This window comes from Sphingobacterium sp. ML3W (assembly GCF_000747525.1).
Lineage (GTDB): Bacteria > Bacteroidota > Bacteroidia > Sphingobacteriales > Sphingobacteriaceae > Sphingobacterium.
On the sequence record NZ_CP009278.1, the window covers coordinates 1,670,949 to 1,728,619 of the forward strand.

At 37.0% G+C, this 57,671-nt stretch carries 50 protein-coding genes and 2 tRNA genes (2 of these 52 cut by a window edge); 33 read left to right on the forward strand and 19 right to left on the reverse strand.

What is annotated here, in order from left to right; all coding sequences use genetic code 11:
- From KO02_RS07180 to KO02_RS07195, 4 genes are all read left to right on the forward strand, one after another.
- A protein-coding gene (locus tag KO02_RS07180) for a hypothetical protein (RefSeq protein WP_081918320.1) crosses the window boundary here: on the forward strand, positions 1-296 show its final stretch. Its footprint begins 586 nt before the window's first position; 296 of the gene's 882 nt are visible here — the last part of the coding sequence; the start codon falls outside the window, past its left edge; its stop codon occupies positions 294-296.
- Position 297: 1 nt separating this feature from the next.
- Entirely contained in the window at positions 298-1,131 is an 834-nt protein-coding gene (locus tag KO02_RS07185; protein WP_038697094.1) for an alpha/beta hydrolase, read from the forward strand.
- Between the two features lie 150 nt (positions 1,132-1,281).
- Positions 1,282-3,618 carry a TonB-dependent receptor domain-containing protein gene (locus KO02_RS07190; protein ID WP_038697096.1) on the forward strand — a complete coding sequence of 779 codons (2,337 nt, stop codon included), beginning with the start codon at positions 1,282-1,284 and terminating at the stop codon, positions 3,616-3,618.
- 8 nt (positions 3,619-3,626) lie between these two features.
- Positions 3,627-4,427, forward strand: a complete 801-nt coding sequence (locus tag KO02_RS07195) for a DUF4249 domain-containing protein (RefSeq protein ID WP_038702274.1) — start codon at positions 3,627-3,629, stop codon at positions 4,425-4,427.
- Here the strand turns inward: KO02_RS07195 and KO02_RS07200 are convergent.
- A complete protein-coding gene (locus tag KO02_RS07200; protein WP_038697098.1) occupies positions 4,422-5,030 on the reverse strand; it encodes a polysaccharide deacetylase family protein in 609 nt (202 codons plus the stop codon). The genes KO02_RS07195 and KO02_RS07200 overlap by 6 nt on opposite strands.
- A 44-nt stretch (positions 5,031-5,074) precedes the next feature.
- On the opposite strand from KO02_RS07200, the gene KO02_RS07205 reads away from it, so the two are divergent.
- The 5 genes from KO02_RS07205 (at position 5,075) to KO02_RS07225 (ending at position 10,115) form a co-directional block, all read left to right on the forward strand.
- The gene (locus KO02_RS07205) at positions 5,075-6,445 is read left to right on the forward strand and encodes a TolC family protein (RefSeq protein ID WP_038697100.1); all 1,371 of its coding nucleotides are present in this window, start codon (positions 5,075-5,077) and stop codon (positions 6,443-6,445) included.
- A 20-nt stretch (positions 6,446-6,465) separates the two neighbouring features.
- Entirely contained in the window at positions 6,466-7,767 is a 1,302-nt protein-coding gene (locus KO02_RS07210) for an efflux RND transporter periplasmic adaptor subunit (RefSeq protein ID WP_038697102.1), read from the forward strand.
- Between the two features lie 88 nt (positions 7,768-7,855).
- On the forward strand, positions 7,856-8,794 hold the full coding sequence (locus KO02_RS07215) for a ComEA family DNA-binding protein (protein WP_038697104.1): 939 nt from the start codon (positions 7,856-7,858) through the stop codon (positions 8,792-8,794).
- A gap of 3 nt (positions 8,795-8,797) precedes the next feature.
- Positions 8,798-9,328, forward strand: a complete 531-nt coding sequence (locus tag KO02_RS07220; RefSeq protein ID WP_038702276.1) for an adenine phosphoribosyltransferase — start codon at positions 8,798-8,800, stop codon at positions 9,326-9,328.
- Positions 9,329-9,350: 22 nt separating this feature from the next.
- Positions 9,351-10,115, forward strand: a complete 765-nt coding sequence (locus KO02_RS07225; protein ID WP_038697106.1) for a TerC family protein — start codon at positions 9,351-9,353, stop codon at positions 10,113-10,115.
- Between the two features lie 69 nt (positions 10,116-10,184).
- Here the strand turns inward: KO02_RS07225 and KO02_RS07230 are convergent, their stop codons facing one another.
- The 3 genes from KO02_RS07230 to KO02_RS07240 form a co-directional block, all read right to left on the reverse strand.
- A complete protein-coding gene (locus KO02_RS07230) occupies positions 10,185-11,597 on the reverse strand; it encodes an alkaline phosphatase (protein WP_144243272.1) in 1,413 nt (470 codons plus the stop codon).
- 124 nt (positions 11,598-11,721) lie between these two features.
- Entirely contained in the window at positions 11,722-14,523 is a 2,802-nt protein-coding gene (locus tag KO02_RS07235; RefSeq protein WP_038697108.1) for a hypothetical protein, read from the reverse strand.
- Positions 14,524-14,528: 5 nt separating this feature from the next.
- Positions 14,529-15,686, reverse strand: a complete 1,158-nt coding sequence (locus KO02_RS07240) for a hypothetical protein (protein ID WP_038697110.1) — start codon at positions 15,684-15,686, stop codon at positions 14,529-14,531.
- A gap of 335 nt (positions 15,687-16,021) precedes the next feature.
- Here KO02_RS07240 and KO02_RS07245 point away from each other — a divergent pair, with 335 nt between their 5' ends.
- Positions 16,022-17,467, forward strand: coding sequence for an OmpA family protein (locus KO02_RS07245; RefSeq protein ID WP_038697112.1), 1,446 nt, complete (start codon positions 16,022-16,024; stop codon positions 17,465-17,467).
- Between the two features lie 83 nt (positions 17,468-17,550).
- A complete protein-coding gene (locus KO02_RS07250; RefSeq protein ID WP_235212360.1) occupies positions 17,551-17,856 on the forward strand; it encodes a hypothetical protein in 306 nt (101 codons plus the stop codon).
- Here the strand turns inward: KO02_RS07250 and KO02_RS07255 are convergent.
- Positions 17,853-18,413 carry a lipocalin family protein gene (locus KO02_RS07255; RefSeq protein ID WP_235212361.1) on the reverse strand — a complete coding sequence of 187 codons (561 nt, stop codon included), beginning with the start codon at positions 18,411-18,413 and terminating at the stop codon, positions 17,853-17,855. The genes KO02_RS07250 and KO02_RS07255 overlap by 4 nt on opposite strands.
- Positions 18,414-18,519: 106 nt before the next feature.
- On the opposite strand from KO02_RS07255, the gene KO02_RS07260 reads away from it, so the two are divergent.
- The 3 genes from KO02_RS07260 to KO02_RS07270 all read left to right on the forward strand — a co-directional run bounded on the left by KO02_RS07260 (position 18,520) and on the right by KO02_RS07270 (position 21,773).
- On the forward strand, positions 18,520-18,984 hold the full coding sequence (locus tag KO02_RS07260) for a DUF4268 domain-containing protein (protein ID WP_038697113.1): 465 nt from the start codon (positions 18,520-18,522) through the stop codon (positions 18,982-18,984).
- A gap of 67 nt (positions 18,985-19,051) precedes the next feature.
- On the forward strand, positions 19,052-19,846 hold the full coding sequence (locus KO02_RS07265; RefSeq protein ID WP_038697115.1) for a S1/P1 nuclease: 795 nt from the start codon (positions 19,052-19,054) through the stop codon (positions 19,844-19,846).
- A gap of 145 nt (positions 19,847-19,991) precedes the next feature.
- Entirely contained in the window at positions 19,992-21,773 is a 1,782-nt protein-coding gene (locus KO02_RS07270) for an ABC transporter ATP-binding protein (protein WP_038697117.1), read from the forward strand.
- Here KO02_RS07270 and KO02_RS07275 read toward each other — a convergent pair.
- The gene (locus tag KO02_RS07275; protein WP_235212362.1) at positions 21,770-22,759 is read right to left on the reverse strand and encodes a multidrug resistance efflux transporter family protein; all 990 of its coding nucleotides are present in this window, start codon (positions 22,757-22,759) and stop codon (positions 21,770-21,772) included. The two genes, KO02_RS07270 and KO02_RS07275, sit on opposite strands and share 4 nt — an antisense overlap.
- Positions 22,760-22,865: 106 nt before the next feature.
- Here KO02_RS07275 and fabV point away from each other — a divergent pair, with 106 nt between their 5' ends.
- Entirely contained in the window at positions 22,866-24,062 is a 1,197-nt protein-coding gene (gene fabV, locus KO02_RS07280) for an enoyl-ACP reductase FabV (RefSeq protein WP_038702287.1), read from the forward strand.
- A gap of 47 nt (positions 24,063-24,109) precedes the next feature.
- On the opposite strand, the gene KO02_RS07285 is transcribed toward fabV, so the two are convergent.
- From KO02_RS07285 to KO02_RS07305, 5 genes are all read right to left on the reverse strand, one after another.
- Positions 24,110-24,658, reverse strand: coding sequence for a DUF1697 domain-containing protein (locus KO02_RS07285; RefSeq protein ID WP_038697119.1), 549 nt, complete (start codon positions 24,656-24,658; stop codon positions 24,110-24,112).
- Positions 24,659-24,930: 272 nt separating this feature from the next.
- Positions 24,931-26,457: a bifunctional phosphoribosylaminoimidazolecarboxamide formyltransferase/IMP cyclohydrolase gene (gene purH, locus KO02_RS07290; RefSeq protein ID WP_038697121.1), complete on the reverse strand. Its 1,527-nt coding sequence runs from the start codon at positions 26,455-26,457 to the stop codon at positions 24,931-24,933.
- 107 nt (positions 26,458-26,564) lie between these two features.
- Positions 26,565-27,200, reverse strand: coding sequence for a uridine kinase (locus KO02_RS07295; protein WP_038697123.1), 636 nt, complete (start codon positions 27,198-27,200; stop codon positions 26,565-26,567).
- A 33-nt stretch (positions 27,201-27,233) separates the two neighbouring features.
- Positions 27,234-28,118, reverse strand: a complete 885-nt coding sequence (locus tag KO02_RS07300; protein ID WP_235212363.1) for a LysM peptidoglycan-binding domain-containing protein — start codon at positions 28,116-28,118, stop codon at positions 27,234-27,236.
- A 9-nt stretch (positions 28,119-28,127) separates the two neighbouring features.
- Positions 28,128-28,877 (reverse strand): hypothetical protein, encoded by a 750-nt coding sequence (locus tag KO02_RS07305; protein WP_051959802.1) that lies wholly within the window; start codon positions 28,875-28,877, stop codon positions 28,128-28,130.
- Positions 28,878-28,923: 46 nt separating this feature from the next.
- On the opposite strand from KO02_RS07305, the gene KO02_RS07310 reads away from it, so the two are divergent.
- On the forward strand, positions 28,924-30,273 hold the full coding sequence (locus tag KO02_RS07310) for an NfeD family protein (protein ID WP_038697125.1): 1,350 nt from the start codon (positions 28,924-28,926) through the stop codon (positions 30,271-30,273).
- Positions 30,274-30,343: 70 nt separating this feature from the next.
- On the opposite strand, the gene KO02_RS07315 is transcribed toward KO02_RS07310, so the two are convergent.
- Both KO02_RS07315 and KO02_RS07320 read right to left on the reverse strand, forming a co-directional pair.
- Positions 30,344-31,909 carry a hypothetical protein gene (locus tag KO02_RS07315; RefSeq protein WP_038697128.1) on the reverse strand — a complete coding sequence of 522 codons (1,566 nt, stop codon included), beginning with the start codon at positions 31,907-31,909 and terminating at the stop codon, positions 30,344-30,346.
- A 70-nt stretch (positions 31,910-31,979) separates the two neighbouring features.
- Positions 31,980-33,041, reverse strand: a complete 1,062-nt coding sequence (locus KO02_RS07320) for a hypothetical protein (RefSeq protein WP_038697130.1) — start codon at positions 33,039-33,041, stop codon at positions 31,980-31,982.
- Positions 33,042-33,218: 177 nt separating this feature from the next.
- On the opposite strand from KO02_RS07320, the gene proS reads away from it, so the two are divergent.
- From proS to KO02_RS07340, 4 genes are all read left to right on the forward strand, one after another.
- Positions 33,219-34,691 (forward strand): proline--tRNA ligase, encoded by a 1,473-nt coding sequence (gene proS, locus KO02_RS07325; RefSeq protein WP_038697132.1) that lies wholly within the window; start codon positions 33,219-33,221, stop codon positions 34,689-34,691.
- A 20-nt stretch (positions 34,692-34,711) separates the two neighbouring features.
- Complete coding sequence (locus KO02_RS07330) at positions 34,712-35,497, forward strand: GDP-L-fucose synthase (protein ID WP_038697133.1); 786 nt, start codon at positions 34,712-34,714, stop codon at positions 35,495-35,497.
- A 40-nt stretch (positions 35,498-35,537) separates the two neighbouring features.
- Positions 35,538-36,683, forward strand: a complete 1,146-nt coding sequence (locus KO02_RS07335; protein ID WP_038697135.1) for a cystathionine gamma-synthase — start codon at positions 35,538-35,540, stop codon at positions 36,681-36,683.
- A 79-nt stretch (positions 36,684-36,762) separates the two neighbouring features.
- Positions 36,763-37,539, forward strand: coding sequence for a TIGR02757 family protein (locus KO02_RS07340; protein WP_038697137.1), 777 nt, complete (start codon positions 36,763-36,765; stop codon positions 37,537-37,539).
- A gap of 53 nt (positions 37,540-37,592) precedes the next feature.
- Here the strand turns inward: KO02_RS07340 and KO02_RS07345 are convergent, their stop codons facing one another.
- Positions 37,593-38,468, reverse strand: a complete 876-nt coding sequence (locus KO02_RS07345) for a LysR family transcriptional regulator (protein ID WP_038697139.1) — start codon at positions 38,466-38,468, stop codon at positions 37,593-37,595.
- 91 nt (positions 38,469-38,559) lie between these two features.
- Between KO02_RS07345 and KO02_RS07350 the strand changes: the two genes are divergently transcribed.
- The 5 genes from KO02_RS07350 to KO02_RS07370 all read left to right on the forward strand — a co-directional run bounded on the left by KO02_RS07350 (position 38,560) and on the right by KO02_RS07370 (position 45,015).
- Positions 38,560-39,291 (forward strand): class I SAM-dependent methyltransferase, encoded by a 732-nt coding sequence (locus tag KO02_RS07350; RefSeq protein WP_038697141.1) that lies wholly within the window; start codon positions 38,560-38,562, stop codon positions 39,289-39,291.
- A gap of 393 nt (positions 39,292-39,684) precedes the next feature.
- Positions 39,685-41,961, forward strand: a complete 2,277-nt coding sequence (locus KO02_RS07355; protein WP_038697143.1) for an ATP-dependent helicase — start codon at positions 39,685-39,687, stop codon at positions 41,959-41,961.
- A 121-nt stretch (positions 41,962-42,082) separates the two neighbouring features.
- A complete protein-coding gene (locus tag KO02_RS07360) occupies positions 42,083-42,826 on the forward strand; it encodes a DUF4290 domain-containing protein (RefSeq protein ID WP_316929685.1) in 744 nt (247 codons plus the stop codon).
- A 115-nt stretch (positions 42,827-42,941) separates the two neighbouring features.
- On the forward strand, positions 42,942-44,267 hold the full coding sequence (gene murA, locus KO02_RS07365) for a UDP-N-acetylglucosamine 1-carboxyvinyltransferase (protein WP_038697148.1): 1,326 nt from the start codon (positions 42,942-42,944) through the stop codon (positions 44,265-44,267).
- A 115-nt stretch (positions 44,268-44,382) separates the two neighbouring features.
- The gene (locus KO02_RS07370; protein ID WP_038697150.1) at positions 44,383-45,015 is read left to right on the forward strand and encodes a YceI family protein; all 633 of its coding nucleotides are present in this window, start codon (positions 44,383-44,385) and stop codon (positions 45,013-45,015) included.
- Between the two features lie 92 nt (positions 45,016-45,107).
- Here the strand turns inward: KO02_RS07370 and smc are convergent, their stop codons facing one another.
- From smc to KO02_RS07390, 4 genes are all read right to left on the reverse strand, one after another.
- Complete coding sequence (smc, locus tag KO02_RS07375) at positions 45,108-48,650, reverse strand: chromosome segregation protein SMC (RefSeq protein ID WP_038697152.1); 3,543 nt, start codon at positions 48,648-48,650, stop codon at positions 45,108-45,110.
- Positions 48,651-48,791: 141 nt separating this feature from the next.
- Positions 48,792-49,496: a DsbA family oxidoreductase gene (locus KO02_RS07380; protein ID WP_038697154.1), complete on the reverse strand. Its 705-nt coding sequence runs from the start codon at positions 49,494-49,496 to the stop codon at positions 48,792-48,794.
- A gap of 52 nt (positions 49,497-49,548) precedes the next feature.
- Entirely contained in the window at positions 49,549-50,181 is a 633-nt protein-coding gene (locus KO02_RS07385) for a nitroreductase family protein (RefSeq protein ID WP_038697156.1), read from the reverse strand.
- Between the two features lies 1 nt (position 50,182).
- Positions 50,183-50,794 carry a TetR/AcrR family transcriptional regulator gene (locus KO02_RS07390; RefSeq protein ID WP_038697158.1) on the reverse strand — a complete coding sequence of 204 codons (612 nt, stop codon included), beginning with the start codon at positions 50,792-50,794 and terminating at the stop codon, positions 50,183-50,185.
- Positions 50,795-51,363: 569 nt separating this feature from the next.
- Here KO02_RS07390 and KO02_RS07395 point away from each other — a divergent pair.
- Positions 51,364-51,597: a hypothetical protein gene (locus tag KO02_RS07395; RefSeq protein WP_038697160.1), complete on the forward strand. Its 234-nt coding sequence runs from the start codon at positions 51,364-51,366 to the stop codon at positions 51,595-51,597.
- A 76-nt stretch (positions 51,598-51,673) separates the two neighbouring features.
- On the opposite strand, the gene KO02_RS07400 is transcribed toward KO02_RS07395, so the two are convergent.
- Complete coding sequence (locus KO02_RS07400) at positions 51,674-52,501, reverse strand: alpha/beta fold hydrolase (RefSeq protein ID WP_038697162.1); 828 nt, start codon at positions 52,499-52,501, stop codon at positions 51,674-51,676.
- A gap of 186 nt (positions 52,502-52,687) precedes the next feature.
- Here KO02_RS07400 and KO02_RS07405 point away from each other — a divergent pair.
- The 7 genes from KO02_RS07405 to eno form a co-directional block, all read left to right on the forward strand.
- Positions 52,688-52,761, forward strand: a tRNA-Arg gene (locus KO02_RS07405).
- 452 nt (positions 52,762-53,213) lie between these two features.
- Positions 53,214-53,287, forward strand: a tRNA-Arg gene (locus KO02_RS07410).
- Positions 53,288-53,357: 70 nt separating this feature from the next.
- Positions 53,358-53,927, forward strand: a complete 570-nt coding sequence (locus KO02_RS07415) for an adenylate kinase (RefSeq protein WP_038697164.1) — start codon at positions 53,358-53,360, stop codon at positions 53,925-53,927.
- A gap of 44 nt (positions 53,928-53,971) precedes the next feature.
- On the forward strand, positions 53,972-54,970 hold the full coding sequence (obgE, locus tag KO02_RS07420) for a GTPase ObgE (RefSeq protein ID WP_038697166.1): 999 nt from the start codon (positions 53,972-53,974) through the stop codon (positions 54,968-54,970).
- 115 nt (positions 54,971-55,085) lie between these two features.
- Complete coding sequence (locus tag KO02_RS07425; protein WP_038697168.1) at positions 55,086-55,421, forward strand: TM2 domain-containing protein; 336 nt, start codon at positions 55,086-55,088, stop codon at positions 55,419-55,421.
- Positions 55,422-55,704: 283 nt separating this feature from the next.
- Positions 55,705-56,805 carry a glutamine-hydrolyzing carbamoyl-phosphate synthase small subunit gene (gene carA / locus KO02_RS07430; RefSeq protein WP_038697170.1) on the forward strand — a complete coding sequence of 367 codons (1,101 nt, stop codon included), beginning with the start codon at positions 55,705-55,707 and terminating at the stop codon, positions 56,803-56,805.
- A 203-nt stretch (positions 56,806-57,008) separates the two neighbouring features.
- On the forward strand, positions 57,009-57,671 hold the 5' portion of the coding sequence (gene eno / locus KO02_RS07435; RefSeq protein WP_038697172.1) for a phosphopyruvate hydratase. 633 nt of this gene lie beyond the right edge of the window; only the first 663 of its 1,296 coding nucleotides appear in the window; its start codon is at positions 57,009-57,011; the stop codon falls past the right edge of the window.

The window sequence follows — 57,671 nt, forward strand, 5'->3', positions numbered from 1 at the left end:
ATAATGCGCTACTCTCACCAATTATAAAATTGCCTTTTACTTTTGTAACCTCTGCCGATATCAGCACTTCAGGTGACGAGATTCTTATTAAAAATTTGACTGAAATTTTCTATTGGAAAAGAAACAGGAATGAATCAGTGGAACATACCTTGTCCAAAAAACCAACCTCAATACCTTATCAAGTCGAGCCACAAGGAGAAGCCATTACTTTTGGAGGAAACGAAGAAGGTTTTTATACAATAAGTGAACGCCCATTTGGTCTTAAATCATATCTTTATTTTTTTGAAAAACGATAACATGAAAAACAACAATCACAACTATTGCTTAGTTACGCTATTCTTATTCTTCTTATGCGCCAATACACACGCTGCAATTGTAGATACCTTAAATATCAATAGTAAAAGCATGTCAAAAGAAGTAAAAGCAGTTGTTATACTTCCGGAAAAGTACGATAAGTCACAACAATATCCAGTGTTATACCTGCTACATGGCTATGGAGGGCGATATGATAATTGGGTTAATAATGTCCCTGAAGTAAAGAAGCTCGTCGATACCTATAATTATATCGTGGTGTGCCCTGATGGTGGTGTCGATAGTTGGTATTGGGATATTCAAGGTGACAATAACTATCAATATGATACTTTTATCAGTGGAGAGTTGCCCGCATATATCGATGCACATTATATGACCAAAAAAGAAAGAACTGGCCGAGCGATCACTGGCTTGAGTATGGGTGGTCATGGTGCCATTACGTTGGCGATTAAACATCAAGATGTATATGGCGCAGCTGGAAGTACCTCTGGTGGCTTAGATATTCGTCCGTTCCCAATGAATTGGAATATCAAAAGTAGGATTGGCACATACGCAACACAACCACAGGAATGGGAAACCAGATCTGCTATCAATATGGTGCATCTACTTACCCCAAATCAATTGGAACTTATTATAGATTGTGGTAAAGAGGATTTTTTTTATAACGTGAATCTAGCCGTTCATGATAAATTAGATTACTATAATATTCCACATACTTTTATTACCCGCGCTGGTGCTCATAATTGGGATTACTGGTCTAAATCCATTGTTTATCAGATGGCATTCTTTCATGATTTTTTCAATAAAAAACACAGTTAAAAAAAATTTAGATAAATAATTGGCTTTTTTGGATAAATAATTTAGCTTTGTATTGAAGATATTTTTATAACCAAATTATAAACTTAATACTATAAAGCCTTGTTAACCACAAGGCTTTTTTTATCTTTGAGAAATTACTAAATTAGAAAAATGCGTCGATTACTTAAGCTTATCCCTATCCTTTTAGCCTGCTTTCTCTTTATTTTAAATCAAACTTTCGCGCAAAGTAAGTTTCAATATTCTGGTTATATCAAGAATGGTGCAAACGGTGAAACGCTGGTAGGAGCAGTTGTACGTGATTTAAACTCAAGTCAAATCGCAAGAACAAATAATTATGGTTTTTTCTCTATCCAATTGCCTGAAGGCAAGCAATCCTTTGCAATCTCTTATGTCGGTTTTGATGAACAGATATTCGATGTAACCATAAGCCGAGATAGCGTTTTGAACGTCGAAATGACGCCAAGTGGAAATAAGTTGGAAGAGGTCGTGGTATCCGGAAGAAGAAAAGTTGGAAATGTCTCAGGAGTGCAGACAGGTTTAGTTAAATTGGAAATTAAAGACATTAAAAATATTCCTGTTGTATTTGGTGAACAAGACGTGTTGAAAACAATCCAATTATTACCAGGAGTGACCAGTGGAGGTGAGGGAAGTAGTTCATTTTATGTACGCGGTGGTGGTGGGGATCAAAACTTGATTTTGTTGGATGAAGCTGCTGTATATAACGCCTCCCATCTTTTTGGTTTTTTCTCTACGTTTAATTCCGATGCCATCAAGGATGTTAATTTTTATAAAGGAGGGATGCCAGCCTATTTTGGAGGAAAAGTATCTTCTGTTATGGATATCAGTATGATCGATGGTAACAATAAGGAATTCGGCGTTGAAGGTGGTGTCGGTCTGATTGCTTCGCGCCTTAAAGTTGAAGGACCTATTGTAAAAGACAAAGGTTCCTTTATGATCAGTGGCCGTAGAACTTATGCCGATCTGTTCTTGAAACTTTCTAAAGATGAAGATGTCAACCAAAGTAAACTGTTCTTTTATGATCTCAATGCAAAAGTAAACTACCGCTTTAATAATAAAAACTCCTTGTTCTTGTCTGGATATTTTGGGAAAGATGCCATGGCCTATAGCAATCTTTTCGATTTCAATTGGGGGAATGCCACTGGGACTGTTCGATGGAATCATGTATGGAACAATAAATTGTTTAGCAACACGACCTTTATTTACAGTGATTTTAATTATAATGTCAATATAGAAGATAACTCAAATTTTAAGATTACCTCTAAAATCGAAAACATCAATCTGAAGCAGGACTTTCAATATTATCCGAATAATGATCATCAGATTCGTTTTGGTCTTCAAACTTCCATGCAGACTATTCGGCCTGCAAGTCTATATGGAGGAGATGGGTCAGCAGTAAATACCATTGAGATTGAACCACGCAAAGGTTTAGAAACAGCAGTATATGTCTCAGATGAATGGACGTTGTCGGATAAATTCAAAGCTTTATATGGCTTAAGGGTAAATCAGTATAGTATGTTGGGGCCAGGCACGATCTATAGTTTTGATGCGGCAGGTAATCCGATTGAAAAAATATTGTATGGTAAAAATAAAGTAATTAAAAATTATCTGACCTTCGAACCACGTCTATCTTTGAACTATATGTTTAATGATATGCAGAGTGTAAAAGCTTCGTTTAATCGTAATTCGCAAAATTTACATCAATTGACCAATACCACATCCAGTCTTCCTACGGACCAGTTTGTATTGAGTTCAAATAATATCAAGCCCCAGTTGGCCAGTCAAGTCTCCTTAGGTTACTTTCAAAATTTTCAGGACGCAAAGTATGAAGCTTCTGTAGAGACCTATTATAAAGATTTACAAAATCAGATAGACTTTAAAAATGGTGCAGACCTACAAGCAAATGAAATGCTAGATGGTGAACTTTTATTTGGTAAAGGCAGGGCTTATGGTGTTGAATGGTTTTTGAAGAAAAATAAGGGAAAATTGACCGGGTGGTTAAGTTATACCTTATCAAAAAGCGAGCGTCAATTCGATCAGATCAATGCCGGAGAATGGTTTAATGCAAGACAAGATAAGACGCATAATGTATCTTTGGTAGCGATGTATAAATTGACAAATAAGTGGACCTTAGGGGGAACATTTGTGTACTATACGGGCGATGCGGTTACTTTTCCATCAGGAAAATATCAAGTGGATGGCAAGACATTATTTTATTATACGGATCGTAATCGTTATCGTATGCCCAACTATCATCGTCTGGATGTGTCAGCAACATATGATCCAGGAGCGAAGTTAAACAAACGCTACTCTTCTTCTTGGTCATTTGGACTGTACAATGCCTATAATCGGAAAAATGCCTACTTAATTGATTTCAAAGAAAATGAAGATAACCCTAATATTACGGAAGCTTATCGGATCGCTTTGTTTGGAATCATTCCTTCTGTCACTTGGAATTTTAAATTTTAATAATGAAAATGAAATTATTTTTAAATTATATCTCCCTATTCATGATTTTATTCCTAGGTTCTTGCGAGGATAAGATCGATCTTGAATTGGGCTCTATTGAAGAGAAGTATGTCATCGTAGCCGACTTACATAATGCCAATCCATCGCAAACGATTCAAATCAATAAAGCTGTTGATTTTTCTAACAATACAACTAAAAACCCTGTACTAGGAGCACATGTATTGGTAGAAAATACGACGAGTGGACGATCCTATAAATTTGTAGATGGAGGTGATGGGAGCTACACTATCGATAAAATGACTTTAAATGAAGGCGACTCTTATGCTCTTCATATTGAAATGTCCGATGGTGAAGCATTTGAAGCAACGTGTAAAATGCCCGTTTTTGTCAATGTCGACTCTATTGGCCTCCTTCGTAAAAAAAGATTTGATGAAGAGTATATATATGCAACATTGAGCTTTGTCGATCCTGTAGGGGAAGAGAATTATTATAAATACAAATTGAAGTTAAATGACGAAGAATTTAAATTCAGTGACGTCTTTAGTGACAAGTTTAATGACGGTTTACTCGTTGAACATGAAATAACAAATGAAGACAATGATTTAAAAGTTGGGGATCGGATTCAGATATTAAGGCAGTGTATCGCAAAAGATGTGTACACGTATTGGTCCAATATTCAGGGTCAAAATCCAGGATCAGCAGCACCTTTTAATCCAATTTCTAATATTTCCAATGGAGCTTTGGGGTATTTTAGCGTCAGTAGTGCACAGTATTACCACCTAGATGTAGCAGAAAAGCGAAAATTATAGTACTTCAAAACGATAGTTTTTAGCGAGAAGGTATACTATGGCTTTTGGAAGTGCGTATGTTACACGTGGGATTGCCTTTATATTATCATGAAAGACAATGATGGAACCATTTTCGGTGTTTTCAATTGTATTCTTGTAACATTTTTCAGGACTCAAAGATAGGTCGAAATCACCGGTAAGGACATCCCACATGATGATTTCGTAATTTGGATACAAAGTTTTCAGTTGTGACTTTTTTGCCCTACCATAAGGAGGACGAAACAGCTTACTTTTGGTTAAATGTTGGCATTTTTCAATATTTTCTAAATATTCTTCATCTGTAGTTATCCAGCCTTTCAGATGATTATAGGTGTGATTACCCACTTGATGCCCTTCTTCCAAAATTCTTTCAAACAAATGTGGATTTTTTTTAATATTTTCACCTACGCAAAAAAAAGTCGCCTTGATGTTGTATTCCTTTAGTGTATCTAAAACAAAAGGAGTGAGTTCTGGAATAGGTCCATCATCAAATGTGAGATAAATTTTGTTTTCTTTCCTAGATTTATTCCAAATTGATTTTGGATAAAACAGTTTAAGAAAGAAAGGTGCTTTAACAAGATACATACATTACATTTTAACAAATGTATTAAAACTATTAAGTTCTTACTATGGACGATAGAAAAAATTATAAAAAAATGGCTCTAATGGCCATCATGTTTTCCATGATGGGCTATGCGAGTTTTGGACAGGGGAAGGTAACCGTAGAAGAGGCAATACGAGTTACTTTGGAGAGAAACCTGCAAGTAAAGCAGGCAACATTGAATAAAGACCTCGCTGCACAAGATGTGTTCCAAGCGAAGTCCAATCTATATCCTGATTTAGGCATCAGTGTCAATCAACGATATAATAATGGATTTGCATTTGACCAAGTAGCAGGAAAGGTACTTACGGGTAATGACTGGACTACTACTTCAAGTGGCTCATTGAGTTCAAACGTAACCATTTTCCAAGGTTTACAAAAAGTCAATCAAATTAAAGCCAATAAATTATTATTGGAATCGGCAGCAACACAAATAGAAAAGATCAAGTACGACCTGATGCTTTCCGTTTTGGTCAATTATTTAGAAGCAATCACCAACAAGGAGATGACGATTGCAAGTGAGCAACAAATCTTATTGTCTAAGGAGCAAGTGAAAAATGATTCTATTCAATTCGAAGTTGGAAATAAGACTTTGGCCGATCTATCCCAATCTAAAAACCAAGTTGCTACAGATCAACTTAATCTTGTTAATGCAAAAAATGCTTATGAGTCTTCTTTGTTAGCCCTTAAGCAATTGATGGAGCTATCTCCTCAGACCGATCTGCAATTGGTGAAACCACAAGTAGAAGCAATCGATCAGGTATTAGAACAATATACTGCTGAAACCGTTTTTGATAAAGCTAAAAGTTTTAATCCCGAACTGAAAAAGGCACAATTGGATAAACAAGCCGCATTAAAACAGATTGCTATTGCAAAAGGAGGTTATTTACCAACTCTTTCTTTGGGTGTTAGTTATGGGTCTAATTATTCTTCAAAGGCATATGACCTAGTTACTCAAACTGTTATTCCTTTTGGAGACCAGGTGAACAAAAATAAATCGTTTGGTGCTGGTCTGTCCTTATCGATCCCTATTTTTGACAATAATAAAAACAAGGTTAATGTATCAAAAGCGAAGATTAACCTACAATTGGCAGAGACCAATGAGCAGCTTTTGGAAACAACTTTAAATAAAACCGTCAATCAAGCTGTTCTGGACTTATCTGCTGCAGCGCAGCGATATCAATCGAGCTTAGCTGCTTTTAGCAGCGCAACAGATGCCTTTCAGGTCATCAAAGAACGCTACGACATTGGAATGGCTAACGGTATTGAACTATTTACTGCTCAAACAAATAGAAATAAAGCTGAATTTGATTTGATTCAAGCAAAATATAATATGATCTTTAAAGATAAAATAATAGATTATTATGTTGGAAATCCGATTAAATTTGATGTCAATTAACTCCTTAACGAAAATTTGAAATGGCTAAAAAGAAAAGTAAATTAACAAAGATCATATTAATAAGTGCTGTAGTTATATTAGTATTGGTTTTAGTTGGCAGCAAATTAGGATGGTTCGGAAAAGGGGATGTCATCAAAGTTGCTGTGGATACCGCAAAAGAGATGGAAATCAATGAGTTGGTTTCTGCAAGTGGTAAGATTCAACCGGAATTTGAAGTTAAATTAAGTTCTGAGGTTTCGGGAGAGGTCGTTGAATTGAATATCAAGGAAGGCGATATCGTTAAAAAAGGACAAGTTTTATGTCGTATTAAACCTGATATCTTACAATCGGGATACGATCGTTCTATTGCAACGTTAAATTCACAAAGAGCTAATCTAGCAGCTGCCCAACAACAATTGAAGCAGCAACAGGCAAATTTTAGTAATGTGGAGGCAACTTTTAAAAGAAATCAAGAATTGTTCAATAAAAGGGTGATATCTGCTGCTGAAATGGATAAAAGTTCTTCAGAGTATTACTCGACTCTAGCAGCTATTGAAGCGCAGAAGCAAACGGTACTTTCTACTAAATATGGAATCGACCAGTCGCAAGCGACAGTAAAAGAAGCGAAGGATAACTTAGACCGAACGACAATATATTCTCCAAGTGATGGTGTCGTATCTCTTTTATCTATCGAATTGGGAGAGCGTGTTGTAGGAACTGCCCAGATGGCTGGAACAGAAATTATGCGTATTGCCAATATGGAAGTTATGGAAGTGAATGTTGATGTGAATGAAAATGACATCAATCGCGTTCGTGTAGGAAATGAAGCAGAAATTGAAGTAGACGCTTACCAAGATCGCAAGTTTAAGGGTATCGTAACCGAAATTGCTTCTTCATCCAAAAATATAGCAACGGTTACTGCAGGTTCTTCTACAGAACAAGTGACAAACTTTAATGTAAAAGTACGTATCCAATTGAGCTCCTATGAGGATCTATTAAAGGAAACTCATGTTTCGCCTTTTAAACCAGGTTTGTCAGCGACGGTGCAGATCTTTACACGTCATCAGAAAGGCATAGCAATCCCAATTCAATCTGTAACCATCAGAAATGGTGTTGGAGCAGATAGCTTAAGCAATGATAGTCTTAAAGAATACGTTTTCGTACTTAATAATGGCTTGGTTAAACAAACTGTTGTAAAGACCGGTATTCAGGATGATAAGAATATTATAATTTTATCAGGTCTTAAAAAAGGAGATGAGATTGTATCTAGACCATTTGATGCGATTTCCAAAACATTGAAGGACGATAGTAAAGTCGAGAAAGTAGATAAAAATAGTCTATAGTACTTAAAACCTTTATTTAAGGTTTGAAACATAACAAAATGGTTGTGTTTAATTAAAAATTCCGTAACTTAATGAAAACTAAATCATTGTGTTACGGAATTTTTTTAAATATTTTAATTTATCCCGAACTGAACAGAACGGTTTTTTTGTCTTGTTCCTGATGATTTTGGTGTTCATCAGTTTTCCATATTTTTATAACTTCTTGCATCCCACTGATTTTGACTCCTTTGAAATTCGAGATTTTACGGAAGATACAAGTGGTGTCAACTCAAGGCATTATCAGCGGACATCTGGTGAATGGGCAAATAGCAAAGGCTCCGCTTCAAATCAATTAAAAACAGCAGCAAAATTGTTTCCTTTCGACCCCAATCGCTTGGATGAGGATGACTGGAAAAGGTTGGGATTGTCAGACAAACAGGTGCGTGTTATTCTGAATTATAGAAATAAGGGTGGTCAGTTTTACAAGAAAGAAGATTTGGCAAAAATCTACTCCATTTCGCCAGATGAATTTAAACGTCTCCAAGATTTTATTGTGATAGAACAGGTTTCTGCTTATAAACAAGAGGAAGAGAAACAAGAATATCAGACTGTACAAAAAGTAGCGCAAAAGGAGTTTAGATTGCCTCCTCCAATTATTGATGTTAATCTTGCAGATACGACAGCGTTTATTAAACTTCGCGGTATAGGCTCGGTTTTTGCAAATCGTATTGTTAGCTATCGAAAATCACTAGGTGGTTTTGTAACGGTACAGCAAATAAAGGAAATATATGGACTTCCATTAGAGACTTACGAAGCTATATTTCCTTATTTAAAAATCAGTTCAGATCCGATGATTTATAAACTTAATATCAATGATTTGGATGTTAAGTCTTTGGCCAAACATCCCTATATTAATTACAAGCAAGGTACAGCGATAGTCAATTATCGAATTCAGCATGGACACTTTCAAAACATGGAAGATTTAAGAAAGGTCCTCCTATTAGATGATGATTTTTTGCGTAAACTTGCACCATATTTAACATTTTAAATGATGCTAGAAGAAAAATTAAAACGTGTTGTTCGTGATGTATATGATTTTCCAAAACCTGGAATTGTTTTTAAAGATATAACACCGTTATTGCAAGATGCAAAACTCTGTTTAGAAATGGTAGATGCATTTGTAGAGCAGATAAAAGATTGTGAATTGGATGCGGTTGCCGGTATCGAAAGTAGAGGTTTTCTATTTGGCATGATGCTAGCGAGTCGCTTGCAGGTGCCTTTTATACCTATACGCAAGCAAGGGAAATTACCTTTTCATACGATTTCAGAATCTTATGCCCTCGAATATGGGCAAGCTACTATTGAAATGCATGAAGATGCTTTCCCTAAAGGGAGTAAAATATTGATTCATGATGATTTATTAGCGACAGGTGGTACCGTAGTCGCTGCAAGTAAATTAATTGAAAAATTGGGTGGTGAAGTTGCAGGATACTGCTTTGTCATCAGTTTAGATTTTCTAAATAGCCAAGGACGGTTAACTCGCTTTAGTCCGAATATTTTTTCATTAGCACATTATAATTAATTTAAAAACCCAATAAATTTTTATGGAATGGATCTCGGACCCACAAATTTGGATTTCACTACTGACATTGACAGTTTTAGAAGTTGTACTCGGAATAGATAACATTGTGTTTATCTCCATACTGAGTGGTAAATTACCTGCTGAACAGCAAAAAAAGGCGCGTCAGTTAGGTTTACTTTTGGCTTTAGTAACTCGTGTTTTATTACTATTTTCAATCAAATGGATCATGTCTTTGACAGAGCCATTTATTAATTTTGCAACTACTTTTGGAATTGATAATCCAGATTGGTCCCGTTACTTAGAATTATCGGGTAGAGATTTGATTCTATTTATTGGGGGTTTATTTTTGATATATAAAAGTACAACAGAAATTCATCATAAAATGGATGGACATACGGAAGAACAAAAGACCATCAAAAAGGGAGTTACTTTTATTGGGACACTCTTTCAAATCTTGATTTTAGATATTGTATTCTCATTAGATTCAGTCATAACAGCTGTTGGTATGGTCGATCAAATTGGTGTTATGGTTGCAGCAGTTATTATTGCAGTACTGATTATGTTATTGTCCGCAGAACAGATCAGCAAATTTGTTAATGACTATCCATCGGTCAAAATGTTGGCACTATCATTCCTATTGTTGATTGGAGTGTCGTTGACAGCCGAAGCTTTTGATCAGACTATCCCAAAAGGATACATCTATTTTGCGATGGCTTTTTCAGTTTTAGTCGAATTTCTTAATATTAAAAGTGAGAAAAAACAACTGCAAAAGGATAATCAAAAATAGAGAAATAGACATAAAAAAAGCTATCCTTTTTAAAAAGGATAGCTTTTTTATTGAATTATTTATCGGCAATTATAAACTTAAAGCTGCTGCTTGCGCAATCTTTTTAGGAATATCTGTGTTTTCCATTTTATGCGTAAATAATTCCGAACCTGCTCCAATCGCATAAATTGGAACATATCCTGCCGAATGGTTGCCCGAAGCCCATGATATATTAGCCACTTCATTTAACGTTTTTACAGCTAATGCAACAAGTTTCTCATCACTAGCATAAAGACTTTTTTCTGTGGCATTCACATGTTTTATAAAGCTATTCTCGTAAGCTTGAAAAATCGCTTTTTCTTGAGCCTCATTGATCTTTACTTTTGACCATAGACCAAGATTTTCCGATAGTATATGTTTGATTTCTTCCCAAGTTGCTTTTGGTTGTTCCACTCTCACTTTCGAAATTATTTTTGAAAGCTCAGCTTGAGAAACTTTTTGGTTCGCTAAAATTTTAAAATTGAGATTACTGCTTCCAGTACCCAAGGTCATACCACCTGTTTCGTGATCAGCAGTAATGATGATCAATGTTTCTTCAGGATGTTTTAAATAGAAATCATAAGCGACTTGCACAGAGCTGTTGAAGTCTACCACCTCGTGTAGCGTAGTTGCAGCATCATTACTATGGCTAGACCAATCGATCTTACCACCTTCTACCATCAAGAAAAATCCATTGTCATTATTTTTCGTAAGCGATTCAATAGCAACTTCTGTTATTTGTTTCAAATTCAAGTCTCCATCTTTTTGATCAATCGCAAATTTTAGGGATTCAGGATCTGTGTTTTTATTGTTCATGAATATAATCTTATCCGCTTTGCCTTTTACGCTATCATAGTCCGATTTTCCAAAAGCAAGTGTATATCCCGATTTCTCAAATAAGGAGAAAATAGGAGTGACAGCTTCCTTCGCAGCATTGGTGTCATGCTTTAAAAATCCTGAACCAGCAAAAAAGTCGAAGTTTGATTTAGGAATGTCTGTCGCTATTTCATAATATTTATTTCTGCTGGTTTGGTGTGCGTAGAAAGAAGCTGGAGTAGCATGGTCAATACTCACACTCGTGGTGATTCCAACTTTCATTCCTTTTTCTTTCGCTGCATATGCAATACTTTTCAAAGCTATTGTTTGTGTTGAGTCCATCCCAATGACACCGTTTTTTGTTTTGGAACCTACTGCTAGTGCAGTTCCTCCTGCAGCAGAATCTGTAATGCCGTTAGAAAGGGAGTAAGTTGATGCAAAAGTGGCTACAGGGAATTGTGAAAAAACCAAAGGTTTCAATCCGATTCTATTTTCTAGATCTGCAAGATAAACTTCGGTGGAATTGACTTGATTCAGCCCCATACCATCACCGATCATATAAAATATATACTTGGGTTTATTTTGGGCGAATAAAATGGATAGCGACGCTAAGTAGAAAATAGTTGTTGCAACTGTACGCTTGATCATGAGTAATGTTGTGTTAGTATAGGTATTTAAATTATGTTATGTATTAAAAGGGCTAATATAATAAACCCATATTTGTTTAATGTTAAGTTTTTGAAAATAGGAGCTAGACGACACCGTCAAGATACTAGAATCCAAACTTACGTGGAAAATAACTTAAAGAAAGCATAAAATATTGTGTCAAATTGTTGCGATAACCCTGTGTAAATTCCGTAGGTCCATTAAACAGATACAATCCTTTATTTTCCTGTAGTAAATCATAGGCTGCCAATTTTACCTCTAAATTATTACCCTTCATCATTCGATAGCTTGTATTGGCATTCCAGATCAGTGCATGGTCTTTGTAGGTTCCAGATGTGGATAGACGGCTTGTAGCATTGCTGTTTATCTGCCAACGTTTAGTCAAGGAATAACTCATGCTGAGACCTGAGCTCCAATAATTGGAAACATAATCATTGTTACTATTCCCTAATTTATTATATCTGCTATAACGGTTCCAACCATTTGTCCAACCAATCTGATATCGATCCACAAGAGTATAATAGCTCTCTAATTCTATATTTTGTGCATTATGGAGCATCTCTTGTTTTTCTTGGTCCATGTATTGAAACTTATTACCCCAGTTGAGATTACCGCGAAATTGCATATTCAAGGTTTGATTTTTACCTATTAAATAGGATTTATCCAAATTCCCTGAAAAATAATAGAGCTTCATCAGATCCGTTATCTGCGTGACATAGTTCTGCTGCTGTCCTGGTACATAAACAATGCTGTCGGTTAATCCGTTTTTATATAGTGTAAGGCCTAAACTTACACTACCGGAATATCCATGTTGACGCTGCTCATTATAATTATTGCTCAGCGTAATGCGACTGCGGCTAGTTTTATTGAGATGTTCTGCTCCAAAATAACGGAACGCGACATGGCTATTATCATAGATTGGACGCAATCGGTCTAAATTGGGATACTCTTCATCATATTCAAAATTTAGTGCACTAGACATATAATATTTTCCATTTTTAGTATAGTAATTATTAATTCCAATTTTTGGTATGAATGTCCCAAAATGCTGCTCAAGATTACGGTAATCCAACGACGAACTATTTTTTTCGTTATGGAAGCGGCTGCCAAGGCTCATATTAAGATTTGTTGAATTACTATATCTGCCATCCATGTTGGTGTATCCTATGTTTTTAGAGTAATGGATAGCAGGCATATATTGTACGCGATTAAAAGTGCTGATGTGACTGAGGTCAGTATTTTGTTCGAATTGGTTCCCAATAAGGTTCTTAACATCATTGTCGGTATTGGTATGGTAATAGCTTATTTTTTGCGTTATTCGCCAATCATTGTAGTTTGCCGTGAGCTGTATATCGTGCGTTTGCTGATCTAACTTATTGTCGTAAAAACGGTGATCATTGCGATTGAGACTGTCATTATCGTAATTGATATAGGTGCTCTTACGTTCATTTCTATTGTTTTGTTGGCTGATGTCGCTATTGATTAGTACTCCGTAGGTTATCAGTTGCCAGAAGGATTTATCCCCTTTGGAAGTCATCCGCATGTTGGGACTTGAATTGACACCATAGACATCCAGCTTAGAGCTGAAATTAAGTCGTCTGATTTGATTGTTAGAATTGTTATTAGCTGTGTTTTCAGCATGATTGCCCTCATAATTGTATTGTGTTATATCATCGGATTCGTCTTGATTTTTTTGATGGTAAGCATTTATATTGGCAGTAAAGCTGTTCTGTCGTTCTTTTATTTTTCCTCCTGTATTGGTGTACCGAAGGTCCATCTGTTGGTTTTGACGGTGGTTCTCATTCTGATTATTATTGGTACGTGTATTATTATTATGTTCCTCGGAGAGGAGTGTGGTCGTCGAGTGGCTTTCGGTGCGGATGTGGTCCCAACGTGATAGTACGTTTCCGATAATATTGTGCTTCCGGTTTACTTCATTGGTTCCGATGATATCATATTGATATCTTGACCCCAAAACATGTTGGTTATTGATACCAGTACTTAGAAAGTCCGAATCAAAATCAGCATTGATACCGACACCTTTAAAGCTGGTGTTTCTTAATAGCTGATCCATATTCTGCAGGTTCTTGTTGCTATTATTTCCAGAGTAGCCCAAAGTAAATTGTGATTTATTTTTTGCAAGATTGAAATTAGCATGTTGTTGATAACGTTTGGTAGTACCTAATCCTACGGAAGCATTTCCAAAATACATATTTTCCTTACCTTTTTTCAATGCTACGTTCATTTCATATTTTACATCATGCGGATTCTCTTTTTTTTCTTTCTCATTACGCTTATCGTAGACTTGTAATTTTTTAACCGCATCTTTTGAAAGGTTCTGCAATACAATGGCTTTATCACTTCCAAAAAACTCTTTTCCATTCACCAATACATTGGGTATCTCACGTCCGTTGTAGGTTAGACTACCATCTCCCCAAACCACTACACCAGGCAGCTTTCGAAGTAAATCTTCGACTACCGCATTGCTGTCCAATTGGAATGCATCGGCATTAAACTCCAAGGTATCTCCATTCATACGTACCGGCGGAATGACTTCGACCTCTTCGAGCTGATTTTCTACAAACGCCATGTGGATTTTGCCAAAGTCCTTCTCCTCATTTTTGCTAAGCATAAACTCCTGTAAGAATTTTTGAAATCCTTGATACCGCAGTTCTAACAGATAGGGTTTATTCGCTGTAAGGTCATTTACGACAAATTTACCATAAGCATCAGTTAAGGTTACTTTTTCGACAGACTCTTTCCCTTTCTCGTAGATCGAAACAGAAGCAGAACGTAATATATTTTTGTATAACGTATCGATTGCTATGCCTTGAATTTTCGTTTGTGCATTTAGCGTGCCTATACAACATAGCGTGATTAGGATATAGCGGATAAAGGTATATGACATAAGGGTTATCGCAATTTGAAACGTACAAAAATAGGATTATTGACTTTTTCTAACATTTTGAGGCGATCACTTACAGGATGACGTTCATCAATGGATTTCCCGATGGCCTGTCGAATATCTTCTGGAAATAAGATCGAGTATAAATATTCACCATCTGTACCTAAGGTATTATAGTTCAAAAAAGCGAGATAGTCATTGTCCTTATCCGGTATAATATTTTGAAGCCCTATGATTTCTTTGGTCGTAGGATCGAGTGCTAATGTTAAATTTCCGCTCTGCTGGAATTGAATGATCAAATAATTTTGGTAAGGAAAGACATCCCCAATACCGGTAATGATACTTTGATGGGCATTCATATACTGCATAGCAGGCATATAATCTTTTATTTTAGTCAATTCATCTAGATTTGGTGTGTTTTTTAAAGGAAAAATAAACTGATAGATCTTTGAGACTCCCATTGAATCCAGTTCAAATAGTTGCGTACTATAGGTAAAACTCGCATAGGCTTTATTGTTCTTTTGAAGTGACCCTAATGAACCGGATGAATAGAATGCCAGGAATGTACTATCCATTTTTTGATAGATGACGATGGTACTATCACCTCGTCTTAGAGACTTGGTATCCATGTCTTTTTTACCAATAAAATCAGGAACTGAATAATGCCAAGAAGAATTTCCGATGGTTGTGGTATATTGAAAGCTATCATCGTGGTTGATCGATATGGTATCGATCAGGTTACCATCTCGATCCAGATTTATTTTCATCTTATTGTAAGAAAGTCTAAACCCTTTTTCTGTTGCTATAATGTGATGGAATAAGTGAGAATCTTCCTTTGTTTTTTTTATACCAGCTACTTCATCGACAATCTTAATGAGATCTCCTTTTAAGTTATAGAGGTATAGATAGCCTTTTCCTGATAATATGGCTATCCGATCGTTAGTAAGGGCACTGCTATAGGCTCTATCCAATAATTGGTTTTTATTACCTTTTAAAGGAATATACTCCAAATCGCTGATTCGTTCGGAAATAGTCCCTCCTAATGTGGTTTCGGGTACGATACGTATTTTTTCTAAAGGAATATCTTTAGCATAAATAAGGCGTTGAGCAGCAAGATGACTTGACTGAAATAGTAACGCGGCTAAGCATAAGAGTATAATTCGCATTTTAAGATATATGATCTAAGTTTATTTTCTTGGTTAAATTATCCTTTAATTGCGGTTAACAATTTTTTAGGATAAAGTGAAATTGGGTAATTATTATCTATGAATGTAAATATATTTTATCGTAAATAAAATATCTAGAGCAAAACAATCGATTGCGTATTTATCATTTACTACCCACTGAAGTCAATTATTATTTAGCGTTATTTTTTTTAGGAGTAGCTTGGGTCTTAAAACAATTCTTGCAAGATAATTGTTACAACAAGGTAGCATTGCAGCATACTACATCTATCTGCAATGAAACTAACTGAAAACAGATAAACTAAAATTTGAACATTATGGAAATTAATCTTTTAAATTCTGCTAAAGAATTTTTTAACGAAGAGGCCTTATCTAAGCTTGGTAATTCCTTGGGAGAAAATAAGGAAAAAGTAAAATCAGCAATTGGAACAATTGTTCCATCGCTTTTTTTAGGATTACAGAAAGAATCTGGAACGGGATTGAATGCCATATTGGAGAAAGCGAAACAATATTTCGGAGACTTTAAATTTGATGACTATTTAAAAACGAATACTGAAACCGGACGGATCAATGGTTTGGTGGATTCCGAGCCTATCTCGCCCCATCATAATGATCTATTACAATCCATTTTTGGTGGTAAGTTCGATACGATTGTTTCGACTTTAGGAAGTGCTATTGGCGCTAATGGCGCAACAGTTGAAAAACTATTAAGCCTTTCTTTACCCGCGGTGTTTTCAAGTTTAACACAAAATGGAACCAATTGGAATGCCAGTGCTGTCACGCGATTGCTGGATGAAAATAAGCATAATTTTGCTGCCGCATTACCTGCAGGTTTGGGGTTAGGAGCATTTGGATCTCCGGTGACTACTTCTGGAGAAGTGGTTACACCTACAGCGAATACCACAGTCGATGACAAGTCTATTGAAGCCGTGTTGGTTTCCGTACCTGTAGATAAGGACCCCGCAATCATACATCCTGAAAATGTAACAGACGAGGCTGTATCAAGAGAGGAAGAGTTGACCGTAGTACCGCCGATTGTGCCACCTATTGATCATGTTCCCATTATTCCTCGTCCTCCGGTAGGGGCTACAGTAGATCCTTTACATACCGAAAATCCACAGTCTGGCGGTGGCGGTATATGGAAGTTATTGATCCCAATTGTTATTATTGCCATACTCTGGTTTTTATTTGGTAGAGGATGTAAAGGAGATAAAGACCAAGTAGCAGTGGTTGATACCATGCAAACAACGGCTGTAGATACCAGTATTACTGTTGTCGCAGTTACCCCTGTCGTTCGGGAAAGCTTAGAGGTCATCTTACCCGATGGAGTAAAATTACAAGCTTATAAAGGTGGTATAGAAGATCAGCTGGTTCAGTTTTTAAAAACAGATTATAAGGCATTAGGTGAGGAAGAATTGAAAGATAAATGGTTTAATTTTGATAATTTAAATTTCGAAACAGGAACTGCCAAAGTATTACCAGAAAGTGAAATTCAGTTGGCGAATTTAGCCGCAATTTTACATGCCTTTCCAGCTGCAACCATTAAAATAGGCGGATATACTGATAAAACAGGAAATGAAAATTTTAATAAAAAATTATCTCAAGATCGTGCAGATGTCGTCAAAGTCTTTCTAGTAGGAAAGGGACCAAGTGGTCAAGTGATAGGAGCAGAGGGATATGGTTCTGAATTTGCAAAAGCGGATGCTGATGCACCAGAGTCCGAACGTATATTAGATCGTATCGTAGCTATAAGTGTACGATAGTAAAGATTTCTGAAATATAAAAAGGGGATAAATAGGTTTTTATCCCCTTTTTTATATCACAATAATATTGCATTTTTGCGGGTATGGAACAAAAGCTTAAGGAAATTTTGAAATCTGATTTTGAGAAATATATGCGTTATGCAGTAGTGACAAAAGCCGGATTTGGATTTGATATTTTTGGCGAATATGCCGTATCTGTCCTGAACTTCTACGTTGGTAGCGCGATTTTAAATCACGAAAATAAGCTAGAAGGTTCCATGTATCTGCTTGAATTATATAATGTCGGTCTTGGTGGTGCCATAACCCAAGAAGATAGAGAAGAGCTGGCACTCGTCTTTGCAAAGGACCCAACTCTTGACTATGGTGTTTTAAAACCTATTTTTGATTAATCTTGCAGGGTCCATACGAGTTTTTCTATCGCATAACCAGAGTTTCTAGCGTATTTTAAAAAGTCCAATTTTATCTCCTCTGGTATGACCTTTTCTCTGGATAATATCCACATATAATCTAATGTGTCTCCAAATACGAGTGCATATTGATAATCTTTATCTATTTTTACGACATGGTATCCACTGTAAAATGGACCAAAAAACGAGACCTTTAATGTTGCTCTCGTTGGCAGATCTATAAACTTTGCTTTACCAACGGATTGATTCCATTTATTTTTCTGCTTATGGAATCCTTGATTGTTAACCCGAATACTTCCATCCTCATGCTTACTGTAGGTTGCCGTTACCTGCGACAGTCCTTTTTCCCACTTAAAATCGAGCCGAGCTATTTCATACCAGCTACCTAAATAACGATCGATATCAAAGGGTTCAACAACTTTTACTTTAGATTTAATAGGTTTGAATGCGTTATAGGCCAAAGTAGCAACTGCAGTAGCGGCGAGTATAAAGAGTGATTTTTTCTTATCCATTATCGTGTTATTTATGTTTGTATTCATTTATCGTTTGTATAAACGACATACCATTAAAACAGACAAGGGGAGGGGAATGTTTTGTATATTATGTGAATAAAAATAGTAATTTCGTTGTTTTAAAAATTAATACGTGTATTCAAGAGAAGAAGTGAAGCAATTGAAGGAGTCTTTTTGGACTCGTTTTGGCCAATATATGGCATTGCATACATCAGCAGATGGAGTAAAGATCAATTGGGTGAATTATAGAACTGGAGTGAAAAATCTTCGTTTTAAAATGGAAGCTGATAAGCGCACCGCTATCATCGCAATTGAATGGAATCACCAAGATCTATCCATGCGTAAATTAATGTGGGAACAATTTGAAGAATACCGCAATATTTTAAAGGGTATTTTGGAAGAAGATTGGACTTGGGATTTAGAAGTCGTAGATGAATATGGAAAATCCGTCAGTATGATTTATATAACCATGGAGGGAAAGAGTATTTTTAAACAAGAAGATTGGCCAGCGTTGATTTCCTTTTTTAAGCCGCGATTAATTGCGTTAGATGAATTTTGGTGCGATGCCCAATATGGTTTTGAGCTTTTTAAAAGTTAAATTATTACGCTGATAGGGTTTTATTTGAAAATGTAATTTTTACCTTTGCGCTAAAATTGTAGTGTTTATGAAAAATATACTAAAAAGTCTGATTGTAGTCGCATTGACCTTGCAGATTTCTTCCGTATTTGCTTGGGGATCCACAGGACATCGTGTTGTTGCCGAAGTGGCAGAACGTCATTTGAATAAAAAGGCTAAGAGAAATATTGAAAAAATAATCGGAAAACAGAAATTAGCCTACTGGGCAAATTGGGGCGATTTCATTAAATCTGATCCACATGAGGAGTTTAAAAAACTTGGAAATTCTCATTTCATCAATACCAATCCACATTTGCCTTGGGCAGATTTTCAGTTGGCTATGGAAAACTCAAGTGAAGAGAACTTATACAAGACCGTTTTGAGATTGGAAAAATCATTTTCGGATAAAGCATTGCCTTTAGAGAAAAAGAAGCAAAACCTTTATATGTTGATCCATTTAATCGGCGATGCGCACCAACCCATGCACGTGAGTAAAGCAGAGGATCAAGGCGGAAATAAAATTGAGGTGAGTTGGTTCGGTAAAAAATCTAATATTCACCGTGTGTGGGATTCAGATTTAGTCGATGGTGAAAAATATAGCTATACAGAGTATGCAACTGTATTGGATATTTTAGGTAAACCTGAGACGAAGCAATTACAAGGAGGAAACTTAGCAAGTTGGTTGTACGAGTCCAATCAACTGTCAGATAAAATCTATGCAGATGTAGCTCATAATGCGAACCTTTCTTACAGCTATGTTTACAACAATATCTACACAATGGAAAATTGTATGTTAAGAGGAGGCTTACGTTTAGCAAAGGTATTGAACGACATCTTTGGTTAGTCATCACTTCAAACATGAGAAAAGGGAAATGGAATTATTCATTTCCCTTTTTTAATGTTTTTTTACTTGATTTCGGTATTATTGTTGTAGTCAGATTGAAGTAATATCCAGATCATTTCCAATAAGTCGCCTAAATACTGCAAATATGACCTTATCACTTCTGTTTAAAAAAATAGCACCATTTGCCAAACCTTATAAAAGCCTTATTTTTTATACATTGATCTTAACATTAGTCGGTTCATTCGCGGCGCAGATCAATGCCTTTATATTGAAATATACGGTAGATTCCATTAGCGATTTGATGGTTGCTAAAGAGCCGCTATCTAAAGGAATGCATCTGATTGGAATTATTTCCGGTATTCTTTTGTTGAAGGAAATTATCTATTCCTTTATTCAATTTGGACAGAAATTCTATGGTGAAAAGTTGCGCATATTTATTGCGCGTGATTTTTCACAACGAATCGTAGAGAAAATTTTGACCTATAAGATGGCTTTTTACACTTCAGAAGAGAACGAAAGCGGAAAATTACAAACGCGAATCGATTCTGGTATCAGCTCCCTAACCCGGCTGGTTCAGAATTTCTTCATTGATATTCTACCCCTGTTTGCCAATGCTATCGTGGCATTGGTGTGTATGTTTCTGGCCAACGTATATGTCGGATTAGTAGGTTTGGCAGTCATCCCCATTTATTTTTATATTAGTCAAAACCAAGCTGTAAAGTTAAGTGGATTCCGACGTCAGATGCGGAAGTATAGGGAGTCGAAAAACAATAGGATCATCAATCTGATTGACTCTATATTGGTCATTAAATCTTTTGTCCGTGAACCCCAAGAAGCCGAGAGGCATGAGAAAATTCAATTTGAAATGACAGAAAATCAGATGCAGACTCGGAAAACGAGCTTCATATTTGATAGTCTAAAAAATTTCATTGAGCAAATTGCAGTGGTCGTGATCATCGTATTGACCGCTTATCTGGTGCTTGACAATCAAATAACAATAGGGGCGATTATGTTTCATATTATGTTATTCTCCAACGTTTCAGCGCCAATTCGTCAGCTACATCGTATTTATGATGAGGTCAATGATGCGTTGATCTACTCCGAATCTTTTTTCGAAATATTGGAATCTGATGATCTTACAGAAGGGAGCGGAACGTTTAAACCTGAGCAGATAAAAGGTCATATTTCGATTCAAAATGTTTCATTTGAGTATCCCAATGGAACCCATGCCTTAAAAAATATCTCCTTTGAAATAAAACCAAATCAAATCACAGCCCTTGTAGGACTGAGCGGTGCCGGTAAAAGTACCGTCATCAATTTACTCGATAAATTTTATGAACCAACGGCAGGTCAGATCCTTTTAGATGGAGTTGATCTGCGAAATTACGATACTGATTTTTTAAGACAGAACACGGGGATGGTATTGCAGCGTAATCATATTTTTAAGGGCTCAATTTTTGAGAATATTGAATATGGAAAAATAGGAAGTAGTCAGGAGGAGATTATACAAGCAGCGAAGGATGCTTACATCCATGAGCAGATCATGGAACTTCCGCAAGGCTACGATTCGGGAGCTCACTTATTATCCGGTGGTCAACAGCAGCGCATTGCTATTGCCCGGTTATTTTTAAAAAATCCACCTATTATATTTTTGGATGAACCTACCGCAAATTTAGATGCCATCGCGACAGAGCAGATTAAAAATAGTTTAGATGCTATCAAAAAGGACCGTACAGTAATCATTATTTCGCACAGTATTTCTCAGATCATAGATTCCAATGCGATCGTCGTCATGGAAAAAGGAAGGGTGGTCGAAAAGGGGGTTCATGAAGACCTTTACGACCTTCGCGGCACTTATTATAAAATATTTTCTGCCATGGCAAATAGCTTAAATCTCGATAAGATAAGTAAGACCCTGTTACATTAGTGGTTTTTGCTGTGAAGGTACATTCCGACTACCACTAAGAAAATTCCCAATAGCGCTAAATTATTGGGAAAGAGGCTGTTTAATAGGATGATTTCACCTAATAAAGTAAAGATAACTTCCATCGCTTGTGTAGCCTCCACCGCGGCTAACCCTTTCTGGTCATGTTGCACCAATTCCGTTCCTTTAAAGAAAAGTAACGTTGCGATAACACCTGAAAACAAAGCCACAAGTAACGTCTGCAACAGTTGTCCTTGTTCGGGAAGCCCATGCTCGTGATATCCAAAAAACATCAGGATGATCCAAAAAGGCATGCTCGCTAAAGTCATTCCTAAAGTCCGTTGATAGGTGTCTAAAGAACCCTGTGTTAATGCCATCATTTTACGATTGCCGAGTGGGTAAGCAATAGCTGCTATCAAAACAGGGATAGTCCCCAACAATAGCGTAGACCAAGAGGTCGATTTGGCCTCTGCCATCTGCATGATTACAATGCCTATTAAAATGATACAGGAGAAAAAGAGTGTCGCTTTTGAAAAAGGTTGTCGGTCTTGCTTTTTCTGAAGGAAATGACCGATAAACATACCGGCGATGATAGTGGATTCGAAAGTTCCAGCAACCAACCATGAGGGACCATAGCTGGCACCAAATGTAAGGAGCGCATAGAACACCCCAAAACCCATGGTGCTCCACAACAACCACGGCATCAAGTTCCTTTTCATCTCGATCAGCAACGGTTTCAAATTGCCTCGAATAACAACGATGAGCAATAGCACGGGAAGCATCCATAAGAATCTAAGCGCCGATGACCATTGCCAACCACCTCCAGATACAGCCATGATACGGTTGAGTACAAAAGTACTGGCAAAAAATAAAGAGGCTAGTATTCCAAGCCAAAGTGCTTTAGATTTAGGGGTAAGGGGCATGCTTAAGTTTTGATCATGATTAACATTTCTAAAGTAGGGAATGTCTTGGATAATGTCAATAGTCATTCTATTCAGCAGTAGAAAAAAGATATTCTTGATTTATGCATCAATTGTTGCTAAAATTTGTTTATTTTGCATCCTTAATAAAATAGGAGTAAGAAAATTAATCATTATGATTATACAACCAAGAACTAGAGGTTTTATTTGTTTAACCTCGCATCCAGAAGGAACTGCGCAAAACATTAAAAACCAGATTGAATACGTGAAATCCAAAGGTGAAATCGCTAATGGCCCTAAGAAAGTATTGGTTATTGGTGCATCTACGGGATTCGGTATGTCATCTCGTATTTCAGCAGCATTCGGTTCTGGAGCAGCGACAATTGGCGTATTTTTTGAAAAACCTGCTGCAGAGGGGAAACCTGGTACAGCTGGTTGGTATAATACTGCTGCTTTTGAAAAAGAAGCACAACAAGCTGGTCTTTATGCAAAAAGTATCAATGGCGATGCTTTTTCTGATGAAATCAAAAAGCAAACGATAGCCCTAATCAAACAAGACTTAGGTCAAGTGGATTTAGTAATCTATAGTTTGGCATCTCCAAGACGTACACATCCTAAAACAGGCGTAGCACATGCTTCTGTTTTAAAACCTATAGAAGTTCCTTTTACGGATAAAACAGTAGATTTTCACACAGGTGTGGTTTCAGATATTACCATCAATCCGATTGATAATGAAGAAGAAATCGCAAATACAGTAGCCGTAATGGGTGGTGAGGATTGGAAATTCTGGATTGAAGATTTGAAAGAAGCTGGAGTTTTGGCCGAAGGTGCTAAAACTGTTGCATATTCCTATATTGGCCCTGAATTAACGTATCCAATATACCGTAATGGTACGATTGGTCGCGCAAAGGACAATTTAGAAGGTACTGTACCTGCTATCAATGAAATCTTGAAAGACATTAACGGTGTTTCTTATGTTTCTGTTAACAAGGCTTTGGTGACGCAGTCAAGTTCAGCAATTCCTGTAGTTCCTTTATATATATCGTTACTATACAAAGTGATGAAAGAAAAAGGTATTCACGAAGGAACGATTGAGCAAATGCAGCGCTTATTTGCAGAAAGATTGTATACTGCAGATGGTCAAGTTCAATTAGACGAAAAAGGCCGTATCCGTGTAGACGATTTGGAAATGAGAGCTGATGTTCAAGCTGAAGTAGCGGCATTATGGGACAAAGCATGTACGGAAAACCTATCTGAAATTTCAGATATTCAAGGTTACCGCGACGAATTTTTCCACCTTTTTGGTTTTAATTTCGAAGGTATCGATTATAATGCAGATACAAATGAATTGGTCAATGTACCAAGTATCTAAGTATCATTACATATTTTAATAAGAAAGGCGACCATGGGTCGCCTTTCTTATTTTTCACTATTTTTTGAAACCATTTTAAGAAGAACCTGCAGTGTTTTCCAGTTGCGTGTGGTTGCCGACACCTTTAGTTTAGCTTCAATGAAATTGTTCGTTAATTTAGTTTTTCCATAGCCATAGGGGCAGTACAGATAGATTGTTCTACCCATGAGAACAGCTGCTTCATCAGGTAGTTTTTTGTCCAGAATAGGAGTGAGGTCCTTTATTTCGGGGGCCTTTGATAAAAATGTAACATGAAAGTAGGACAGCTTATTATGAGGATCCTTTAACAAAGGATTTTGATTCACGATAACATATAGATCATCGCTGTGCAAGACTAGGCAGGGCACATGGTATCCGAAATCTTGGAGGATTACGTTCATTATCCTACTTTCCAAGAGATTCACATCGGTTATTTCAGATTGAAACACAATGTTCCCACTTTGGATATAAGTTTCGACTTCCTGAAGGCCTATTCCTTGAAGTGAGGTCCTTAAACTCTCCATCTTGATGAGATGATGACCACTTACATTGATACCTCTTAATATTGCTATGTACATAAACGGGTTATTTTAACGGAATTTAGTCTATTTTATAAACAGGTTAAACCTATCTTCAAAATAAGCTAAATTTATTTTAGGTACAATTTTAAATACAGCTCATCTGAATCGAATGCTGCTATAGGCATCTTTCTTTTATCCACATAAATGTGTAGGGATGATGAAAATTTTCTTCTTTTAATCTGAATCTTAAAATCTCAACCCTACAAAAAAAAGGCAGTCTTCCTAATTGGGAAGACTGCCTCTTGTATTTTATATCGTTTAGCGCGAGATTAGTGTTTGAAATGACGTACACCTGTCGTCACCATCGCTAATCCTTTTTCGTTACACATGTCAATCGATAACTGATCTTTAATCGAGCCACCTGGTTGCAGTACAGCAGCGATTCCAGCATCAGCAGCAATCTCCACACAGTCAGGGAAAGGGAAGAAAGCATCAGAAGCCATAGAACAGCCTTTCAAGTCAAATCCAAAAGCATTAGCTTTTTCAATCGCTTGTTTCAAAGAGTCAACACGAGAAGTCTGACCTACACCAGAAGTGATCAACGTACCATTTTTAGCAAATACAATGGTATTTGATTTGGTATGTTTAACAATTTTATTGGCGAAAAATAAGTCTTCCAACTGAGCTGCAGTAGGTACGACAGTCGTTACAGCAGTCATTTGCTCAGGACCTTCAACCGTATTGTCTTTATCTTGTTGAATAACACCATTCAACAACGTTTTGAATTGTTGTGTCGGTAATTCAACCTCTTTGCGAACAAGAATGATACGGTTTTTCTTCGCTGTAAGGATTGCAATCGCATCTTCCGAGTAAGAAGGAGCAATTAGAACTTCAAAAAACAAATTATTGATCTCCGTTGCAGTTTCCGCATCAACCTCACCATTTGTAATCAATACACCACCAAAGGCAGAAACAGGATCACATGCTAGCGCATCAACCCAAGCTTGCTTAATTGTTGGACGTGAAGCAACTCCACAAGCATTTGTATGTTTTAAGATCGCAAATGTAGGTTCCGTAAATTCATCAATAATAGCTACAGCAGCATCTACATCCACCAAGTTATTGTATGATAATTCCTTACCATTCAATTTCGTGAACATCGCTTCTAAATCACCGTAGAAAACTCCTTTTTGATGTGGGTTTTCACCGTAACGTAATACTTGTGCTTTTTGTTCAGATTGTTTGAACACATCCAACGTATTTTCTTTATTGAAGTAGTTGAAAATAGCGGTGTCGTAATGTGATGACGTATTGAAAGCAAGTTTCGCGAAATCCTTACGTTGCTCTAAAGTTGTTGTACCTTCTTGATTTGCAAGCATTTCTTCCAATGCTGTATAATCATTTTTAGAAGATAGGATAACAACATCATTAAAGTTCTTCGCAGCAGCACGAATCAATGAAATACCACCGATATCAATTTTTTCAATAATGTCTTCCTCAGAAGCACCAGAAGCTACTGTTTCCTCAAAAGGATATAAATCAACAATGACTAAATCAATCTCTGGAATCTCATATTGAGCTAATTGTTGTTGGTCACTTTCTAAAGGTCTTCTTGCTAATATACCACCAAATACTTTTGGGTGTAATGTTTTAACACGACCTCCCAAAATAGAAGGATAGCTCGTTAAGTCTTCTACAGGAACTACATCAATACCTAAGTCTTTGATGAAAGCTTCTGTGCCACCTGTAGAATAGAAGGTAACACCGTATTTGTTTAATAATTGAATTAATGGTGCTAAGTTGTCTTTATAATATACAGACACTAAAGCATTTTTAATCTTTACAGAATGGCTCATTAGTATAATTTGTTTGCTGGCGCAAAGATAGGTAAATAATAAGTATACGCAAACCCTTTTATTCGAGATGAAAACATAAAAGACCGCTCTAGGCAGTCTTTTATCTGTTATTTGTATATTTTCTTTTTTAGATCCTCACAGATATCATCTGTTATCTTCCAGATAGGTTCGGGGTCATCGGTGTTATTGATGATCACTTGATCGCAACTATCTCGGTAAGGTAAAAGGAATTCGCTGTAAGAGGGTAAAACATGGTTGACCCATTTATAACGAATATCATCTTCTAAATATCCACGCTCAATCAGATCGCGCTTCAAGCGACGCTCAAAAGCGATATCTTGATCGGCATCCAAAAAAATACGATGATCAATCAGCTTATTTACTTCTGTATAGTGATATATAAATAGACCCTCAATAATCAAAATCGGTGCAGGATTAATTTCGAGCATCTTTGGTATTAATGCAGGATTATTGAATGTATATTCTTCCTTGTACACCGTTTTTCCTTCAAACAGATCATTGATATCTTTATAGAAAGCTTGGCGATCGATCGAAGTGGGGAGATCAAAATTATATAATCTGTTTTCCTCTTGCGTTTTTGTGTTTGCAGGAATATAATAGTCATCTTGTGAGATGAGTGTTACTTCTTTGCTACTAAAGTGCTTTAAAAAACAATTTAGAAAGAATGTTTTACCAGAGCCGCTACTACCCGCGATTCCAATGACATATGGCTTTTTATTCATTTAATATATAATATTCAAAAAGATTCGAAAAAACTAATCCTCTAATGGGACTCCATAAGTGATTTCGATTTGAAAGCGTTTATCCAATGCGCCGATGTAGGCAGCTGCAGATTTTGATAAAACGACTATTGCATTATGCGTATCCGCATTTTCATTAAACTTCCCAACAACTTTTGCATAGGTTACGCTACGTGTCATAGGATTTGTTATTTTTAAAACAGTTCCAATTGCGGCTGTTTTGTGTAAGGCCAAGTTACTGGTGCCGTTAGCATTCAACCCTTCAATCCAGACGCCAATACCACGTTCCGTTTTTTCACGGATACCGTATTTATTAGCAGCAATTTGAGGTTCATCTACATCAAGGCTATCCGGAGAAATTAAACTAATATTAGGTTTCTCGACAATACTTACGGCGTCATTATTCGGGACTTTTAAAATTTGTCCACCACTAATGCTGTTTGAGTGGAGATTGTTGGCTCTTTTTATCTCTTCAACAGTTACATTAAATTTACGGGAAATGGCATAAAGCGTTTCTTGATTACCAACAGTGTAATCCATCAATTCTTTCTTAGCGCTCTTATTTGGAGTGCTCTTTGGATCGTTGGGCGTTACATAAAACATTTTGCCCGTTGGGATTTTGACAATCTGACCCACGGCTAAAGTTTTGTTGCCATTTAATTCTGTTATTTTACCAACACTCGTTTTATATCTTTTACTCAATTGATAATAGTTATCCCCTTTTTCAATTTTAAAAAGAACATATTCTTGACCGTCAATTTTTTCTACTCCAATGGAGTCAGGTACGGCAGCGTTAGAAAATGTATGAGCGATAACTTGATTGTGATTTATGGCTAGCATTGTTATTGATAAGAATGCCAGTGTTTTATATGTAGTAGATTTTAATAGAATATTCATCATGTTTTACAATTATACTAAATACGATACAAACTCTCGTTTATTGTGTGTTAAAAGAAAAATTTGACACCCAATTTGAAAATAAATTTGCACCAATTTTAATTCTAGATTACGAATGATCATGGCCTCATCCAGAATTTCATTTTTATTTGAAATCAGCAACCTGATATTATATTTTTCATCTTGTTTTTCATGAAAACTCCATAAAAAATTAGGACCTGATTTACTGATCCAAAGATCTTCATTTTTATAATGCAGCAAAAAAACAGGTTTTTGCCCATTGAATTCCAAGGGAAAGACTATGTTATTATCAAAAGGTTTAATTTCCGAGTCTATCCTTGTTGAAATTTGGTTCGATACTAGCGAAAAATATTGTTCAAAACCCGATGTAATATGTTGAGGTCTGATCTGTATGTATCCGTTTAAGATACCGATATATTGATATTGATGAAAAAGAAAATCTGTATTCGGAATTTCATGATTCAATACCCACACGCCTGGAGATACAGGACTGTTTTCGGAAACCTTTCTCAACACGACCACTTCCTTTTGAATAGCGGCTAGCGTCCATTCTTTTTCGGGCAGCAGGTAATGATCTAATTTGATTGTTCCATCAAAACCCATCACCGTGATATAGGGGAGCGTTGTTTCTGGATCGCGACACTCGATAGCAAGCAATTTACTGTGTTCATCTACTTCTATCTTCCAAATCGGAAATCTGAATGTTTGAGAAAATGCGCTAGAAATAGTATATTTAGACATAGCAAATGTATTAATCGCTCGTTTATTATTTTTTAATAATCTTATTATGAAAGGCAAAATTAGTAAATCATTTTTAATAACAGTCTTTTTAAGCTTGGTATTATTCACCTCAAGCTTTGCACAAAAGGTCTATGTGTTTGAGTTAAAAGAGGATATAGGGCCAAGTGCATGGCGCACAGTGAAGCAAGCTTATGACAGTGCGCAGAGTAGAAAGGTAGATTATGTACTGCTGGAGCTGAATACCTATGGGGGTGCCCTGAATTTTGCAGATTCCATTCGAACGAAGCTTTTGGAATCAAAAATAAAAACCATTGTCTATATTAATAATAATGCCGCTTCTGCCGGAGCACTCATTTCGCTCGCGAGTGATTACATCTATATCCATCCAGGTGGGAGTATCGGTGCCGCAAGTGTTGTTAATGCGCAAGGAGAAGTATTGCCAGAGAAATATCAATCTTATATGCGTGGACTCATGCGTTCCACTGCTGAAGTTCGCAATCGGGACCCTCAGTTGGCTGAAGCCTTTGTAGACCCTAATGTATCTTTGCCAAGTATTAAAAAAGATGGACAATTGCTTACTTTAACAAGTAAAGAAGCCGTGAAGTTTGAACTGGCAAAGGCAGAAGTTATGAATCGCAATATGATCTATAAGGATCTCAATTTAACTCAGGTTCAGGAAACCGTGTATCGTAAAGGAACAATCGATCATATCATCGGTTTCTTAATCAATCCAGCTGTAAGCGGGATTTTGATCTTGCTGATCATTGGTGGGATCTATGCGGAGATGCAAGCTCCTGGCTTAGGTTTTGCAATTGCTGTGTCTATAGTTGCTGCTATGTTGTTTTTTGCACCGCTCTATATACAAGGATTAGCTGCAAACTGGGAGATAGCTGTTTTTGTGGTTGGTATCATATTGATCATGTTAGAAGTTTTTGTTATTCCAGGTTTTGGAATAATCGGTATATTAGGAATTATTTTCGTTACTTGCGGTCTGACTTTTAGTCTGGTTGCCAATGATTTTTTAGATTTTAAACTCGCTTATCCAGGTATGTTATTCAATTCATTTTTGTTAGTTATAGGAGCCATGGTATTATCGGTCATATTGATGGTAATATTTGGAAAGAGTTTATTGAAAGCCCCCGTCTTTAGACGTCTGGTGCTGAAGGAAGAACAAAAATCCGAAGAAGGGTATACCTCTTCTGTATTAAAATCCAATTTGTTGAACAAAGAGGGAATTGCAAGGACCGTCTTACGACCATCGGGTAAAATCGAGATCGAAGGTGTCTGGTACGATGCAGTTGCTTTAGATGGATTTATTGAAGAAGGGGAGGAGGTCTATGTGGATAAACATGAGAATTACAGTCTGTTTGTCAGAAGAAAAACGGAACATGCTTAAGCGTTCATCCAGATGAAAAAAGGCTCTATTCTTACCGAATAGAGCCTTTTTATATTATAAACGATAATGCTTAAAATTTAGAACCAATCGTTAGCATGACATTTGTTCTACTGTTTTTAATGTCCACGCTTGGGCTAACCGTATTCCAGTCGCCTTCATAAGTGATCAAATAAGGACTTTCTTTATAATTGTTGGCCTGATAAACACCGGTTAGATCTAGATAAAGACCACGACCTAGTTTTGCACCTAGACCAGCAGAAATTCCATAAGTCTTATAGTCTGCGCTTTTGTAAGGATTACCGTTATAGTTGAAACCAGCTCGACCACTAAATACTTGATCAAATAACACTTCACCACCTACACGGACATTGAATGCTGCTTGATAGGTATCTTTGATGTTAGCGTTCATTTGTTTTTCGTCAGCTTTATTGTAGTTGTTGACATCTCTCCAACGCATACTAGCATAATCCACAAACTCAACTTCGGCTGTTAACAGACCCGCACCAAAATATTGCGTAACACCTGCAGATAATTTATAAGGCGTTTGTAAGTTGTAGTCGTACGAGCTATCATAATACTTCGATCCATAGTCGTGGAATGAAGTACCGGCTTCAGGTTTAAAATAGTTGATATCTGTATAAGCGGTTGATTCATCCGTGATAGACATGAATGTCGGTGTTTTAGCCGTGAAACCCAAACTTAAAGAAGGAGTCGCTTTATAGATCATACCCAATTTGAAATCAAAACCTGATCCTTGCGTTACTTGTCCGTAATGGTCAAATAATTCGTAATCAACGTCAACAAATTCTGATTCCGTTGAACCAGGTTTTAAGTATTTGGAATCCGGATTTAAAGCCTCAATACCTTTAGCAGTTTTAGTCATGCCATATTCCGTAAAAACCGCTGATTTTTCATAACGGAAATCGGTCAAACTAAAGGTAGCACCAATATAAAATTTATTACTATAATTTGAACCGAAAGATAAGGCAGTTTCAGATTTTCCACCCTTGGTCCAGACGGAGTTAAGTTGTTCGTTATCTCTACCTTCAGCCAATGGGAAATAAAAGTTCTTGTCTTTTCCAGTAGTTTTATCAAACATGAGGGATGAATTCAGGTCATTTGCCCATTCACTACCATTTTGATCGAACATCTGATCCGCATAGGCATGCGTAATAGAATTGTCGCTATTAATACCTTGATAATCTAATTTATTGTTAAAAAGATTGGTTCTATTATAAGCGATACCGACGTTGAAATTCAACCAGCCTCTGGTTAGATCACCGCCATATTTTGTTGTTGGCATATGAAAAACTATACCACCATTATCGATGTTGAAGTTGTCGGTTTTACTGTCGCTTTTATTGCCAAAATAGTTACTCTTATTTTTATTATTTTGGAAGCGAAATGTTGCAGAAGCATCAGACTGATTATAGAATCCTAAACCAGCTGGGTTTCCCGTAATGGAACTAATATCCCCACCTAATGCAGTAGAAGCTCCACCCATTGCTTTGAAGCGCGCAGTTCCTCCATTGTCTCCTTGAGAAAATAAAAGTACGTCTTCTGTATATTGGGCGTTTGCAGTGCCAACCATACCTACAGCAAGTACACTCCCGAAAAGTATTTTTTTAATAGTCATATAGTTTATATTATAGTAGTAATATAAGAGTGATTGACTATACATCAATCACTCTTATTTATCAATCAAATTATCTTGTACGGCCTCCGCCACTGCTACGTGTTGCGCCACCGCCACCACCTGAAGATCTGGTAGAACCACCACCACTATTGAAGCTGCCACTAGAGCGGGTTGGCGGGTTGCTCACTCTTGGTTGTGAAGAACGTGCCGGTTCATATGAGCGCGTCCTAGCTTCTTGGGTATTACTTCTACTAGGAGGATTCGATTGCTGTACTCTGTTGGAACTAGTCGAGCGTGTTCTTCCAACAGAACCATTGTTGTAACCAGGTCGGTTTGTATTGCTGTTGCCAATACGTGTTCTTCCAGACGATGTAGCCCTAGTTCTGTCGGTTGTTGCCGAAGAACGCGTTCTGCTAACACTACTGATGCGACCATTTGCATCTCTAGATACAACTGCATTCGATCGTGTACGACCTGAAGTGCCACTTGTATTGCTATAGCGAGAGCCTGATCGGCTTCTCGTGTTGTAATTATCGCGATAAGAAGAACGTGAAGCTAGCTGACGGGATCTATGATTGCCCCAATAAGGACGACCGTATCCACCGCCCCAATAGTTACCGTAGTAACCACCGAAACCGCCACCCCAGTAGCCACCCATGCCACCGTAGTAACCGCCGTATCCCCAACCAGAATACCAAGGGTTATAGCCAAAGCCAAAACCTAGGCCAACTGACCATCCGCCACCAAATCCAAATGATGGTCCGTACATATTTCCGTACCAACCGCCATAGCCCATACCATACCAAGGGTCAAAGAAAGGGTCAAAGTAGGTCATGCCGGGCGAAGCATAGTAAAAACGATTGATACGATTTGCGTATTCTAAATCCTCGTATTTACCCTCTTCGTATTCAGCATCAGAGTAATCATCACTATAATACCCATTATCTTGTCCTTGATCCACTTCATTCTCATCCGTGTAATAATAATCTGGAGCCTGATAAGCTTGTCTTGCCTGGGCATTATTATTATAGACATCATCACTGTGTGTGATTTGTCTGCTAGTAGTACAGGATCCTAAAGTCAAGGCTCCTGAAATCACAATAGCGCCGAGTAAAAAACTATTTTTTTTCATAATATACTAAGTCGTTATGTTCGACAATACAGTCTAATTTACTATCTTAGACCCAAATTTCGGATAAGGGTTTAATCGTATTATCAAAAATAATAAATATTTCTTTTTAGAAATAACATTCCTTTATTAGACGGAATTCTTAATCACAATGTTACAATAAATTTTTGAAATAATAATATGGGTAAAGGTATAACAAGTCGTGCAGAAGATTATTCACAATGGTACAACGATCTTGTAATCAAGGCTGACTTGGCAGAATATGCTGCAGTAAGAGGTTGCATGGTAATTAAACCATATGGATATGCTATTTGGGAGCGTATGCAAGCAGTTTTAGATAAGAAATTTAAAGATACTGGTCACAGTAATGCTTATTTTCCTTTGTTCATCCCTAAGTCATTTTTTTCGAAAGAAGCTTCGCACGTAGAAGGTTTTGCGACTGAATGTGCTGTAGTGACGCATTACCGTTTGAAAAATGATGGTAACGGAAATATTATTGTAGATGAAGATGCTAAATTGGAAGAAGAACTAATCGTTAGACCAACTTCTGAAACGATTATTTGGAATACGTATCGTGGCTGGATCGAGTCTTATCGCGATCTTCCAATCTTGGTTAACCAATGGGCGAATGTCGTGCGTTGGGAAATGCGCACTAGATTGTTTTTGCGTACAACAGAATTCTTGTGGCAAGAAGGCCATACGGCACATGCTACACAAGAGGAAGCGATCGAAGAAACAGAAAAAATGTTACACGTCTATGGCGATTTCGTTGAGAAGTATTTAGGCGTACCTGTTATTCGTGGTCGTAAAACAGAGAACGAACGTTTTGCTGGTGCTATCGATACTTACTGTATCGAAGCGTTGATGCAAGATGGAAAAGCGTTACAGGCGGGTACATCACATTTTCTAGGTCAGAACTTTGCAAAAGCTTTTGATGTGAAATTCACTTCTAAAGAAGGTAAGTTAGAACATGTATGGGCTACATCATGGGGTGTTTCTACGCGTTTGATGGGTGCTTTAGTGATGGCGCACTCTGACGATCTAGGCTTAGTATTACCTCCAATGCTTGCTCCAATTCAAGTTGTGGTCGTTCCGATTTTTAAAACGGCGGAAGAGAAGCAGGCAATCGATACATTTATCGATGCTTTGTCTACCGAATTAAAAGCTAAAAATATCTCTATTAAATACGATGACCGCGATACACAAAGACCTGGGTTCAAATTTGCAGAATGGGAATTGAAGGGAGTACCATTGCGCTTAGCAGTTGGTGCACGTGATATGCAAAACGGTACGGTAGAATTAGCAAGACGCGATACCCAGACAAAAGAAACAGTTGAACAAGCTGGTTTAGGCACTCGAATCGAAGCGTTATTGACAGAAATTCAAGAGAATATCTTCCAGAAAGCATTGGATTATAGAGATTCACATATTACAGAAGTAAATTCATACGATGAATTTAAAGAAGTATTAGAAACGAAAGCGGGCTTTATCTCTTGTCATTGGGATGGAACAGTAGAAACAGAGAAACTCGTTAAAGAAGAAACTAAAGCGACTATTCGTTGTATCCCTTTAGATGCAAAAGAAGAAGCAGGGGTTTGTATTTTCACAGGCAAGCCATCAACGAAACGTGTTTTATTTGCGAAAGCATATTAATTATAGTAAATTCATAACTCATGCGTTATCTTATATTAGGTTGTGGATGGGTAGGCGAGTTTGTTGCTAAGTTATGGTTGGAAGAAGGACATGAAGTCTGGGCTTCGACCACTACGGAAGAAAAATACCATCGGTTAGTAGCCGATGGTATTTTTGTGTTTAAACAGAATTTTGACGAACAAGCTACTCCCGCTATCGATTTACCGACGGACTTTGATTATATCTTGGTCAGTATCCCGGCAACAAATAAATCAACACAAGACGAGTTGACTAGTCGATTTATTCGGGTATGTGATTTTTTGTCTGGAGTCAAATACCAAAAGATGATCTTCTTAAGCTCTATTGGCATCTATCCTGATGTTTCCAGAGAAATCGATGAGGATACCTTTGAAGATGAGGAACTTCAAGCAAAACTTTTAAGCGCAGAAAAAGCGATAAGTCGATTTCCACGTACCCATATTTACCGGTTAGGTGGGTTATTTGGTCAAAATCGCATATTTGCAAAATATTTTCAATCCAAAGTGTGTAGCACAGGTGATCAACCAGCAAACTTTATTCATCTGGAAGATGTGGCAGCACTGATCCGTGCTGGTTTTATCAAGCCATTGCAGCATACCCTGTACAATGTGGTATGTCCGCAGCATCCCTCAAAGAAAGATGTTATTTTGGCATCAGCACATAAATATGGTTTTGAACAACCAAGCGCTTTCATTGCCGGAGCATCATTTCAAAAAATTGTTAAATCGACACGCTTGCAAAATGACCTGAATTATACTTTTCAATATGAATCTCCGTTAGATTTTTAATAAATTTACGTTTTACGAATTACATTTAAATATCATTAATATGGCATATAAATTTGCAACTAAGGCGATTCATGCTGGTCAACAATCGGACCCTACAACGGGTGCGGTGATGACTCCTATATATCAGACATCCACTTACCAACAAGCCTCTCCTGGAGAACATAAAGGATATGAGTACTCAAGAGGAACTAATCCTACACGTAAGGCTTTGGAAGATTGTTTGGCAGCGCTAGAAAACGGGCAACATGGCCTCGCATTTTCAAGTGGTATGGCAGCGACAGACTGTGTTTTGCGTTTGCTGAAACCAGGCGACGAAGTAGTAACAGGTGATGATCTCTATGGTGGTTCTTATCGTATTTTTACAAAAGTATATGAGGTGTATGGTATTACCTTCAAATTTGTCAATACTTCAGATGTGGAGGCCGTACGTGCAGCAATCTCTGATAAGACTAAATTGATTTGGGTTGAAACACCAACGAACCCGACATTAAAACTGGCGGATATCGAAGCTATTGGACAGGTGGCAAAAGAGAAAAAAGTACTTTATGTCGTGGACAACACCTTTGCTTCTCCTTATCTGCAGAATCCGTTGGATCTAGGAGCGGATATTGTCATGCACTCCGCAACCAAATACATCAATGGTCACTCGGATGTCGTCATGGGCGCATTGGTCATGAATTCTGATGAGCTATATAAGCAGTTGTTCTTCTTTTACAACGCCGTAGGGGGCACTCCTGGTCCACAGGACTCTTTCCTAGCACTTCGTGGTATCAAAACTTTACATTTACGTATGGAAGCGCATTGTGCTAATGGACGTAAAGTAGCGGAGTACCTAAAAAATCATCCCAAAGTTGAAAAAATATATTGGCCAGGTTTTGAAGACCATCCAGGACATGAAATTGCTAAAAAGCAAATGCGTGATTTTGGAGGTATGATTTCCATTGTTCTGAAAGGTGCTGATTTGAAAGAAACATTCCGTATTTCTTCGCAATTCAAAGTATTTACCTTGGCAGAGTCCTTAGGAGGAGTAGAATCATTGATCAACCATCCAGCAACCATGACACACGGCTCAATTCCGAAAGAAATACGTGAAAAAGTGGGCGTTGTCGATAATTTGATCCGGATATCTGTCGGAATAGAAGATGCGGATGATCTGATTGCAGATCTTGAGCAAGCTTTAGTATAAATATAGATAGAAAAAAGAATGACCATCAGTTCCCGCTTACAATTTGTGCGCTGGTGCTGATGGTTTTTAGTTGATATAAATGGCAGATTTTAATATTAAGGATTTTTTAGATAAGAAAGTCGAAGAGTATAATCAACCTAATTTTATTCCGAATGATCCAATCTGCATACCTCACCGCTTCCAAAAGCAAGAGGATGTTGAAATTATGGGTTTTATAGCGGCAATTTTAGCTTGGGGACAACGGAAGACCATCATTAATAAATGCACGGAACTGATCGAGCGGATGGACGGGAGCCCACATGATTTCATCATGAACCATCAAGACACCGATCTTAAGCAATTACTGGGTTTTAAGCACCGCACGTTTAATGACACCGATCTATTGTATTTTATTCAGTTTTTCCGATACCATTATAGTCACTTTCCTTCTTTGGAAGATGCTTTTTTAATCGGTCAGGAAAACTCCAAGAACGTTATTCTTGAAAAAGCTTTGGATGAGTTTAAAAATTATTTTTTTTCAATGCCCGATTTTCCGGTAAGAACAAGAAAGCATATCAGTTCTCCTGCTCAAAAATCGAGTGTTAAACGCATCAATATGTTTTTGAGGTGGATGGTGCGCAAGGATGATAAAGGTGTAGATTTTGGGATTTGGAAACGGTTGAATCAAAAGGACCTCATCTGTCCATGTGATGTGCATGTGGAGCGTGTGGCTCGTAAATTTGGATTGATTACCTTAGATAAGGTCAATTGGAAAACAGCGCTGGAACTAACGGGTAATTTAAGACAGTTGGATCCACTGGATCCAGTAAAATATGATTTTGCCTTGTTTGGTCTAGGGGTAGAAAGAGAGCTTTAAAACAGATCCGAGAGCAATGGTTGTCGGATCTGTTTTGCACCCCTTACGAGGTGTTAAGGGGTGTAATATTCTTTTATCGCATCAATGAATTGCTGTAGAACCGGATGTTGGCTTTGATGGTCATAGGCTAAAATAACCTCAGTCTGAATATCCTGTTCTTTTAACGGATGGAAATCCAAGGCCAATTCCGTTTGCTGTTGTGATACCGAAGTGGGGGCAAACGCAATCCCCAATCCATTAGCCACAAGTTCCAATATGGAATGCATGGTGTTGCACTCATGTGCAATTTGAGGATGAAAACCGATACGGTTTGCGCATGCTATGATTTGGTTATGGTAATCATCGGCGTAATTTGAATTGTAGGAGATGAAATCTTCCTGCATCAACGTAATGGCATTAATATCCTTTTTCCAACCTTTAGGTGTTGCTAAGCAAAACGAATCCTTAAACAGGGATAAGATCTGAAGATTTGTGGTAAATATCGGTGCACGTAATATTCCAAGATCCAGTTTACCGCTCTCTAATGCTTTTTTTTGCTTTTGAGAAGAGGTTTCATAGAGGTAAACATGTAAATAGGGGAACTCTTTCTTGATTTTTTTTAAAATATGTGCTAACATATTTTTTGGTGTTGAACTGATGTAGCCTAGCCTAAAATCGCCAGATATGGCATGGTGCAACTGCTTAGTCATCAGTTTAGCCTTCTCCAATTGTTGCATCAATTGATCGCATTCCTTTAAAAAATAACGACCTGCATTTGTTATTTCTACACGCTTGTTGTTGCGGTAAAACAAAATAACCCCCAATTCTTTCTCCAAATCTTTGATTTGACGGGTAAGTGGCGGTTGCGATATATGCAGTTTTTCCGCCGCACGACCAAAGTGCAGTTCTTCAGCTACTGCTTTAAAATAATGTAAATGTCTTAATTCCATCGATACTTGCAAGGTATTAATAATTGTCTAAAATAGTATTTTTAAAGTATTAATCAATGCTTTAGATTTGAAAGTATTAAAAAAGAAAGACATGACAGAAAAATCAACAGTAAAAGAGATTGAAGAACGATTTGATCAGGATGTAACACGATTTTCCAATCTGGATACGGGGCAACAGACCACTTTAGATGCCCTGTTTAATATGGAATTGATTACTGATGGTATTGCTGCTGTTTATCCCGAATTGAAACGTGTACTTGATATTGGTTGCGGTGCGGGAAACTACCCGGTAAAATTAGCACATAAAGTTTCAGGTTTTGACTGTACGCTGGTTGATTTAAGTCAGCCTATGTTGGATAAAGCGAAAGAGCGCGTTCAAGAAATGACCTCCGGTGAAGTGGAGTGTGTAAAAGGTGATTTTAGAACGGTTGATTTAACGGCCAACAGTTACGATGTTATCATCGCCACAGCGGTTTTGCACCATCTCCGTGATGATCAGGATTGGGAAGAAGCATTTCAAAAGCTGTATGGTTTACTTAAAGAAGGAGGAAGTATCTGGATTTTTGACTTGGTGATACACGATCACGAAGCGATTCAGAATTTGGTTTATAAGAATCACTATGGAGCATACCTGACAAGCTTGAAAGATGAATCTTATCGCGATCATGTTTTTGCATATATTGAAAAAGAAGATACACCCCGTAGTGTAAATTATCAATTGGACTTATTGAAAAAAGTGGGCTTCAAATCAGTTGATGTGCTGCATAAAAAATTTAATTTTGCCTCTTTCGTCGCTTTTAAATCTGGAAGTAAGGCATCTTAAGTAGCTTAGTTGATTTTGTTTACATGATCGTGAATTTTAGTTCGCAAATAGCACGTTGATGGATTGTTATTTAGTTAGGTAATAGACTTGTATATCCTTCATATCTCATTAATTTTTACTAGAGTTATTATACAGCTATAATAGAGGGTTTCTAGAGGGTTCATAGAGGTAAAACTCTATAAACCCTCTATTGAAACTGAGTAAAATCTTTCGAAAATCATACTGAATATTAAATCAGTGGTGGCTATGGTGCGAAACAGTCTTTTAGATATTCATAAGTGGAAGCAGAATTTGTTGAAAAATTAATATTTGTAGCGCCGACTGCCCATCCGCCAAATGATTTTCGTACTTTTATAAGCTATTTTAAACAACATATAATTTTAGGAGAAAGCTTTGGATTTTTTAGCAGGATTGAACCCTTCTCAAAGAGGAGCTGTAGAACAAACTGAGGGCCCGGTAATGATAGTTGCTGGAGCTGGATCAGGAAAAACACGTGTAATTACCTATCGTGTAGCACATTTGATAAAAAAAGGTGTCGACCCTTTTAATATACTCGTTTTGACGTTTACGAATAAAGCGGCAAAGGAAATGCGTAATCGTATTACAACTGTAGTTGGTGCAGAGGCCAAGAATATTTGGATGGGTACCTTTCACTCGGTGTTTGCAAAGATATTACGTGTGGAGGCTGAACTGATCGGATACCCACGCAACTTTACGATTTATGATACCGACGATACCAAGAGTTTATTGCGTTCGATTTTAAAAGAAATGAATTTGGATGACAAGTTATATAATGTCAATCATGTTTATGGACGTATCTCGCAATCAAAAAATAACCTGATATCGCCACAAGAATATAATAAAAATGAAGCCTTAAAGGCCGAAGATATTTCCAATGGTAGGGGGCAGCTGTGTGAAATCTACATGACCTACGCACAACGTTGTTACCGCGCAGGAGCTATGGATTTTGACGATTTATTGTTCAAGACCAATGTATTATTGAATAAGCACCCTGAAGTATTGCATAAATACCAACATCAGTTTAAATATTTGATGGTCGATGAGTATCAGGATACCAACTTTTCACAATATTTAATCGTTAAACGCTTGGCCGCTGTAAACGAAAATATTTGTGTTGTAGGTGATGATGCCCAGAGTATATATGCTTTCCGTGGAGCAAATATTCAGAATATCTTAAATTTTCAAAAAGATTATCCCACTGTACAGGTTTTCAAACTAGAGCAAAATTATCGTTCGACACAGATGATCGTGAACGCTGCCAATTCGATTATTGCAAATAATAAGAATCAGTTGGAAAAGAATGTCTTTTCGGATAATGAAGAAGGGGAGAAGATAAAAGTATCGCGTGCATTTTCGGATAACGAAGAAGGTAAAATTGTTGCGGAATTAATTTCACAAGAAAAGTCTTTGAAATCGTTAAATTATAAAGACTTCGCCATTCTTTATCGTACCAACGCACAATCTAGAGCGATGGAGGAAGCCTTACGTAAAATCAATATCCCTTATAAAATATATGGCGGTACTTCATTTTACCAAAGGAAAGAGATAAAGGATTTAATCGCTTATTTTAGATTGACCTTTAACTCAAATGATGAAGAAGCATTGAAGCGCGTGATCAATTATCCACGTAGGGGGATAGGCGATACCACTATAGAGAAAATAGTGATTGCTGCCGATCAACATCAATATCGTCTTTGGGATATCGTAGCCAATGCACAAATGTTTATGGATGGCAGAAGCGCAGCATCCGTTGGCGGATTTGGTCAAATGATCTTAAGTTTTCAGGCCTTAGCAAAAACGAATAGCGCTTTTGATACCGCTATGCATATTGCACAGCATTCGGGTATACTAAAAGAATTGTACGAAGATAAATCTGTAGAAGGATTGACTAGGTACGAACATATACAAGAGTTGTTGAATGGTATTAAAGAGTTTTCTGAGCGCGAGGATATTGAGGAAAGAGGATTGGACGTGTATATGCAAGATATTGCATTATTGACCAATGATGATAATGACAAAGATCCAAATGCAGATACCGTATCTTTGATGACGATACACTCTTCCAAAGGGTTAGAATTTCCTGTTGTATTCATCGTAGGGCTAGAAGAAAATTTATTTCCATCACAATTGGCATTGAATTCGCGGACTGAATTGGAGGAAGAGCGAAGATTATTTTACGTTGCAGTAACCAGAGCTGAGAAAAAATTATTACTTTCGTACGCAACTTCTAGATATCGTTGGGGAACACTGAATAACTGTGAACCAAGCAGATTCTTGGATGAACTGAATCCATCTTGTTTGGATTTGGATTTTAAACCAAGACAAAGTTCTTCTGCAGAATCTGGAGGCTTCCAAGGTGAGCGTATTGCTTGGCAGCAAAAGGAGACGGATAGTTTTTCAAAACCTAAGCCGAAACCTTTTAAAACTACCTCGATATTACCCAAAGCGCATACACCTTCCGCAGGCTTCGCTCCATCCGACACCAATAATTTACAGGTTGGCATGGAAGTAGAGCATGAAAGATTTGGATTTGGAAAGGTTGTTAACCTCGAAGGATCAAAAGGAGAAGTAAAAGCAACTATTTTCTTTAAAGACTTGGGACAGAAACAATTGTTGCTTAAATTTGCAAAACTGAGAATTATTCAATAATTTAATACCAAAGTACAGAATACAACGTTGTATTGGTACTGAAATTCACTATATGAACTTTGACTACAACAGCACAAGACCGAAGCTAATCCTAGCTGAATACGGTAGGAATGTGCAAAATATGGTAAACTATATTTGTGATTTACCTACAAAAGAAGAAAGAAATAAGTATGCCCAAGTTGTCATAGATATGATGGGGGTGCTGAATCCGCATTTAAGAGATGTGGCAGACTTCAAACATAAATTGTGGGATCACTTGCAAATTATTTCTGATTTTACGATTGATGTAGATTCTCCATACCCTACAGCCACTCCTGAATTGGTAAAACATGAACCCGAGTTGTTATCGTATCCACAACATAGAATCAAGTATAAACACTATGGTTTTACGGTGGAAAAAATGATTAACAAAGCGATTTCAATCACAGATGATGAAAAACGTCAAAAAATGGCGCTTTCGATTGCTAACTTTATGAAGATGGCGTATACCACTTGGAATAAAGATGCAGTAGCTGATGAGTTTATCATTCAAGATTTGGCGGAATTGTCGAGTCAAGTATTGCAATTGCCAGAAGGTACGGTATTGACAAAACTTGATTTCAAAAGCGCGCCTCCAGGTAATCGAATTAAAGGAAATAATCCGACTCCGACTAATAATAATTCTGGTCATTCTAGTAATAACCATGGTCGAAGCAACAATAACACCAATTCGAATAATAGAAGACCTTCTGGAACGAATTCTTTTCAAAAACGAAGTAATAGTAGCGGCGGAAGTACAAACAATAGTAATAGACGTCCTTATCAAAATAATAATAATAGCAATAACAACAATAATAATAGCAACAGCGGTTATAAAAGAGGGTAATTGTTACTACTTAGGTATGATATAAGGCAATTGTGAAGTGATTTTTATTTCTTTTCAATTGCTTTTTTTCTTATAAATAATGCAATAAAAATATATAAAAGATATAGGTGTACGAATGAATGCATTTGAAATCAATGGCGGGAAGCCATTAAAGGGTGAGATTATTCCTCAAGGGGCAAAAAATGAAGCATTGCAAATATTGTCAGCAGTATTGTTGACAGAAGAACCGATGACCATTAGTAATGTTCCAGATATTAAAGATGTTAATAAATTAATAGATCTTTTAAAAGCACTAGGTGTTAGCGTTAATCGCATCGATGACGATACTTATGTTTTTGAAGCAAAAGATATCAATATAGATTATTTTCAATCTCAAGAATTCAAAGAAAAGGGTGGTGGATTGAGAGGGTCGATCATGATTGTTGGTCCTTTATTAGCTCGTTTTGGAAAAGCTGCTATTCCAAAACCTGGAGGTGATAAAATTGGTCGCCGTCGCTTGGATACCCATTTCTTGGGCTTTGAAAAACTAGGTGCTAAGTTTGTATATGATGCCGAAAATCACTTCTTCAATGTAGATGCTACTCAACTAAAGGGGGCCTATATTTTATTGGATGAAGCATCTGTTACAGGTACAGCAAATGTCGTAATGGCAGCAGTGTTAGCAAAGGGTGTAACGGAATTATATAATGCAGCATGTGAACCTTATTTGCAACAGTTATGTAAAATGTTGAATCGTATGGGGGCTAAGATCTCGGGTATAGGTTCAAATTTACTGACTATAGAAGGTGTAGAGCGCTTGGGAGGTACATCCCATCGTATGTTGCCCGATATGATTGAAATCGGTTCTTTCATCGGTTTGGCAGCAATGACAGGCTCCGAAATTACGATAAAAGATGTTTGTTATAAAGAGTTGGGTATTATTCCGACTGTGTTTCAGCGTCTAGGTATTAAAATGGAATTAAGAGGCGATGATCTTTTTATTCCAGCACAAGAATCATATGAAATCGATACGTTTATCGATGGTTCTATCTTGACCATATCAGATTCTCCATGGCCAGGATTTACACCTGACTTATTGAGTATTGTTTTGGTTGTGGCGACACAAGCAAAAGGTAATGTGTTGATCCACCAAAAGATGTTTGAAAGCCGTTTGTTCTTTGTCGATAAATTAATCGATATGGGAGCGCAAATTATCCTTTGTGATCCACATCGTGCTACGGTAATCGGATTGAATAAAATGTATCCGATGCGTGGTATTGAAATGACTTCACCGGATATTCGTGCCGGAGTATCGTTATTGATCGCTGCATTATCTGCAAAAGGAACTTCTACGATCCACAATATCGAACAGATAGAAAGAGGTTATCAACATATTGAGGAGCGTCTAAAAAAATTAGGAGCGGACATACGTCGGGTGGATGTAGCTCCTAAAGGACACTAAGCCATGCTATTGTCATAATTGTTATTTTGTATACTATTTTACTAGATTTTATTTAAATCTTATAATATCTTTGATATAACAAATGTTTGAACATATAAAATAGATTAAATTAATTATGAAAAAATTATTAGTATTACCAGTTATCGCAGCAGTTATTATGTCTTCATGTGCTGGAAACCCAGAGGGTAAAAAAGCAGAGGTGCAAGATTCTGTAGCTACTGAGGAAATTGTTAAAGTAGGAGAGGAGTATCAAGTTGATGCCGCACAATCAAAAGTGATCTGGACAGGAACAAAAGTAACCGGTGCACATACAGGTACTATTGCCATTAAATCGGGTTCATTACATGTTGATAACGGAGTCTTGACAGGTGGTACATTTTCTTTGGATTTGAATACAATCAGTTCTACAGATTTAGAAGGGGAGTACAAAGATAAATTAGACGGACATTTAAAATCGGAAGATTTCTTTGATGTTGCTCAATTTCCTGAAGCTACTTTTGTAGTTACTAAAACTGAAGCTGGTGCTACTGCACAGGATGTGAAGGTTTCGGGTAACTTAACAATCAAGGGTATTACTAAAAATATTTCATTCGATGCTAAAGTTGTCGAATCAAATGCGACTACAATCAAAACAGAAGCTGATTTTAATATCGTTCGTGCAGATTGGGGTGTAAATTATGAAGGTAAAAAGGATGATTTGATTTCTGCTGAAATTAATTTTAAAGTTACTTTAGTAGCGAATAAATAGTCTCATCTGGACAACATATATAATAAAAACGGAGCGATAATTAATTATCGCTCCGTTTTTTTATAGCCTTTTGGGCAAGCGCTTAAACTATACTAAGCGACATCTCTCAAGTCTACGGCAACAACACGGGATACCCCCTGTTCTACCATGGTAACACCATAAATGATATCTGTACTTGCTATTGTTTTCTTATTGTGCGATACGACAATAAATTGTGAATTTTTAGAGAAGTCACGAATGATGTTATTGAATTTATCAATATTCGTATCGTCTAATGGTGCATCCACTTCATCAAAAATACAGAACGGTGCTGGTTTTGATAAATATAGCGAGAAAAGAAGTGCTGTTGAGGTCAATGTCTTTTCACCACCAGATAGTTGATTGATGGATAGTGGCTTTTTACCTTTGGGGCGTGCAACGATATCAATATCCGAATCTAAAGGTTTGGAAGGATCTGTGAGAATTAAATCACAACTATCTTCTTCGTTAAATAGGGAACGGAAAACCTTGATGAAATTTTCGCGTACACTATTGAATGTAAACATAAACTGCACTTCAGCCGTATCGTCGATTTCTTTAATCGTTGCCAGTAATGAGCCTTTAGCCTCCAATAAGTCGGCCTTTTCCTTATTAATGAAATTATAGCGTTCATTCATCTCGTCAAAAGCTTCTTTAGCCATTAAATTGATGGAGCCATATTCATTCAGCTGTTTTTTAAGCTTGGTACATTTGGCAGCCAGTACTTCCTGATCCTCTACGATAGTAGGTGGTTCTTCTTGCTCTAAGAGATCTTTTAGTTCAATATTAAATTCAACAGATAGACGTTCTTTTAATGTATTGAGGTCAATTTGAAGTGCTGTCTTCTTATCTTTAATTTCAGAAATCAGGATATCATCCTGTTCTTTTGTTCGACGGTACTGAATGATTTGTTGTTCCAATTCATTCATCTGCTTACGGACACCATAGTAGCTTTTCTCCAAATCTTCCAGACCTTTTTCTAAGGCGTCCTTCTGCGTGTACATCTCCACCAAATCTTCGTCTTCTTCATCTACGAATTGTGCCGTATTCTTTAATGCAAGTTGCACTTCTTCCAAATCTTTGGCATTGCGTTCAATACGCGCCTCAAAATCATCTTGTTGCGTCTCGCGGAATTCAAGATCCTTATTGATGTTTGAGACCTTGTTCTGCTGTTGATGATAGCCGATGTTACCTTGGTTATAGCTGGCTGATTTTTCCGTTAGTATATCTGAAATTTCGTTAAAACGGTCTTGGAAATCCTGTAGATCCCCAATATGTTGTTCACGTTCATGCTTTAGGTCCTGTATCTGAGGTTCAAGGACTAATAGATCATTTTCGATGGTCATGATCTTATCCTGAATATCCTGTTTACGAGTTAGGGCATTCTTAATGAATGTTTGGTATTGTTCCTGTTTTGTTTTGACAGAAATCAATTCATTATTCAGACGGTTCAATTGGAAACGAAGTTCATCGATCATTTCCTTTTGAGAGTTGGATTTTAAAGCATTTAAGCGCCCTGTTTCATCCGATATCTTATCTTGTAATTGCGTTATATTTTCAGTAATTCTCTTGATTTCCTTTGCTAGGATCTCAATATTCTTAGCGCGTCCTATTCTTTTACCTTCGAATAAACCAACAGAACCACCAGATAAACCTAATTTACTTTTTGAGAACTTACCATTTTTTTGCAAAATGATGTCATCTCCTTGTGGGAGTTCCAAATTGAGTTCATGTTCGCGCTCTTGTTGTAAAATATAGACATTTTGTAATAAGAGCTGACATAATGATTTAAATTTATCATCAACAGTAATAACATCCATTGCTGGTATGAGCAAGTCGTTAGTTTGTGCTGTAGGCTTAGGGACTGCTTGAATCGCATCCAATATGAAGAAGTTAGCACGACCCCGAGCGGCATCACTTAATAAATTGATGGCTTGAACGGCGTCTTGCTGGGTATCCACCACATAATGATTCATAATGGGCTCCAAATAGTTTTCAACGGCTACACGGTAGTCTTCTTCACAGAATAAGACGTCCGAAAATAGCGGCGGTTGCTTTTTCCAACCTGCATTTTTCTTTAAAAATCGGATGGAGTCAGGGAAACCTTCTAAATTATCTATTAGGGATTTTGTTAAATTGTATTCGTTCTGTTTGGCATCTACCAAGCGCGATTCTTTACTTAACTCTTCTTTGCGCGTATTGATGTTCGTCGTGTGGTTTTGGATCTGAAGTTGCAATTCTTCTTCCATTTGTAAGCCGGTCTCGTATTGCTGCTGCTGGGTTTCTACTCGCCCTTCTAACTCTGCAACTGCAATATTGAACTGATTCAATTCAATTTCTTTCGATTCGGTATCCGTTACAGTACGTATGGATTCTTGTTGGAGTGCCTCTCTTTGAATATTGAGGACAGCTATATCTTTTTCAATGCTATAGATTCGATCCTGTAAGGAGCCACTTGACTTATTGAAAGCATTCAGTTTTCCTTTTGCCGTTTGTTGTTGTCCTCTTAGTTCCTCAACTTCAAATTTGTTCTTTTCCAGATTGTTTTGAAAACTGTCTAGCTGTTGTTGCTCGTGATACAACTCCTCATTTAAACGCTTAATGGTATAGAGCACGTGATTGAGTTGTTGTTTGTCATTATTGACTTCAAAACTTAATCTGTTTTCTTTATCCTGAAGATTTTTAAGCTGCTCGTTTTTAACTTTCTTTTCTGATTCGTAATTGCGAATCTTATTGATAAACTCTTGCGCCGTCTTTTGTTGAAAGGAAACGTTTTTTTCTTGCTCTAAATTATCTTCACGTATTTGTTTTAATTCATTTTCTGCCTTTTCGATGTGCACTTGAGCATCCGTACTCTGTTTAGACAGTTTAGATTCTTGATGCTGCAATCGTTCCAAATCAGTGCTGAAATCACCGATGCGATAATAAGCGAGGTTGACACTGCTCTGACGGTATTCATCCTTTAATAGGATGTATTTTTCAGCTTTTTTGGCTTGGCTCTCTAGGGATCTCAGGTTTTTAGTAATCTCAAAAAGTAAGTCATCTACGCGGCTTAGATCTAATTCTGTATCCCTAAGTTTATTTAAACTTTGTTTTTTACGAACTTTATATTTAGATATACCTGAAGCCTCTTCAAATAGATTACGACGTGAGTTTTCTTTGTTATTGATGATTTCATCTATCATTCTGAGTTCAATGATAGAGTAGGAGTCTGCTCCGACACCGGTATCTAAGAACAGATCTGTAATATCTTTTAAACGACATTTTACATCGTTCAATCGGTATTCACTATCTCCATTTCTGAATAATTTACGGGTCACAGTGACTGTCGTAAATGCTGTGGGGAGGACATTTTTGTTGTTGTCAAAAGTGAGTGAAACTTCTGCTAAGTTTGCCGCCTTACGATTTTTCGTTCCATTGAAAATGATGTTTTCCATTTTTTCGGAACGGAGCATGCGTGTACTCTGCTCTCCCAAAACCCAACGTATGGCATCAACAACATTTGATTTGCCACAACCATTAGGGCCCACGATAGCGGTGACACCCTCATTAAAATTGATTGTTATCTTGTCGCCGAAGCTCTTGAATCCTTTTATTTCTAGTTTGGTTAACTGCATTTATACTACAATTTTGCTGCATTAAATAGGAAACGAAATTAAGAAATAAGTTCAACTTATTTGCACGATTTTGCGATTCAAGAGCGGAAGTTTTGTTAACCCATTGGTTATGTCCAGTAATCAAAAATTGCGAATAGTAAACTATTCGCAATTTCCGGTTTCAACATCACAAGTTGGACCTTCGTTATTGTTCATAATGATATTGGGTTTGGCATCATCATATGCTTGACGAAGTGTTTGTTCAAACATTTCAAGGGGTTGCGCTCCGGCAATTCCAAATTTTTGATTGAATACAAAAAAGGGAACTCCACGTAATCCTAAGTTGACACCTTCTTGGATATCTTGTGTTACTTCGTATGTAAAACGATCTGTTGCCAATACCTCTTCCACAGCAGTAATATCAAGCCCTATTTCTACAGCAAGTTGTACCAGGATAGCGTGGTTGTTCACATCTAGGCCTTCGCTAAAATGTGCTTTTAACAGACGCTCTTTTAGTGCGTTGCCTTGGTTTGTTTCTTGAGCCAAATGGATTAGGCGATGGGCATTCAAGGTGTTAACGATCAATGATTTTTCAAAATCAAAATCGATGTCCAACGATTTTCCGATCGACTGCACTTGTTGCATCATACCTAAGGTTTCCTCCTCAGTAAGCCCTTTGGCATTTTTAATATAGTCAATAGCAGGGATGCCTGCAGTATCCTTCGGAAATTGGGGATGTAACTGATACGATTTCCAGATAATGGAGACTTCATCTCGATGTGGGAAATTTTCTAATGCTTTTTCTAATCTTTTTTTTCCGATATAACAGAACGGACAAACGATGTCAGACCAAATTTCTATTTTCATGATATGTATTTGAAGGTTTGGAAACACACAAATGGGCATTTCCAAACATATGTTAGTTAAATTTAATGATAAAATCTTCGTGATTTGGTCTTACTTTTTTCAAGTTTACCAACCAGTCATGCTCTTCATCACGGTAACCTAATGCTAATATGGTAACCGATTTAAGTCCTAATTTGTCTAATCCGAGGAGTGCGTCCAATTGCTCATTGTTAAAACCCTCCATTGGGGTCGCATCAATTCTCTGTTCAGCTGCTGCCGCTAAAGCTAATCCGAATCCAATATAAGCTTGACGAGCAGCATGATTGAACTGTTGTTCTTTGGATAATGTCGATAATGTTGCAAATAGATTGTTTTTATAATCATCAGCATAGCCCAATGGCAATCCTCTCTCTTCTGCCTGTTGCGCAAAAGGAGCGTTCACGCGCTCTTCGGTATAACCATCGTATGCTGCGAATACTAAGATATGTGAACTGTCGATGATCTGCGATTGCCCATAGGCAATAGGTTGAATTTTAGCCCGCAATTCGGGGTTTGTAATCTCAATGACTTTAAATGGATGCAATCCGGAAGAAGTAGGAGCCAAGCGAGCAGCTTCTAGAATGTAATCGATTTTCTCTTGTGCTACAGGAGTGCCATTCATTTTTTTAGTAGCATATCTCCATTTCAAATTTTCTAATAAACTCATATTAGTGGTTGTTGTATTTTAATGATATAATAAATCCCTGAATAGCATCTGTTAGTATAGGTGATACCTCTTCAGGATTTGTTTCGTTGTTTGATATAAATTCAATGGTAATGATGCCATGCAGGATGGACCAAAAAGTCTTGAATTTTAAATGTAGGTTGATGTCTTCAACTCGGTTTTCCTCCACACATGTAGAAATGCAGCTCAGCATCACGTCCGATGCTGCTTTCATTTCTTTGAAACTATTAACGACTTCACATTGTGGGATACCGAGTCCAAACATAATCTCATAGTATTTCTTATGCTCAAATGCGAATTTCCAGTAAGAGCTCGCCATGTCAAATAAGTTTTGATCAGCAGTTTTGTTATGATCTACTGCTGAAGCCAATTCTTTGGCCATCAATGAAAATCCTACTTTGGTGAAATAGGCTATAATAGCATCTTTGTTTTCAAAATGTTTGTATATGACTGGAGCGCTGTATTCTATGGCATCGGCAATTTTTCGAATAGAAAGGGCCTGCCACCCCTCTTCTTGTACGATCTGCCAAGACTGCTCAATGATTTGCAATCTTATTTTTTCTAAATCCCTTAATTTTCGCTCCGAAACACCCATGTTATGTTTTTTAGTTAACAGTGTTAGCAAAAGTAACAATGATTTTTTTAGTTTTTATATGTCATCACATTTAATACATTTTGATGACAGAAAAGGGTATGTGTCAATTGGGTTTAGGCTAATATTGCTATACCTTTCAAATTTTGAGAAATAGAAAGATTTAGGGGCTCGTATTTTTTTAAGATGGTTAATTTAAGTTCTTTAAATAATTGATAAATGCGATGTTCGACTAAAATTTTACGCATAGCATTTGGTTTTATCTAAAAAAATTAGTACATTTGTAGTTGATGCGGATTTAGGGGCTTAATTGCAACTACTTCTAGTCAGTTTTTAAAATATAAATCATTGATAAAAATTACCAGTTTTTATCTCATCCATACAATTTTTGATTTTTAAAGATTGACCTGATATTTTGATTTATCAATATATTGGTTCTTCTCCACCAAAATATTTCTCTGGTCATGTATAATGATCGGTAGCAATAAGCTTTCAAAGCGCAGCATCAAGGTTTAATTCACACGTTCTGGTCTATAGCCAGCGTTTATTCAGTTCACTTTAATTTATAAAATATGTTAGGATTTATTATGAAATTTCTATTGACAGTTGTTGTTTCAACTTGGTTAATCATGCAAAGTGCTACAGGAAGCTTCCTGAGTTTACCGGTGCTTTTTGCCACCTTAGCATTTGCCTTGTTTATTTGGGATGCCGTTATTTCTTACCGTAAATCGGAGGAAAGAAAAGAAAATTTACAGCATTTGAACGATTTCCTTAAATATAAACAAAGCAAATACCGTGGTTTTTAAAAGATTGTTTCTTTTGGTACATCCAATTTAATGCAGTGTAGATTTTTATCCACTGCATTTTTTTATGCCTTTTAATTTAAAAGGATTGTAAAAATTGATTGATTTCAAAATTGAACCTTTCGGGTTCTTCTAGATTTGGTAAATGTCCCGATTCCATAAATTCTAGATATTTAACCTGAGGTATATGGTTGAGCAGGGTGTTTATCTGCAGCTCACTAACCAATTTATCTTCTCTTCCCTTGATGACGAGGGTTGGGACTTCTATCGTAGGTAATATCGCGGTCGTATCCGTTCGAGCAGCCAATGCTAATTGGGTTGAACAAATGTTTTGCAAATCGTTTCTCCTGATGGAACTTTTGATGATTTCAATAGCTTCGGGATTTTCAGCTAGGGTTTTTTTTGAAAAGATAGTTTCAATGAATCCTAATGAAAAAGGACGCTTCCCATATTTTAGTAAGGCTTGAATGGCGTCAAAGCGTTTTTGTTTACCATTGTTATCATCAGCAAGCGAGTGTGTGTCACTTAATATAAGGCCTTTTAATTCATTTCCCATCAGTTCATATGTGCGCAATGCGATATAACCACCCATGGAAACGCCGCATAAGACTACATGGCTTAAATTTAGATGCGCTATAAATTCTTTCAAATCTTTTGCGAAGACATCAATACTGAAAAATCCATGACCACGTGTGCTGTGTCCATGCCCTCTAATATCAACTGCAATTCCGGTCATCTGTTCATCCAGCTGTTGCAATTGTGCCCGCCACATGTTTTTGTTAAAGGGGAAGCCGTGTAAAAAAATGACTGTTTTTTCAGGTGGATGTACCTTACTAGGTCTAATCATGTATGAAATGCTAATGTCACCAATGCGTATTTTGCCTAGTTTCGTTTCTTTTTTGGACATAAAGTAGTCTTTGTGAGAAAAAATAAAAAAAAATTACTCCTGTAAATGTAATACTATCAATAAGATAAAAAAAATATTGCTTTTTTTATTAAAAAAAGATGCGAAATAGTTTGCAAAACTGAAAAAAGTCCCGATATTTGTATCACCAAACAAAAGGGTATGACTTTTAATAAAGTCATCAAAAATGCACTCATGGCTCAATTGGATAGAGCACCTGACTACGGATCAGGAGGTTAGGGGTTCGACTCCCTTTGAGTGCACAGTTTGGAAAGCCTGATTATTATTTTGATCAGGCTTTTTTGTTTTTAAGCTTCATCCGTCTCCGGATTTTCTACATTTGATTTCTTTCTTTCCTTCTTTCGCTCATTTTTTCAAAGTTCGTATGATGATGTTTTTCATTTGATCCAATTTAAGAGACCTCTTTAATTTTGATCGAGCTGTTTGAATGTTCCTATTGCTTTTTATTTCGCGTTATTTTGAAGAGGTTATATCCCTAATATGTTATTGTTTTGATCTTTTGATGTCATTTCGCAGCATAGGGGATTTAGATTACGAATTGATATTAATGGCATAGGATAGAGGGTGATTTATTTTCTTTCATTATCAGTGGATTAGATAATATTTGAAAAAATAATTTGGAGACAGGGCTATTTTGCCTATATTTGCATCACCAAAACGGAAGAACAGCAATGAAGATGACGTAATGGTTGACGCGCTCATGGCTCAATTGGATAGAGCACCTGACTACGGATCAGGAGGTTAGGGGTTCGACTCCCTTTGAGCGCACTATTTGAAAAGCCTAATCAATATAGCGATTAGGCTTTTATTTTTTTACTCTATTACTCTAAATACTACTATGCTAAACCTTGTAATATTTGGCCCTCCGGGGGCAGGGAAGGGAACACAATCGCAGAAACTTATCGATAAATACCAGTTAGTTCATGTTTCAACAGGTGATATCTTTAGGGCTCATATTCAAAACCAGACAACTCTAGGTAAACAAGTCAGTCAGATTATAGCTGATGGAAATTTGGTGCCAGATTCGGTTACGATTGCGATGTTGGAAGAGGAAGTGAAGAAAAATCCGGAAGCAAAAGGATTTATTTTTGATGGTTTCCCACGTACAGTGGCGCAAGCTGAGGCATTGGATGCTTTCTTAGCGACTATTAACACTTCTATTTCAGTAGTTATTGCTTTAGATGTGAATGAAGATGAATTAAAAACACGCATTGCCAAACGTCAGGAGATTTCTGGACGTGCAGATGATGCTGCAGATAAATTGGTGAAACGTATCGATGAGTATTTTACAAAAACGATTCATGTATTGCCTTATTATGAAGCACAAGGTAAATTGTCTAAGGTAAACGGTATCGGTGATATTGATGTTATCTTTGGAGATTTAACGGCTATTATTGACAATTATTAAATAATAAAACGGCAACGTTTTACTAAAAATTATATTTTATTTCTATGGCGCAAGGTTCGAATTTTGTTGATTATGTGAAGGTGTGTTGTCGATCGGGACACGGAGGATCAGGCTCAGCGCACTTACATCGAGATAAAACAACCATGAAAGGTGGTCCTGATGGTGGTGATGGCGGACGAGGTGGTCATATCATCCTTAAAGGGAACACACAATTGTGGACTTTATTACACCTGAAATACAGGAAGCATATCATCGCTTCTAGTGGTGGGTCTGGTAGTTCTGGAACGAGTACAGGTGCCTCAGGGGCTGATGAAATTCTTGAGGTTCCAGCTGGTACAGTAGCCAAAGATGCTGAAACGGGTGAGATTTTATTTGAAATTACGGAAGATGGTGAAACGCAGATTCTAACACCTGGTGGAAAAGGTGGTTTAGGAAACTGGCACTTCAAATCGTCTACACAGCAAACGCCACGTTTTGCGCAGCCAGGTATGCCGGGTCAAGAGCGTTGGATTATCTTGGAATTGAAAGTGTTGGCAGATGTCGGTTTAGTGGGATTTCCAAATGCTGGAAAATCTACGCTATTGTCTGTGGTTTCAGCTGCTAAGCCTGAAATAGCGAATTATCCTTTTACGACTTTGGTTCCCAATTTAGGGATCGTGAGTTACCGTGATGGAAAATCTTTTGTAATGGCTGATATTCCAGGTATTATAGAGGGTGCATCGGAAGGTAAAGGTTTAGGTTATCGATTTTTGAGGCATATTGAGCGAAACTCTGTTTTGTTATTTATGGTTCCTGCGGACACTGAACGTACGATAAAGCAAGAATATGATATTCTATTGAACGAACTTTCGGTCTACAATCCAGAGCTTCGTGATAAGCCTAAATTATTGGCGATTACAAAGTCGGATATGTTGGATGATGAATTGGAACGTGAGATGGAAAAGGAAGTTCCTGAAGGACTCCCGCATATCTTTATCTCATCTGTTGCGGGTAAGAATATCCTACAATTAAAAGATATGATTTGGAAAGCAATTAATTCGTAGTATTTGATTGCTGATATAAAAAAAGCGATTGCAATTTTGCAATCGCTTTTTTTGTTTAGATACGCTTGTTTTTTGAATTGTAGTTTGTAACTTTAGGCTATTAAACTAATAAATTATGAATCAACCTACGCAAAAATATTGTGTACAATGTGGTACCTTAATTCATGTGCAAGCCGAAATCTGTTCTTCGTGCGGTGTACGTCAACCCTTATACTTCAGTCAACAGCAGTATGGTGGCCCTGTAAAGGATGAAAGATGGTTAGCTTGTTTGTTGTTGTGTATTTTTTTAGGTCCATTTGGTGCTCACCGATTTTATGTAGGTAAGATTGGTACGGGAGTTATTCAATTGCTCACCTTTGGAGGTTGTGGTATATGGTATATCATCGATTTGGTCATGATCATTATTGGGAATTTTAAAGACTCTGATGGGAATGTGATTAAAAATGGTTAAAGAAAGCCCTGATTAATTCTGAAATTTAATTACTGGAGCAGAGATCATTATAAAATTCGAAATTATATAAAAAAAAGTCTTTCTACTTTGATGATTTTGTTATACCTTTGTCTCCTGTGAAAATTGAAGTAAATGCTTTCGCAAATGTTATAAAAAACGATACCTTCGTTATCGTTGAATCAATTTATTTATTGATTATTTAGCCCATTTAGGGCTTTTTTTATACACCAAACTTCGATGTAACAATAAATTAGGAAAAAACAATTTTATAATTTAATAAATAATGACCAACTACAGCAAATTGCCTGCAATTTTAGTTTTAGAAGACGGAACTGTTTACCACGGAAAAGCAGCGGGTAAAATTGGAACGACTACTGGCGAAATTTGTTTCAATACCGGAACTACAGGTTACCAAGAGATTTTTACCGATCCTTCATATTTCGGACAAATTATGGTAACAACCAATGCCCATATTGGTAACTATGGAATTGACAAAAATGATGCTGAATCAGATAAGATTCAAATAGCAGGATTAGTTTGTAAAAATTATAATATTAACTATAGTCGCAAAATGGCAGACGAATCTATTCAGAGCTATTTTGAAGAAGGAAATTTAGTTGGTATTTCGGATATTGATACACGTTCATTGGTCCGTCATATTCGCAATAAAGGTGCTATGAATGCGATTATTTCATCTGAGAATTTGGATATCGATTCGTTAAAAGCAGCTTTAGCAAATGTACCATCAATGGATGGATTGGAATTATCTTCGCGTGTTTCGACGACAGAACCCTATTTCTATGGTAATGAAGAAGCTCCTGTTCGCGTTGCCGTGTTAGACTTAGGTATTAAGAAGAACATCCTTCGCAACTTTGATCAAAGAGATGTTTATGCTAAGGTATTTCCTGCTAAGACAACTTTTGCTGAGATGCAAGAATGGAATCCAGCGGGATATTTTATCTCCAACGGTCCTGGTGATCCTTCAGCTATGGATTATGCAATACAAACGGTTAAAGATATTTTAGCAGCAGATCAACCCATGTTTGGAATATGTCTTGGACACCAAATATTAGCATTAGCGAATGATATCCGTACTGAAAAAATGCATAATGGACACCGCGGAATCAATCACCCTGTGAAAAACATCATTGCAAATCGTTGTGAGATTACGTCACAAAACCACGGTTTTGGTGTTATAGCTCAAGATATTGAACAATCCGATAAAGTAGAAGTAACCCATATCAATTTAAATGATCAATCTATCGAAGGAATTCGTGTGATCGGTAAGAACGCTTTTTCGGTGCAATACCACCCAGAATCATCTCCTGGACCACATGATTCACGTTATTTATTCGACGATTTCATTGCGTTGATAAAAAAATAATTCATAAGTATCGGGGTTAGCATTGCTAGCCCCTTTTTTTTGGCTTTGGGTATTCATTCTTGCCATAAAATTGTGGAATACGTTTTTTAATAAGCCCAATTTTAGTTATATTTGAGTGTTAAATCAGAATATAATTTTTTAGTGTAAAAATTACACTAAGTATTGTATAAAAATACTATATAAAAATTTAAACCAATATTACAATGAGTTTAATTATTGATGTACATGCGCGTCAGATTTTGGATTCGCGCGGAAATCCTACTATCGAAGTAGATGTAACGACACAAAATGGTTTCGTTGGACGTGCTGCAGTACCTTCTGGTGCTTCTACAGGTGTTCATGAGGCAGTAGAGTTACGTGATGGTGATAAGTCAAAATACTTAGGTAAAGGTGTTTTGAAAGCAGTAGAAAATGTAAATACTAAAATCGCTGCGGCTTTAGAAGGTGTTGATGTTTTCGAACAAAATACAATCGACAAAATCATGATCGATTTGGACGGAACTGAAAATAAAGGAAACTTAGGTGCTAACGCTATTTTAGGTGTTTCTTTAGCTGTTGCGAAAGCTGCTGCTCAGGAGTCTCGCCAACCGTTATATCGTTATATTGGTGGTGTTAATGCGAATACTTTACCTATTCCGATGATGAACATCATTAATGGTGGTTCTCACTCGGATGCTCCTATCGCTTTCCAAGAGTTTATGATTATGCCAGTTGGTGCACCTTCATTCTCTGAAGCTTTACGTTGGGGGACTGAAGTGTTCCATAGCTTGAAAAAGATTTTACATGACCGTGGTTTATCTACAGCTGTAGGTGACGAAGGTGGATTTGCTCCAACTTTTGACGGTACTGAAGATGCAATCGAGACG

Coding starts and splice junctions, on each gene's coding strand:
- KO02_RS07185 (WP_038697094.1), top strand. CDS start 298: ATGAAAAACAACAATCACAACTATTGCTTAGTTACGCTATTCTTATTC.
- KO02_RS07190 (WP_038697096.1), top strand. CDS start 1,282: ATGCGTCGATTACTTAAGCTTATCCCTATCCTTTTAGCCTGCTTTCTC.
- KO02_RS07195 (WP_038702274.1), top strand. CDS start 3,627: ATGAAATTATTTTTAAATTATATCTCCCTATTCATGATTTTATTCCTA.
- KO02_RS07200 (WP_038697098.1), bottom strand. CDS start 5,030: ATGTATCTTGTTAAAGCACCTTTCTTTCTTAAACTGTTTTATCCAAAA.
- KO02_RS07205 (WP_038697100.1), top strand. CDS start 5,075: ATGGACGATAGAAAAAATTATAAAAAAATGGCTCTAATGGCCATCATG.
- KO02_RS07210 (WP_038697102.1), top strand. CDS start 6,466: ATGGCTAAAAAGAAAAGTAAATTAACAAAGATCATATTAATAAGTGCT.
- KO02_RS07220 (WP_038702276.1), top strand. CDS start 8,798: ATGCTAGAAGAAAAATTAAAACGTGTTGTTCGTGATGTATATGATTTT.
- KO02_RS07225 (WP_038697106.1), top strand. CDS start 9,351: ATGGAATGGATCTCGGACCCACAAATTTGGATTTCACTACTGACATTG.
- KO02_RS07230 (WP_144243272.1), bottom strand. CDS start 11,597: ATGATCAAGCGTACAGTTGCAACAACTATTTTCTACTTAGCGTCGCTA.
- KO02_RS07235 (WP_038697108.1), bottom strand. CDS start 14,523: ATGTCATATACCTTTATCCGCTATATCCTAATCACGCTATGTTGTATA.
- KO02_RS07240 (WP_038697110.1), bottom strand. CDS start 15,686: ATGCGAATTATACTCTTATGCTTAGCCGCGTTACTATTTCAGTCAAGT.
- KO02_RS07245 (WP_038697112.1), top strand. CDS start 16,022: ATGGAAATTAATCTTTTAAATTCTGCTAAAGAATTTTTTAACGAAGAG.
- KO02_RS07250 (WP_235212360.1), top strand. CDS start 17,551: ATGGAACAAAAGCTTAAGGAAATTTTGAAATCTGATTTTGAGAAATAT.
- KO02_RS07255 (WP_235212361.1), bottom strand. CDS start 18,413: ATGAATACAAACATAAATAACACGATAATGGATAAGAAAAAATCACTC.
- KO02_RS07265 (WP_038697115.1), top strand. CDS start 19,052: ATGAAAAATATACTAAAAAGTCTGATTGTAGTCGCATTGACCTTGCAG.
- KO02_RS07270 (WP_038697117.1), top strand. CDS start 19,992: ATGACCTTATCACTTCTGTTTAAAAAAATAGCACCATTTGCCAAACCT.
- KO02_RS07275 (WP_235212362.1), bottom strand. CDS start 22,759: ATGACTATTGACATTATCCAAGACATTCCCTACTTTAGAAATGTTAAT.
- fabV (WP_038702287.1), top strand. CDS start 22,866: ATGATTATACAACCAAGAACTAGAGGTTTTATTTGTTTAACCTCGCAT.
- KO02_RS07285 (WP_038697119.1), bottom strand. CDS start 24,658: ATGTACATAGCAATATTAAGAGGTATCAATGTAAGTGGTCATCATCTC.
- purH (WP_038697121.1), bottom strand. CDS start 26,457: ATGAGCCATTCTGTAAAGATTAAAAATGCTTTAGTGTCTGTATATTAT.
- KO02_RS07295 (WP_038697123.1), bottom strand. CDS start 27,200: ATGAATAAAAAGCCATATGTCATTGGAATCGCGGGTAGTAGCGGCTCT.
- KO02_RS07300 (WP_235212363.1), bottom strand. CDS start 28,118: ATGATGAATATTCTATTAAAATCTACTACATATAAAACACTGGCATTC.
- KO02_RS07305 (WP_051959802.1), bottom strand. CDS start 28,877: ATGTCTAAATATACTATTTCTAGCGCATTTTCTCAAACATTCAGATTT.
- KO02_RS07310 (WP_038697125.1), top strand. CDS start 28,924: ATGAAAGGCAAAATTAGTAAATCATTTTTAATAACAGTCTTTTTAAGC.
- KO02_RS07315 (WP_038697128.1), bottom strand. CDS start 31,909: ATGACTATTAAAAAAATACTTTTCGGGAGTGTACTTGCTGTAGGTATG.
- KO02_RS07320 (WP_038697130.1), bottom strand. CDS start 33,041: ATGAAAAAAAATAGTTTTTTACTCGGCGCTATTGTGATTTCAGGAGCC.
- proS (WP_038697132.1), top strand. CDS start 33,219: ATGGGTAAAGGTATAACAAGTCGTGCAGAAGATTATTCACAATGGTAC.
- KO02_RS07330 (WP_038697133.1), top strand. CDS start 34,712: ATGCGTTATCTTATATTAGGTTGTGGATGGGTAGGCGAGTTTGTTGCT.
- KO02_RS07335 (WP_038697135.1), top strand. CDS start 35,538: ATGGCATATAAATTTGCAACTAAGGCGATTCATGCTGGTCAACAATCG.
- KO02_RS07340 (WP_038697137.1), top strand. CDS start 36,763: ATGGCAGATTTTAATATTAAGGATTTTTTAGATAAGAAAGTCGAAGAG.
- KO02_RS07345 (WP_038697139.1), bottom strand. CDS start 38,468: ATGGAATTAAGACATTTACATTATTTTAAAGCAGTAGCTGAAGAACTG.
- KO02_RS07350 (WP_038697141.1), top strand. CDS start 38,560: ATGACAGAAAAATCAACAGTAAAAGAGATTGAAGAACGATTTGATCAG.
- KO02_RS07360 (WP_316929685.1), top strand. CDS start 42,083: ATGGTAAACTATATTTGTGATTTACCTACAAAAGAAGAAAGAAATAAG.
- murA (WP_038697148.1), top strand. CDS start 42,942: ATGAATGCATTTGAAATCAATGGCGGGAAGCCATTAAAGGGTGAGATT.
- KO02_RS07370 (WP_038697150.1), top strand. CDS start 44,383: ATGAAAAAATTATTAGTATTACCAGTTATCGCAGCAGTTATTATGTCT.
- smc (WP_038697152.1), bottom strand. CDS start 48,650: ATGCAGTTAACCAAACTAGAAATAAAAGGATTCAAGAGCTTCGGCGAC.
- KO02_RS07380 (WP_038697154.1), bottom strand. CDS start 49,496: ATGAAAATAGAAATTTGGTCTGACATCGTTTGTCCGTTCTGTTATATC.
- KO02_RS07385 (WP_038697156.1), bottom strand. CDS start 50,181: ATGAGTTTATTAGAAAATTTGAAATGGAGATATGCTACTAAAAAAATG.
- KO02_RS07390 (WP_038697158.1), bottom strand. CDS start 50,794: ATGGGTGTTTCGGAGCGAAAATTAAGGGATTTAGAAAAAATAAGATTG.
- KO02_RS07395 (WP_038697160.1), top strand. CDS start 51,364: ATGTTAGGATTTATTATGAAATTTCTATTGACAGTTGTTGTTTCAACT.
- KO02_RS07400 (WP_038697162.1), bottom strand. CDS start 52,501: ATGTCCAAAAAAGAAACGAAACTAGGCAAAATACGCATTGGTGACATT.
- KO02_RS07415 (WP_038697164.1), top strand. CDS start 53,358: ATGCTAAACCTTGTAATATTTGGCCCTCCGGGGGCAGGGAAGGGAACA.
- obgE (WP_038697166.1), top strand. CDS start 53,972: ATGGCGCAAGGTTCGAATTTTGTTGATTATGTGAAGGTGTGTTGTCGA.
- KO02_RS07425 (WP_038697168.1), top strand. CDS start 55,086: ATGAATCAACCTACGCAAAAATATTGTGTACAATGTGGTACCTTAATT.
- carA (WP_038697170.1), top strand. CDS start 55,705: ATGACCAACTACAGCAAATTGCCTGCAATTTTAGTTTTAGAAGACGGA.